The 57,671-nt window shown below is 72.1% G+C and carries 44 protein-coding genes and 1 pseudogene (2 of these 45 only partly in view); 25 read left to right on the top strand and 20 right to left on the bottom strand.

Annotated elements, in window-relative coordinates; all coding sequences use genetic code 11:
* Positions 1–558, bottom strand: the beginning of a protein-coding gene (locus tag OG594_RS38260) for a transglycosylase family protein (protein WP_266607010.1). 744 nt of this gene lie to the left of the window's left edge; the window shows 558 of its 1,302 coding nt (coding positions 1–558); its start codon is at positions 556–558; its stop codon lies off the left edge, out of view.
* A gap of 197 nt (positions 559–755) precedes the next feature.
* Between OG594_RS38260 and gndA the strand changes: the two genes are divergently transcribed.
* On the top strand, positions 756–2,201 hold the full coding sequence (gene gndA / locus OG594_RS38255) for an NADP-dependent phosphogluconate dehydrogenase (protein WP_266607009.1): 1,446 nt from the start codon (positions 756–758) through the stop codon (positions 2,199–2,201).
* Between the two features lie 248 nt (positions 2,202–2,449).
* On the opposite strand, the gene OG594_RS38245 is transcribed toward gndA, so the two are convergent.
* Genes OG594_RS38245 through panD form a run of 3 tightly spaced genes read right to left on the bottom strand, consistent with a single transcriptional unit; the run spans position 2,450 to position 3,852 of the window.
* Positions 2,450–3,079, bottom strand: a complete 630-nt coding sequence (locus OG594_RS38245) for an aspartate/glutamate racemase family protein (protein WP_266607007.1) — start codon at positions 3,077–3,079, stop codon at positions 2,450–2,452.
* Positions 3,076–3,417, bottom strand: coding sequence for a GNAT family N-acetyltransferase (locus OG594_RS38240; protein WP_266607006.1), 342 nt, complete (start codon positions 3,415–3,417; stop codon positions 3,076–3,078). The genes OG594_RS38245 and OG594_RS38240 overlap by 4 nt, the downstream gene beginning before the upstream one ends.
* Positions 3,418–3,432: 15 nt before the next feature.
* On the bottom strand, positions 3,433–3,852 hold the full coding sequence (gene panD / locus OG594_RS38235; protein ID WP_030011425.1) for an aspartate 1-decarboxylase: 420 nt from the start codon (positions 3,850–3,852) through the stop codon (positions 3,433–3,435).
* A gap of 431 nt (positions 3,853–4,283) precedes the next feature.
* Between panD and OG594_RS38230 the strand changes: the two genes are divergently transcribed.
* The 10 genes and pseudogenes from OG594_RS38230 to OG594_RS38185 all read left to right on the top strand — a co-directional run bounded on the left by OG594_RS38230 (position 4,284) and on the right by OG594_RS38185 (position 14,108).
* Complete coding sequence (locus OG594_RS38230; protein ID WP_266607005.1) at positions 4,284–4,613, top strand: hypothetical protein; 330 nt, start codon at positions 4,284–4,286, stop codon at positions 4,611–4,613.
* Positions 4,614–4,965: 352 nt separating this feature from the next.
* Positions 4,966–5,432 (top strand): annotated as a pseudogene (locus OG594_RS38225) (ATP-binding protein).
* Positions 5,392–6,783, top strand: a complete 1,392-nt coding sequence (locus OG594_RS38220) for a hypothetical protein (RefSeq protein WP_266607004.1) — start codon at positions 5,392–5,394, stop codon at positions 6,781–6,783. The pseudogene OG594_RS38225 and the gene OG594_RS38220 overlap by 41 nt, the downstream one beginning before the upstream one ends.
* Positions 6,784–6,869: 86 nt before the next feature.
* Positions 6,870–8,714, top strand: a complete 1,845-nt coding sequence (locus OG594_RS38215) for a DUF4357 domain-containing protein (protein WP_266607003.1) — start codon at positions 6,870–6,872, stop codon at positions 8,712–8,714.
* Positions 8,711–9,925, top strand: coding sequence for an McrC family protein (locus OG594_RS38210; RefSeq protein ID WP_266607002.1), 1,215 nt, complete (start codon positions 8,711–8,713; stop codon positions 9,923–9,925). The genes OG594_RS38215 and OG594_RS38210 overlap by 4 nt, the downstream gene beginning before the upstream one ends.
* A complete protein-coding gene (locus tag OG594_RS38205; RefSeq protein WP_266607001.1) occupies positions 9,922–10,299 on the top strand; it encodes a hypothetical protein in 378 nt (125 codons plus the stop codon). Before OG594_RS38210 ends, OG594_RS38205 begins: the two co-directional genes overlap by 4 nt.
* Positions 10,300–10,383: 84 nt before the next feature.
* Positions 10,384–10,551 (top strand): hypothetical protein, encoded by a 168-nt coding sequence (locus tag OG594_RS38200; RefSeq protein ID WP_266607000.1) that lies wholly within the window; start codon positions 10,384–10,386, stop codon positions 10,549–10,551.
* A gap of 330 nt (positions 10,552–10,881) precedes the next feature.
* Complete coding sequence (locus OG594_RS38195) at positions 10,882–12,570, top strand: SWIM zinc finger domain-containing protein (protein ID WP_266606999.1); 1,689 nt, start codon at positions 10,882–10,884, stop codon at positions 12,568–12,570.
* Positions 12,567–12,809: a protein-L-isoaspartate O-methyltransferase gene (locus OG594_RS38190; RefSeq protein ID WP_266608773.1), complete on the top strand. Its 243-nt coding sequence runs from the start codon at positions 12,567–12,569 to the stop codon at positions 12,807–12,809. The genes OG594_RS38195 and OG594_RS38190 overlap by 4 nt, the downstream gene beginning before the upstream one ends.
* Positions 12,810–13,727: 918 nt before the next feature.
* Positions 13,728–14,108 carry a VOC family protein gene (locus tag OG594_RS38185; protein WP_266606998.1) on the top strand — a complete coding sequence of 127 codons (381 nt, stop codon included), beginning with the start codon at positions 13,728–13,730 and terminating at the stop codon, positions 14,106–14,108.
* Between the two features lie 134 nt (positions 14,109–14,242).
* Here OG594_RS38185 and OG594_RS38180 read toward each other — a convergent pair whose 3' ends face one another.
* Positions 14,243–15,439, bottom strand: coding sequence for an NAD(P)/FAD-dependent oxidoreductase (locus tag OG594_RS38180; protein ID WP_266606997.1), 1,197 nt, complete (start codon positions 15,437–15,439; stop codon positions 14,243–14,245).
* 438 nt (positions 15,440–15,877) lie between these two features.
* On the opposite strand from OG594_RS38180, the gene OG594_RS38175 reads away from it, so the two are divergent.
* Positions 15,878–16,387 carry a helix-turn-helix domain-containing protein gene (locus OG594_RS38175; protein WP_266606996.1) on the top strand — a complete coding sequence of 170 codons (510 nt, stop codon included), beginning with the start codon at positions 15,878–15,880 and terminating at the stop codon, positions 16,385–16,387.
* Between the two features lie 115 nt (positions 16,388–16,502).
* Here OG594_RS38175 and OG594_RS38170 read toward each other — a convergent pair whose 3' ends face one another.
* The 4 genes from OG594_RS38170 to OG594_RS38155 all read right to left on the bottom strand — a co-directional run bounded on the left by OG594_RS38170 (position 16,503) and on the right by OG594_RS38155 (position 20,092).
* Positions 16,503–17,219, bottom strand: a complete 717-nt coding sequence (locus OG594_RS38170; RefSeq protein WP_266606995.1) for a tryptophan 2,3-dioxygenase family protein — start codon at positions 17,217–17,219, stop codon at positions 16,503–16,505.
* A complete protein-coding gene (locus tag OG594_RS38165) occupies positions 17,219–18,460 on the bottom strand; it encodes a pyridoxal phosphate-dependent aminotransferase (protein WP_266606994.1) in 1,242 nt (413 codons plus the stop codon). The genes OG594_RS38170 and OG594_RS38165 overlap by 1 nt, the downstream gene beginning before the upstream one ends.
* Before the next feature lie 74 nt (positions 18,461–18,534).
* Positions 18,535–19,293: an SDR family NAD(P)-dependent oxidoreductase gene (locus OG594_RS38160; protein WP_266606993.1), complete on the bottom strand. Its 759-nt coding sequence runs from the start codon at positions 19,291–19,293 to the stop codon at positions 18,535–18,537.
* The gene (locus OG594_RS38155) at positions 19,286–20,092 is read right to left on the bottom strand and encodes a thioesterase II family protein (RefSeq protein ID WP_266606992.1); all 807 of its coding nucleotides are present in this window, start codon (positions 20,090–20,092) and stop codon (positions 19,286–19,288) included. The genes OG594_RS38160 and OG594_RS38155 overlap by 8 nt, the downstream gene beginning before the upstream one ends.
* Before the next feature lie 203 nt (positions 20,093–20,295).
* Here OG594_RS38155 and OG594_RS38150 point away from each other — a divergent pair, with 203 nt between their 5' ends.
* On the top strand, positions 20,296–21,537 hold the full coding sequence (locus tag OG594_RS38150) for a cytochrome P450 (RefSeq protein WP_266606991.1): 1,242 nt from the start codon (positions 20,296–20,298) through the stop codon (positions 21,535–21,537).
* 102 nt (positions 21,538–21,639) lie between these two features.
* Here OG594_RS38150 and OG594_RS38145 read toward each other — a convergent pair whose 3' ends face one another.
* Complete coding sequence (locus OG594_RS38145) at positions 21,640–23,655, bottom strand: amino acid adenylation domain-containing protein (RefSeq protein WP_266606990.1); 2,016 nt, start codon at positions 23,653–23,655, stop codon at positions 21,640–21,642.
* A 192-nt stretch (positions 23,656–23,847) separates the two neighbouring features.
* On the opposite strand from OG594_RS38145, the gene OG594_RS38140 reads away from it, so the two are divergent.
* Genes OG594_RS38140 through OG594_RS38110 form a run of 7 tightly spaced genes read left to right on the top strand, consistent with a single transcriptional unit; the run spans position 23,848 to position 40,796 of the window.
* Positions 23,848–25,152, top strand: coding sequence for a condensation domain-containing protein (locus OG594_RS38140; RefSeq protein WP_266606989.1), 1,305 nt, complete (start codon positions 23,848–23,850; stop codon positions 25,150–25,152).
* Complete coding sequence (locus tag OG594_RS38135; protein ID WP_266606988.1) at positions 25,142–31,765, top strand: non-ribosomal peptide synthetase; 6,624 nt, start codon at positions 25,142–25,144, stop codon at positions 31,763–31,765. The genes OG594_RS38140 and OG594_RS38135 overlap by 11 nt, the downstream gene beginning before the upstream one ends.
* The gene (locus OG594_RS38130) at positions 31,762–37,158 is read left to right on the top strand and encodes a non-ribosomal peptide synthetase (RefSeq protein WP_266606987.1); all 5,397 of its coding nucleotides are present in this window, start codon (positions 31,762–31,764) and stop codon (positions 37,156–37,158) included. Before OG594_RS38135 ends, OG594_RS38130 begins: the two co-directional genes overlap by 4 nt.
* A complete protein-coding gene (locus OG594_RS38125) occupies positions 37,155–38,297 on the top strand; it encodes a saccharopine dehydrogenase NADP-binding domain-containing protein (protein ID WP_266606986.1) in 1,143 nt (380 codons plus the stop codon). The genes OG594_RS38130 and OG594_RS38125 overlap by 4 nt, the downstream gene beginning before the upstream one ends.
* Positions 38,294–39,373 (top strand): Gfo/Idh/MocA family oxidoreductase, encoded by a 1,080-nt coding sequence (locus OG594_RS38120; protein ID WP_266606985.1) that lies wholly within the window; start codon positions 38,294–38,296, stop codon positions 39,371–39,373. Before OG594_RS38125 ends, OG594_RS38120 begins: the two co-directional genes overlap by 4 nt.
* Entirely contained in the window at positions 39,370–40,161 is a 792-nt protein-coding gene (locus OG594_RS38115; RefSeq protein ID WP_266606984.1) for a thioesterase II family protein, read from the top strand. The genes OG594_RS38120 and OG594_RS38115 overlap by 4 nt, the downstream gene beginning before the upstream one ends.
* Positions 40,158–40,796, top strand: coding sequence for an O-methyltransferase (locus OG594_RS38110; RefSeq protein WP_266606983.1), 639 nt, complete (start codon positions 40,158–40,160; stop codon positions 40,794–40,796). Before OG594_RS38115 ends, OG594_RS38110 begins: the two co-directional genes overlap by 4 nt.
* Before the next feature lie 100 nt (positions 40,797–40,896).
* Here the strand turns inward: OG594_RS38110 and OG594_RS38105 are convergent, their stop codons facing one another.
* Complete coding sequence (locus tag OG594_RS38105) at positions 40,897–42,276, bottom strand: FAD-binding oxidoreductase (RefSeq protein ID WP_266606982.1); 1,380 nt, start codon at positions 42,274–42,276, stop codon at positions 40,897–40,899.
* A gap of 160 nt (positions 42,277–42,436) precedes the next feature.
* Between OG594_RS38105 and OG594_RS38100 the strand changes: the two genes are divergently transcribed.
* Positions 42,437–42,787: a VOC family protein gene (locus OG594_RS38100; protein WP_266606981.1), complete on the top strand. Its 351-nt coding sequence runs from the start codon at positions 42,437–42,439 to the stop codon at positions 42,785–42,787.
* A 5-nt stretch (positions 42,788–42,792) separates the two neighbouring features.
* A complete protein-coding gene (locus OG594_RS38095; RefSeq protein WP_266606980.1) occupies positions 42,793–43,965 on the top strand; it encodes a bifunctional 2-polyprenyl-6-hydroxyphenol methylase/3-demethylubiquinol 3-O-methyltransferase UbiG in 1,173 nt (390 codons plus the stop codon).
* 66 nt (positions 43,966–44,031) lie between these two features.
* Here the strand turns inward: OG594_RS38095 and OG594_RS38090 are convergent, their stop codons facing one another.
* From OG594_RS38090 to OG594_RS38060, 7 genes are read right to left on the bottom strand one after another with little or no spacing between them, the layout of a single operon-like run.
* Positions 44,032–44,901: an alpha/beta fold hydrolase gene (locus OG594_RS38090; RefSeq protein WP_266606979.1), complete on the bottom strand. Its 870-nt coding sequence runs from the start codon at positions 44,899–44,901 to the stop codon at positions 44,032–44,034.
* A 21-nt stretch (positions 44,902–44,922) separates the two neighbouring features.
* Positions 44,923–46,287 carry an NAD(P)/FAD-dependent oxidoreductase gene (locus OG594_RS38085; RefSeq protein WP_266606978.1) on the bottom strand — a complete coding sequence of 455 codons (1,365 nt, stop codon included), beginning with the start codon at positions 46,285–46,287 and terminating at the stop codon, positions 44,923–44,925.
* Between the two features lie 2 nt (positions 46,288–46,289).
* Complete coding sequence (locus OG594_RS38080) at positions 46,290–47,123, bottom strand: ABC transporter permease (protein ID WP_266606977.1); 834 nt, start codon at positions 47,121–47,123, stop codon at positions 46,290–46,292.
* Positions 47,120–47,938, bottom strand: coding sequence for an ABC transporter permease (locus OG594_RS38075; RefSeq protein ID WP_266606976.1), 819 nt, complete (start codon positions 47,936–47,938; stop codon positions 47,120–47,122). Before OG594_RS38075 ends, OG594_RS38080 begins: the two co-directional genes overlap by 4 nt.
* Complete coding sequence (locus tag OG594_RS38070; RefSeq protein ID WP_266606975.1) at positions 47,935–48,873, bottom strand: ATP-binding cassette domain-containing protein; 939 nt, start codon at positions 48,871–48,873, stop codon at positions 47,935–47,937. Before OG594_RS38070 ends, OG594_RS38075 begins: the two co-directional genes overlap by 4 nt.
* Positions 48,874–48,926: 53 nt before the next feature.
* Positions 48,927–49,196 carry an acyl carrier protein gene (locus OG594_RS38065; RefSeq protein WP_266606974.1) on the bottom strand — a complete coding sequence of 90 codons (270 nt, stop codon included), beginning with the start codon at positions 49,194–49,196 and terminating at the stop codon, positions 48,927–48,929.
* Positions 49,197–49,242: 46 nt separating this feature from the next.
* Positions 49,243–50,907, bottom strand: coding sequence for an AMP-binding protein (locus OG594_RS38060; RefSeq protein ID WP_266606973.1), 1,665 nt, complete (start codon positions 50,905–50,907; stop codon positions 49,243–49,245).
* Positions 50,908–51,056: 149 nt separating this feature from the next.
* Between OG594_RS38060 and OG594_RS38055 the strand changes: the two genes are divergently transcribed.
* Both OG594_RS38055 and OG594_RS38050 read left to right on the top strand, forming a co-directional pair.
* Entirely contained in the window at positions 51,057–52,661 is a 1,605-nt protein-coding gene (locus OG594_RS38055; RefSeq protein ID WP_266606972.1) for a (2,3-dihydroxybenzoyl)adenylate synthase, read from the top strand.
* Positions 52,658–53,467 (top strand): 4'-phosphopantetheinyl transferase, encoded by an 810-nt coding sequence (locus OG594_RS38050; RefSeq protein WP_266606971.1) that lies wholly within the window; start codon positions 52,658–52,660, stop codon positions 53,465–53,467. Before OG594_RS38055 ends, OG594_RS38050 begins: the two co-directional genes overlap by 4 nt.
* Here the strand turns inward: OG594_RS38050 and OG594_RS38045 are convergent.
* A complete protein-coding gene (locus OG594_RS38045) occupies positions 53,422–54,636 on the bottom strand; it encodes a cytochrome P450 (protein ID WP_266608771.1) in 1,215 nt (404 codons plus the stop codon). The genes OG594_RS38050 and OG594_RS38045 overlap by 46 nt on opposite strands.
* A 203-nt stretch (positions 54,637–54,839) precedes the next feature.
* Here OG594_RS38045 and OG594_RS38040 point away from each other — a divergent pair, with 203 nt between their 5' ends.
* Entirely contained in the window at positions 54,840–56,078 is a 1,239-nt protein-coding gene (locus OG594_RS38040; protein ID WP_266606970.1) for a cytochrome P450, read from the top strand.
* A gap of 42 nt (positions 56,079–56,120) precedes the next feature.
* On the opposite strand, the gene OG594_RS38035 is transcribed toward OG594_RS38040, so the two are convergent.
* On the bottom strand, positions 56,121–57,671 hold the 3' portion of the coding sequence (locus OG594_RS38035) for a BTAD domain-containing putative transcriptional regulator (RefSeq protein ID WP_266606969.1). It continues 825 nt past the right edge of the window; only the last 1,551 of its 2,376 coding nucleotides appear in the window; its start codon lies beyond the right edge, outside the window; the stop codon is at positions 56,121–56,123.

The following is a 57,671-nucleotide window of genomic DNA, read 5'->3' as shown; positions in this document are numbered from 1 at the left end:
CGAGTCGCCGGGCGCGACGACGTAGGGGTTCGGCAGGACGGAGGTCCCGGTCGGGCGCGGTCCGCCGCCCTGCTCCGGGGTCGTCCGCGCCACGGGGGCCTGTTTCTGCGTCAGGCTCTGTTTCTGGGTCTGCGTCTGCGTCTGCGTCTGGGATTGCGGGGTGACGGCGGGCGCCGGGCCGCTGCGCGTGAGTCCGGCCTGCTTCCCGCAGTTGGGCCAGGCGCCCGGCCCCTGGCCCCCCAGGACCTTCTCCGCGACCGCGATCTGCTGGTCCTTGGTGGCCAGGTCGGCGCGCGGGGCGTAGGCGGTGCCGCCGAAGGCCCGCCAGGTGCTCTGGCTGAACTGGAGGCCGCCGTAGTACCCGTTGCCGGTGTTGATGCGCCAGTTGTTCGTCGACTCGCAGGAGGCGACCTTGTCCCAGGTGTCCACGGAGGCCGCGTGGGCGACTCCGGCACCGATGAACGGAAGCGCAATACCGGCCCCGCCGGCGGTGACGGCCAGTGAGGCCCGGTTGATGCTGCTCGGCTGATACCGGCGGTGCCGGCCCCGTACACCCATGGGAGCCCCCCTCGAAGACATCAGGAACCGCACAACTTAACGTCACGATCAGAGCGTGACAAGAGGCGCAACGGGGCGCATGCCGCGGGAACTTGACTGTATCTCCATGAGTAAAAGATCCACCGGGGTCCGCATGGGGGGTAGCTTCGGTGCTCCCCGCCCACCGAAGGCACACCGAAGCAAGCAGGAGCGCACCGATGAGCACCAGCACAGCCCAGATCGGCGTCACCGGACTCGCTGTCATGGGCAGCAACCTCGCCCGCAACTTCGCCCGCAACGGATTCACCGTGGCCGTCCACAACCGCACCGCCGCCAAGGCCACCGCACTGGTCGAGGAGTTCGGGCACGAGGGCTCCTTCGTGGCGGCCGGGTCGGCGAAGGAGTTCGTCGACGCGCTGGAGCGCCCCCGGCGCATCGTCATCATGGTGAAGGCCGGGGAGCCGACCGATGCCGTGATCAGCGAGTTCGCCCCGCTCCTGGAGGAGGGCGACGTCATCATCGACGGCGGCAACGCGCACTTCGAGGACACCCGGCGCCGCGAGCGGGAACTGCGGGAGCGCGGCCTCCACTTCGTGGGCGTGGGCATCTCCGGCGGTGAGGAGGGCGCGCTGCTGGGCCCGAGCATCATGCCGGGCGGCTCGACGACGTCGTACGCCTCCCTCGGACCGCTGCTGGAGAAGATCTCCGCGAAGGCCGCCGACGGCACGCCGTGCACCTCGCACGTGGGACCCGACGGCGCCGGACACTTCGTCAAGATGGTGCACAACGGCATCGAGTACGCCGACATGCAGCTCATAGCCGAGGCCTACCACCTGCTGCGCGAGGCCGCGGGCTACTCCCCCGCGAAGATCGCGGAGACCTTCCGGGCGTGGAACCGGGGGCGCCTGGACTCGTACCTGATCGAGATCACGGCGGAGGTGCTCGCCCACACGGACGCCGCGACCGGACGCCCGTACGTCGACGTCGTGGCCGACGCCGCCGAGCAGAAGGGGACCGGCCGCTGGACCGTGCAGATCGCCCTCGACCTCGGGGTCCCGGTGTCGGGGATCGCCGAGGCGGTCTTCGCCCGCGCGGTCTCGGGCCACGCGGACCTGCGCGGGGCCGCGCGCGGGCTGGCGGGCCCGACGGCCGCCGTGCTCGCACCGGAGGCGGCGGAGGCCTTCGCCGCCGATGTGGAGCAGGCGCTGTACGCGTCGAAGATCGTCTCGTACACCCAGGGCTTCCACCAGATCCGGGCCGGCAGCGAGGAGTACGGCTGGAACGTGGACCTGGGCGCCGTGGCCTCGCTGTGGCGCGGCGGCTGCATCATCCGGGCCGCGTTCCTGGACCGGATCCGGGCGGCGTACGACGCGCAGCCGCAGCTGCCGAGCCTGCTGGCGGACGCGCACTTCGCGGAGGAGATCGCGGCCGCCCAGGACGGCTGGCGGTCCGTGCTGGTGGCGGCGGTGCGCCAGGGCATCCCGGTTCCGGCCTTCGCCGCCTCACTGGCCTACTACGACGCGCTGCGCGCGGAGCGGCTGCCCGCGGCCCTCACCCAGGGGCAGCGGGACTTCTTCGGAGCGCACACCTACCGTCGGACCGACCGCGAGGGCTCCTTCCACACCCACTGGAGCGGCGACCGCTCCGAGGTCCGCACGTCGTAGGTCGCTCGCCGCACTAGCCGCTCGCCGTACTAGCTGAGGGGCCCGGGCTGAGGGATCGGCGCGGGCCCCGGCGGCGCGGGGACCGGGTCCGGCTCGGGCACCGGGGCGGGCACGGGCGGCACGGGCCGGGGAATGGGTTCGGGATCGGGGAAGGGGCCCGGCCCCGGGACGGGCGGCTGCGTTCCTTCTACATCTCGCTTTCGCACCATACGGGCCACCTTCCCGCGATTCCGGCCGATATGCCTGCCCTACGCGGCCGAGCGCACCGCCAGGCCCGCGGCCAGGCCCGGAGCCGGGCTGGAGAGCACCGGGACCGGGCCCGTGGCCAGGTCCGCGGCCCCGGCCATGGAAGCCTGCGCCAACACGATGACGTCCGCGCCGGTGACGGAGTCGGCGGCCGCGGCGACCCGGGCGAGGTAGCCGGCGCCGTCCCCGGCCTCGCAGCGGTCCCAGGCGCCGGCGACCAGGTGCGTGCCGATCGACACGGGCCGTTCACCGGCCTCCTCGGCCAGCAGTGCGCAGGTCGGGGCGAGGGTCGACGCGAGGGCGGCCAGTACGGCGATCCGCGTTCCCGCCCGGACCGCGGCGGCCGCCATCGGCCGGTCCACCCGGAGCACCGGGACGCCGAGCGCCGGAGCCAACTGCTCCGCGGTCGCCCCGATGGTCGAGCAGGTGACCAGCACGGGCGATCCCGTGTGCGCGAGCAGCAGCCCCCGAAGGGCCGGAGCCACCGACTCCGGCCCTTCGGCCCGGGCCCGGGCCAGTAGCTCCGGTACCACCAGGTGCCCGAGGACGGCCCCCGGATGGTTCCGGTCGCGCAGGGCGTCGAAGACCGGGACGTGCACGGGCGAGGTGTGCAGCAGGAGCAGATCGGTCACCCGAGGTCGGGGGTCGCGGCGAGCTGCGCCTTGGCCGCCACTACGACCTCGGCGGCCGGCTCGGGCGCCTCGTCGGGGTGTTTGGCGGCCCAGCTCGCCGCGTACGGGCAGAGCGGCACCACGGGCACCCCTTCGGCAGCGGCGATCCCGTAGAAGGTCCGCACCAGCCCGCCCGCGATGCCGCGGCCCTGGTTCCCCTGCTCGACGATGGTGTGCACCGCGACCAGGGCGTGGGGCGCGTCAGCGAGCACGAAGTACGCGATGTGGCCGACCACCGCCCCGTCCTCGACGGCGAGCAGCCGTCCGGCCTCACGGTCATCCTGGAACTCGATCGACATGATCCCCGACTCCCCTCAGACAGCCACGGCGTGCGGGCTGCGCCGCTGGTCCGTACCCGGCACCGGAGCGGAAGGATCCGCACCGAGCTCGACGATCCGGTTGTCACCGTCCACGTGCACGACGCGGGGCTCGAACACCCGGGCCTCGGCGTCCTCGACCTGCGCGTAGCTGATGAGGATGACCAGGTCCCCGGGGTGCACCAGGTGCGCGGCGGCGCCGTTGATCCCGATCACCCCGGACCCGCGCTCCCCCTCGATGACGTAGGTCTCCAGCCGCGCCCCGTTGGTGATGTCCACGATGTGGACGAGCTCCCCGGGCAGCAGATCGGCCGCGTCCAGCAGGTCGGCGTCGACGGTGACGGAGCCGACGTAGTGCAGGTCGGCCTGGGTGACGGTAGCCCGATGGATCTTGGACTTGAACATGGTACGAAGCATTGAATACTCCCGTTATGTCTGCTCCCTGCCTGCTCATTGCAGGTCAAGGGCGGTCCCCGCAGATTACAACCATTCGCATGTTCGGTCAGCGTTCCCCGGGTCTTTCAGGACTCATGCTGCCCAATTGTCGATTTCCCTGACGCTTCAACAGATCGCCGGAGGGACCGGTGGCCGATCCCTTAAGGCCTGTGGCCGCCGTCCCGCAGGCTGGAAACACCAGGCTGTCCGAACCGTCCTTTGAACAGGGAGTCCCGTGTCCGCTCACGTCTTCGATTACGTCCCCGCCGACGATCCCCGGTTCGGACGAGTCGACGTCCGGCTGGACGGCGGGGGAGCTGATCGTCGAGGGAGGGGGCATCCCCAGGGCCGTGGCGCGCAGGGCGGAGGGGAGGCCGCTGGAGTCCCCCCCCTGCCCATCGGGAACACGAGACGTGAGCGCGGTCACGATGACCGTGGACGGTGCCGCGGTGCGGCTTGTTCCGGCGAAGGAATTCCTCACCCGGCATTCGTACCGAGTCGATGACGGCCGGTACCGGTTGGTGCCGCGCTCCCCCGGCGAAAGCAGACTGCTGCTGGACGGGGAGCGGATCGGTGTCTTCACATCGGTCGGCGACGGCCGGGTGTGGGCCGAGTGGCAGGACGAGGGACGGCGCACGCCCGATTCCGCCGCGGTGGGATACGCGCTCACCGCCGCCTTCGGGACCGGGGCCGAACCGATGTGGAAGCTGACTCTCAACGCGGCCCTCTCCCTGTTGGGGTGAGATCACTCCAGGGGGCGGGAGCAGGTCGACTTCGCCACGAACGCGAGCCCGTGGTACTCCTCGGCGGGTACGAGCGGTGCGATGTGGAAGCGGTAGGCCAACCGGGGGGACGTTGGCTCCGTAGTTGCGCTGCAGTCCCGGACCGCCCAGCCATTCCTGTACGGCGGGTGCTGCCTGGCCTGCCCCGCCCCGCAGGTCGATCAGGTAGTCGCCCGGCACGGCGGCCGCGATCCGGGACTCAACCGACCGGCACACGCCGCCGATACCGTCCGCTTCCCGTGCCCGTACGCTGACTCCGCGTACGGGGCGCACCCCTCGCGGAGCCCGTCCCACCACCGTCACCGTGGCCCCTATGAACCCCTCCTCCCCACAACTCGACACCGACCCGGGTGTCTTCTCCCTGCTGCTGTCGTCCACCCGGCGCGGGGCCCGGCTCGGCCGCTCGCCGTCACCGAACTCCGCAGCTGGGGCGTACCGTTGAGCGTCACGGAGCGTGCCGAGCATATCGTCGCCGAGCTGACCGCGAACGCCGTGCTCCACGGCCAGGTGTAGGGCCGGGACTTCCGGCTCGGGCTGTCGCTCTCGCCCGCTCCCCGGACGCTGCGCATCGAGGTCACCGACGCCCGCCGCGACCGGATGCCCGTGCTCCCCCAGCCCGCCGACGGCGAGACCGGCCGTGGCCTACTGCTCGTCGCCGCGCTCGCCGACCGTTGGGGCGTCGTGCCGTACCCGCCGAGCGGGAAGACCGTGTGGGCGGAGGCAGAGATTCCCTCAGCGCATGCGGCTCCTTCCGGCCAATCGGCCGAAGAACGCCTTTGATCACGGAATGGGGGGCGATCTACGCTTCCTTCCGGCGGTCAAGCCTGCACCGCCCGGCGGCACAAGCCCCCTGGAGCGTGTTCACTTGGCCTTCCCCACGGGCGACATGGTCGCCGCCCTCGGTAACTTTCTGTATTTCCAGAGCTTGGAAAGCACCTTTCTGGAGCGCCATCCGGAGCTGGCCGACCGGGTCGAGTTCAACGCTGCCGGCCCCTTCTTCCTGAAGGTCAACCTGTCGGGAGGACGCTCCGTCGCGCTCGCCCGCGTGAACTACAAACACCAGGTCGCCTGGACCGTCGTCGATCCGTCCCTGCACAGCGATCCGTCCGTGTGGGCCCTCGACACATCCGTCGAGGTACTCGTCGGCGCCCTGTACGCCCGTGCGGCGGCCCACCTCTTCGATACGCCGGTGCCGTCGCCGTTGTGCTGGGACGAGGGGGAACCCTCGGACATGACCGAGCTGGCCGATCTCCTCGACGCACGCGGGGTGCGCGTGCGTCGGGTCGTCGTGGGGAACCGGTGGTTCGCCCGGGGCTCGCGTAGTGACCCGGAGCTTGTGCTGGTCCGCGAGTCCGCGGGGACGTACGTGGACGCCGAACTCGCCGACGCCTTCGTCCGGATCTCACTCAAGCCCACCCTCGGCTGGATGGTCGATGCGTACATCCGCGACTGGGGCACCTGGGGCCGGGTCGACCTTGCCCGCAGTCTGCGGGATCAGTCGGTAGCCGCACCGGGTGTCCCTCGCGCGACCGTGTCCGTCGACGAGGTCGCCGATGTGATCGGCAAAGGGCCGGCCCACTGGGGCACCAGCTTCCCCTGGGAGCCCGTCAGGCGTTCCGCCGGCCGTGGGCGCATCCCGTCGATGCGGCAGGACTCCCTCTTCACCGTCGAGGAACCGGAGCCCGCCGCCCTGGCGCTCTTCGAGGACGAAGCCGCGCCCGATCCGGCCACCTCGGTGACGGCGGCAGGCAGGGGAATCCCACGGGCTGTGGTCGACCAGCTGAACATGCTCGGCTTCGATGCCGTCTCCACGAGTGACTTCGCGGCCCCGATCCATTCGGATGGCTTTGACATCCAGATCCGGGACGGCGGCGCCAAGGATCTCTCGCTGTCCGAGGTGGAACGCCTCAACGGCCTGGCTGCGGCATCCGGCGAGGTCCTTCCCAAGCGGCTGATCCTGGTGACCGGTGCCGGTATCAGTCGGCCGGCCGCAGCGTTCGCCGACAAAGCCAAGGCCTTCGTCTTTCAGATCGACCGCTCGACGGCACGACTGTCCCCTTTGACCGCTCGTACGCGCGAGGTCATGCTCCCTGAGACCGCACCGCGCGAGCACGACCTCGACCCCTGGTGACGGGGACCGGTCCCACTGCCAGTGGCTCCGACTAGCCTGCCGACAAGTGATCCGCCAGCCCATGGAAGAGAAGAAGGAAGGCCCCGATGGCATCGGACCCGTACCCGGAGTTCCGCCTGCGGCTGCCGAACGGCGGGCCGGAGGCACGCGGGCGGCAGACCGATGAGATGGGGACGAACGGCAGCCGCCGGTTCGTCGTCGGGCCCGGTCAGCCCGTGCGTCCGGAGGCCGTACCGTCCTTCGCCAAGCAGGTGGCCTCCGCCCACCGGTTGCGCGAAAAGCTCATCGCTGAGGGGCGGATCAAGCACTCCCAAGCATGGCCGGGCTGGCTTGAGACGACCGACACGATCACCTTCAACTCCCCGTCCGAGGCCGGCGCGGTCCTGACCGGCAGCAGTTGCAACGGCTGGCTGAGTTGGAAGACGGAGGACGGCCGGCCGCTCGGCGACTTCATGCCGGATGCGTCCTGGGGCCCCAACCGCGCCTGGCTCGTGCGCGGCTCGAACGTCACCGGGCTCGATCTCGTCCAGCGCATATGGCTGCCCGAGGGGCGGGTGACCCTGGCGGCCTCCCGGCTGCGGCAGGGGGTGGAAACGGGCATCAGCAAGGAGCAGGTCCGCAGCCTCGTCCAGGAGGACTACGAGTCCACGGCGACCTACAGCCAGAAGCAGGACCTGGTGGAGGAGCTGCACGCGTTCCTGTCCAGGATGAAGCCGGGTGACACCGTGTGCACCATCTCCGGCGGTCGCCTGTACGTCGGGGAGATCACCGGGGAGGTCGAACAGGCCGAGTCAGAGGACCACCGGTCCAACCTGCGCCGCCCGGTGACCTGGCAGGACGAGGGGTACGCGTACGAGGAGCTGCCCGAGGAGCTCCAGCAGAGGCTGTCCATCCAGCACGACGTGGTGGAGCTGACCACCGTCCAGGCCGTCATCGACGGCCTCGGGCTCACGGACGAGGAGCTGGCCGGCGAGGCCGAGGCGATAGAGCGGGATCCGAGCGTGGAGATCCCGGCGCTCGCCGCCCGGCGGGAGCTGGAGCTGCCGGAGCCCACGGACGAACTGGCCGCCGAGCTGCTGGTCCACAAGACGGACTGGCTGCGCGAGGTCCGGGACCTGCTGTGGGACGACCGGCAACTCGTCCTGTACGGGCCGCCCGGCACCGGCAAGACCTACCTGGCCCTGAAGCTGGCTGAGTTCTTCGGCGGAGGCCCGGAGCAGGTGAAGCTGGTCCAGTTCCACCCCTCCTACGCCTATGAGGACTTCTTCGAGGGCTTCCGACCGCAGGAGGATCCCGAGACCCGGGAGGTCGCCTTCCGACTCACCGCCGGACCGCTGCGCGAGCTGGCCGACCTGGCCTCGCGGGAGGGCAACCGGCACCTGCCGCACTTCCTGATCATCGACGAGATCAACCGGGCGAACCTGGCCAAGGTCTTCGGCGAGCTGTACTTCCTCCTCGAATACCGGAACAAGTCGGTCCGGCTGACCTACTCCGGCGACGACTTCGCGCTGCCCCCGAACCTGTTCGTGATCGGCACCATGAACACCGCGGACCGCTCGATCGCTCTCGTGGACGCGGCCATGCGGCGCCGGTTCGCGTTCGTGGAGCTGTCCCCGCGCACCGAGCCCACCAGCGGGCTCCTACGGCGCTGGCTCGAATCGCAGGAGCGGGACGCCGAGCCGGCCGAGCTCCTGGACGCGCTCAACGCCCGGATCGACGACCCCGACTTCCGGATCGGGCCGTCGTACCTGATGAAGAAGGGCGTGTACCGGAACGGCGGTCTGGAGCGCACCTGGCGGACGAAGATCCTTCCGTTGCTGGAGGAGCACCACTACGGGGAGGGCATCGACATCGAGAAGCGGTACGGGCTCACCGCGCTGCGGCGGTCGCTTCCCCAGCCGCCCGAGCCCGAGCCGGTATGGCTCGCGTGACCACGGTCATCGAGCTCGTCGAGCACGCCCCGACCACCGGCCACGTCCTTCCGAACGCGGTCGGCCGGGCGCTGGCCGCCGCCCGGATCGTGGACGCCTCCCCCGACCCGTACACGCCGGGTCGCTGGCTGCTGCGGGCCGGCAGCAAGGTCGGGGCGGTGTCCGTCGACGTACCGGGCGGCGGGAGCGGGCCGGTCACCGTCCGTGTCACGCCCAAGGTGCCCATCGCGCGGCTGCTCTTCCTGCTCGGCTACAGCCTCGACCCGAAGGGCACCTGGCGGGACGGTCAGGTCGACGTGGGTGAGCATCGCGAGGTGCTGCCCGCGCTCGCGCACGCCGTGGAGCGGCAGATCGACCGGGCCCTGCGCCAGGGGCTGCTCCAGGGGTACCGGGCGACCGAGGAGAGCGCGCTGGTGGTCCGTGGGCGGATCCGCGAGGCGGATCAGATACGGCGCCGCTTCGGGGCCGCTCTGCCGGTCGAGGTGGCGTACGACGAATTCACCAACGACATCGCCGAGAACCGCACCCTGCGGGCGGCCGTCGAGCGGCTGCTGCGCCTGCCGGGCGTGCCGCGCGAGGTACGCCGACGCCTCCTGCACCAGCGCGTCCGGCTCGCCGACACCACCCCGCTGGTTCCCGGACAGCCGCTGCCGGCCTGGCAGCCGTCGCGACTGAACACCCGCTACCAGCCCGCCCTGCACCTCGCGCGCGCCGTGCTCGACGGGTCCTCACCCGACCACGCGCCTGGCAGCCTGCGCATCGACGGCTTCCTGTTCGATATGAACAGGCTCTTCGAGGACTTCGTGACGGTCGCCTTGCGCGAGGCGCTGCGCGGCTCGGATCTCACCGGCGCCCTCCAGGACCCGCACCACCTCGACGAGGAGGATGCGATCCGCATGAAGCCGGACTTCGTGGTGTACGGGCCGGACGGCACCCCGCGCGCGGTCGCCGACGCCAAGTACAAGGCAGAGAAACGGGACGGCTACCCGGACGCCGACCTGTACCAGATGCTCGCCTACTGCACCGCGCTCGGACTGCCTGAGGGACATCTCATCTACGCGAAGGGCAATGCGCCGCACGCCGCCCACCGGGTCCGGCACGCGGGCATCATCCTCCACCAGCACGCCCTGGACCTGGACCGAGAACCGGCCGCACTGCTGGCCGATATTGCCGCCCTTTCCCGGCATATGGGCGCTGACCTGCCCGTATGATCAGCGGCGGAGTGTCCGTCCAGGGTGGGGAGTTCACGTCGTGCCACAGCTTGCGTTCGCCAACAGCCCTGCTGGTGGTGGACGCCAGCGAGGTCGCCGAGCCCTTCCCCGTGGTGACGGAGATCTGGTCCGACTACATCGCAGTTCCTGAGTCCTACGCCCCCCGCCCCGGCATGGCCCGTACGGTCCCACTGATCGAGCTGCTCCACGACGCCGATGTCACTCCCCGCCCCCCGCTGCCGCTCCGCCCCGAGCTGTCCACCGACGAGCGGCCGACGGCGCGAACAGCCGCCCTCGGAGACCTGATCAAGAGCGGCGCGATCGTCCACCACCGCCCGGGCCCGCCGAGCGGCTCCGACGAGGCGCCCTCCTAGCTGAGCGAAGCCCGATATCTGCCGGTCCGGGACATCACCTCGGGCCGCCCGGCCTCCGGCGTCGGACCGGCCCCGGAGGAGCCCTTGCTGTACCCGCTCATCCGGGCCGGCGACATTCTCCTCCCCACACTGGCGCGCGAGGTCGTCGCACGCGTCGCCACGGGGGAGGACGTCGGGGCGTACGCGGGCTCCGGTGTTCACCATCTTCGGGTCACCAACCCCGAGGTGGTCGACCCGTGGTATCTCGCGTGACCTGGCAGAAACCGTCGCGGCAGACCTTCGTGCGTCCTTGACCGACAGCCAGCCCACTGCACACCGATAGAACCCGTGGCCGCCGACGTTGTCCAACACCGCTACTCCCTTGTCTCGCCGCGCACCCAGCGCGGGCGAGCCCGGGCCGCGGTCACCCGGGGCTGCCGCCACAGTCCTTGCCTTCACCGCCAACTCTCCCGAGGTGAACGTGTGGGCGACCGCGCCGTCCCGGGGGCGGGCGCGGGCCTCGCCCGTGGCCTGGACCGCGAAAGGGCCTGAACCTTCCGCACAGCGCGGTGGCGAGGGCTTCCGTCCGATTGAATGAATCCCGTGACACGTGCTCTGGGTTTCAACGAGACAGACCTGCGCCGACTGGCGGGGGCGCGCTCCTTCGAGCGGGGGCTCGGCTACTTGTCCGCGATCTCACGGCTGGAGATCGGAGACGAAGCAATCACCGCCATCGTCGGCGGAAGCGACACCTACCAGGTGGAACTGACCGAGGACGAGGACAACGGGCTCTCCGGCTGGTGCGACTGCCCGTACGGCCAGGAGGGCAACTTCTGCAAGCACTGTGTGGCGGTCGGCCTGGCCGTCCTGGGGCAGGCCGAATCCGTACCGCAGCAGCGGTCGGCCGCCGCTTCACGCACCCGGCTGCTGGACGGCTGGTTGGAGTCCCTCACCCGGGAGGAGCTGCTTGCCCTGGTACGGGAGCAGCTCGCCGACGACCGTGACCTGCGGCACCGCCTGGAGTTGCGCGCGGCCGCTGCCGGCGAGGACACCGGCGTCGTCTGCGAGCGCGTTCTGAGCCTTCTCGACACCCGCCCCTTCGCCCGCTACGGCTACGTCGAATACGCCGACGCCCACGCTTACGGCCGGCAGGCGGCAGAGGCGGTCACCGCACTGCGAGCACTGACGGCGAGTGGCCGGTCGGCGGACGCGGTGGCGGTGGCCCGCCAGGCTCTCCGAAGTCTGGACCGCGCGTACGACGAGATCGACGACTCGGACGGGCTGGTCGGGGACGTGGCCATCAGACTGGCCAAGGCCCATCTCGAAGCCTGCCGGACTGCGCGGCCCGACCCGGTGGAGACCGCCGAGTGGCTGGTGCCGTATCTGCTGAACGAGGCGAACGACGCCACCGACATCGACCTCTTCGACTACCGGGAGGTGCTCGGTGACCTGGGCCTGGCCCGGGCACGCGCGTTGATCGTGGCTGCCTGGCGGGCCAACCCGAAGAAGCGGGCGGAGAAGTACCTCATGGAGCGCGTCCTGAACGCCGACGGCGACAACGTGGACGCTCTGGTCGCGGTACACGCGGCGGACCTCGCCCCGAACGGCCGAACCCACCTGGTGATCGCCAGGGAGCTGGAGTCAGCGGGCCGCGCGGGCCAGGCCCTCGAGTGGGCGGAACGCGGCCTGCGGGAGACCGTCGCCGAATGGGGACCCGACGATGAACTGGTCAACTTCGTCTGTGAGCGCTACGAGCAGGCCGGCCGCCTGGCCGACGTGGTCGGAGTCCGCCAGGATCTGCTGCGCGCCCGTCCCTCGCTGGCCGCCTACCAGCACCTGCGTACGGCGGCGCGTGCGGCCGGCACCTGGGAGAACGCCGAACATACGGGCGCCCTGGAAGCACTGAAGGCCGTCGCCCAGCCCAAGAAGGGCCGCTGGTACAACGGCTCCGTGCTGGTCGACGCGCTCATGGACGACAACGACCTCGAGGCCGCCTGGCAGGCGGCCTCGAGCGGCTATGCCGACGAGGGTCAATGGCTCGCCCTGGCCGACCGGATCCGCGACCGAGAACCGGCCGACGCGCTGAACGTCTACCTGCGCCGGATCGAACCGCTGCGCAGGCAGACCGGTGACAGTACGTACGAGCGCCTCGCGGAGCTACTGCTCAGCGCCCGCGCCTGTCATCGCTTGCTGGGTTCGGAAGCCGAGTTCGCCAGCTACCTGGCCGCCCTGCGCGCCGACCAGAAGCGCAAGCGGAAGCTGATGACCATTCTTGACCAGCACGGGCTCTGAGTGACCTACCCGCTGCCCGCCGCCGAGGTGCGCTCGCGTACCAGGACATCCCGGTGCCGCTGCCCTGCGGGCAGGTGACCACACAGCCCTCGTTGGTCGCGATAATGACCGCCGCGCTGGGCCTCACCGGCTGTGAGCGGGTGCTGGAGACCGGGACCTGTTGCGGCTGGGAGACTGCGGTGAGCGTCGAGCGCCAGCCGGACCTGGTGGCGGAAGCCCGGCGGCGGCTGACCGCGTAGGGGGAGCACGGTGGAAGCCGTCCTGGGCGACGGCACTATGGGCGCGCCTGAGGGGCCCCGTATGACGCGGTCATCGTCTGCTCGGCCTTCCGCAGGTGCCCCGGCCGCCGGTGAAGCAGCTGCGCGTCGGCGGTCGGCAGGTTTTCGGCCGGCGGGCCCGCGCGGGCAAAAGCGGGTGGAGCTCTACGAGCGCCTGCCCAAGGGCGTCCTGGAGCGCCGCCGGTGATCATGTCGGCCCGATTCGTGCGCTTGTACGGCGTCTACGGGCACTCGGAGGGCAGGCCCAAGAGCCGCTGGCAAGGTGCCCCGCAAGGGTGCCGCTCGCCAGCTCCTTGCCCCGCACGACGCCGTGCACGGTGTCCACGCCGACCGGTTGTGCAGCCGGACCGGCCCTCCCCGTAACCCGGCGACCGTCAGGTCGCCGCCAGCGCGGACTCGATCAGGTCTCGGGAAGCCTGTCCGTAGACGGCGGAGGGTTGGAGGAGCCCAAACACCTTGCGGAACAAGGCAAGCCGATCCTGATAGTTGCTCGTTTCGGCCCCACGGTATCCCTCGGCCTCGACCCTGCTGTCGTCGAAGATCGAGAAGCTGCCTCCCGGATGGACCAGGAGGCGAGCACGGCCCGGGATGATCCTGCCTTGAACTCCGGCGGGTAGTACTTCATGGCCACGAGATGTCCGTTCTCAGATCCTCAGGATCCGATGTCTCGTGTGTGTGCGGGATCCGGAGTCAAAGCCCGTCTCCCCGTCCCCCGGGGCCGTCGACGCCATGGCGTCCTCCGATTCCTCCGCTGCCGCGATGCAGCCTCTGCTCATGGGCGCACGGTGCGGCCGCCCGCACGAGAGGGCGTCCGCGGCACGTGGCTCGAGCTGGTCGAATCACTCCTGCGAGCCACCGCGGGGGGAATAGAGTCAACTCATGAGTCTGACACCACGATTAATCGTCCCGGACCCCGACACCGCCGCGACCTACTACCAGAAGGCCATGGGCGCCGAGGAGGTCTTCCGCGCCCAGGACGACAGCGGCCGCGTGATGGTCGTCGTCCTGCAGATTGGCGGTTCCCCGCTATCCCTGTCCCCGGCGGTGCCCGAGTGGGGCTGGCTCTCGCCCGACCACATCGGCGGCTCCCCGGTCCTCCTGGAGGCGGAGTTCACCGACCAGGACGCCGTCGCCGAGCGGATGGTCGCCGGAGGCGGCACCGTGGTCGTTCCGGTGGAGAACCGTCCGTACGGCAAACGGGAGGGACGCCTCCGCGACCCGTTCGGTCACCTGTGGATCGTCACCGGCGAGCTGCGCTGAAACACCGGCCCGGTGGTCTACGACCGCCGGCGGCCCCTCGGGGCCTCCCGCACCGTCCGTCGGGGTCGCCCCCGCGAAGCGGCAGCAGGAGGCCCCGAGGTCTGCCACGGAGGTCTGTTGCGCCCGCGCGCGTCTCAGTCGACCCGCACAGGCCACGGCGAAGGCCGATAGGAATAGGCCTCGGTGCCCTTGCGCACCCCCTGCTTGATGGCCATCGGCAGCATCAGGTCGCGTATCACCCGGGTGGTCCACCGGTCGGGGGTCATCACCGCACCCGTCTGCCGGGCCTGCTTCGCCATCGCGGCGACCCGGTCCCGCCGGGACTCCTCGAACGCGGTGAACGCCTGTGGCGCGGTGGGGTGTTCGTACAGTGCCAGGGCGAGTTCGTAGGCGTCCTCCATGCCGAGCGCGGCACCCGCCCCCAGGTGCGGGGCCACCGCGTGCGCGGCGTCACCCAGCACTGCGGCGCTCCCCCGGTGCCAGGTCTCCAGTGGCGGCACCTCGTAGACCGGCCACCGGCCGACCGGTCCGGTGGAGGCGGTCAGGATGCGTCGGATCACCGCGGGGTCGGGGCGGTGTCGTTCGGCCAGCAGGGCCACCCACTGCGCGTCGTCGACCTCGGCCAGTTCGGCGAAGCTGCGTTCGCGGGTCTCCTGGTGGTTCTCGAACCACCACACGACACCGGGCGACATCACCTGGTAGCCGAAGAAGCCGCGGAGGCCGAAAACCATGTGGAACCGCCCGTCCACGGGGAGTTCCGCGGCGCCGATCTCCGACCTGCCCCCGGAGCCGACCACCTCGGTGTAGACGACCCGCGGCGCGTCGGGGAGCAGCAGCCGGCGCGTGGTGGAGTGCACCCCGTCGCAACCGAGTACGATCTCGGCCTCGGCCTGCGTGCCGTCCTCGAAGCCGATTCGCCAGCGGCCGTCCCCGGCCGCGTCCAGTGCTACGAGGCGCTTGGCGGTGTGCAGTTTCACCCCGGCGTCGGCCGCCGCCTCGCGCAGGGCGCTGCTGAGCTCGCCGCGCATGATATTGGTGGTGCGCTCCGGGTTCTGCGCGAGTTCCCGGCCCTTGTGATTGGCGAAGCTGATGGAGCCCGCCACGGTGCCCTGTTCGAGGATCCGGTCGGCCAGGCCCAGGCGCTCCAGCACGGCACGCCCGTTCGGAGCGAGGTTGAGGAACGAGCCGATGTCCTGGGCCCGGCGCACGTAGGCCTCGTACAGGTCCACCTCGAAGCCCAGCCTCGCCAGGCACAGGGACAGCAGAGGTCCGGTGATGCCAGCGCCGACGACGGCGACCCGCCGGCGCGGTGTGCTGTTCTCGTTCTTCATCGCATGCTCCTGATCATGACTGCGGTCAGGGTGTCGGATGGTCGACCCCCGTATGAGGTCTCTTGCTGATCACCGGCGGTCCCACGCGATCATGTCGTCCTTCTTTCGCCGCCCTGCCGCACGGACCGACGCGCGGCACAGGCCGAAGAGGCGCGGCACAAGCCGGAATCGAGCCCCCGTCGTGGCGGAACCCACCCGGAATCGACCTGGAACCGAGACCCGGAAAGATCCGGATCACGGGGGCCGGTGACGACGTCACGTGGGAACCGGCATCGAAGCCAGGCAGCAGAACCTCTCGTTCGCGTCCCGGACCAGCTCCGGCAGCCCCGTCGGCCGACACTGCGACGGTGGCACCGGACGGGCGCGCGCATGCCCCGACGATGCCACCGGCCCCCGAGCACCAGCTTCCACTTGTCACGGGAAACGGGGGTCACGACCATGGCCACGCTCGTTCACAAACAAGTAGTCAAGTTGCTCCGCTGGCCGGTACAGAGCCACGAACGGGACCAGCTGCGCGAGGCGGGGCTGCCGTGCCTGCTGGTCCTGGAGGGCCAGACGGCGCCGCCGAGCGACATCTCGCCCACCGAGGACTGGGTGCGCCCGCCGGTGGCCCGCCTCGACCTGGCGGCTCGCGTCCACACCTTGCAGCGGCGCACCGGAACCGACTTCGTGCCCGGGCTGGATCCGACCGGGGTGCTCTACTACGCCGGGCAGTCGGTGCCCATGTCCGAGGCTCAGAGCGAGATGATGCGATGCTTCCTGGCCGACTTCGGTCATCTCGTCCGCCGGGACACTCTGAAGGAGGCCCTGAGCCGCATCAACAACGAGGCGGTCACCAGCAACGCGATAGACCTGCACATCATGCGGCTGCGCCAGCGGCTGGGCGGCGTACGTCTGAGCCTGCGCACCGTGTGGGGCCGGGGCTACATCCTGGAGGCCGCTCCCTGAGCCAACCGGCCCCGGCATGCGAAGTGTCCGGCCCCTGCGAAAGGGGGCCGGACACTTCGCATGCGCGTCGCGGATCCTTCGTGGTGCCCGGGCCGGAGCGCTGCTCCCGCGGCAGTCAGCCTGCCTGCTGGCGCCGGCGCTCGTGCACCTTGCCGCGCAGTTCGTGAAGTTCGGTGAACGGCATCGTGGCGCGGTCCATGAGTTGCGCCGCCCCCGAGGTGCCGGCGGTGCCCCGCTGCTCCCCGATCATCTTCATCACCAGGCCCACGTGCCCGATCTTCCACTGGAAGTAGCCGTTGCCGACCCTGAGCATCGCCTCGACGACCCGGTGGAACGAGCCCGCCTCGACGCCCGCCCCGACGATCTCCTCCAGGTCGGCGCCGATGCGCTCCAGCCCGGCGCGGAAGGCCAGGAACAGCGATCCCGAGCGGCTGGCACTGCCCAACACCCGCTCCAGTTCGTGGGACTGGCTGGACTGGGCGCCGCTGGCCGTGCCGAGGTACGCCCGGAACTGGGCGAAGTCCTCCAACGGCAGCCGTTCGAGCGCCATGAGCTGCTCGTGCAGCAGGCGCAGCAACTCGCCGGACCGGTAGAGCAGGTCGACGGACCGCTCCAGGCCCGCGGTGGTCATCGTCCGAAAGTTGCCCTCCACGGCGGCGAGGTCGCCCAGGATCTGCTTCAGCCACAGTTCGCAGGTCTGGTGGCTGACGATGAAGAACTGTTCGGAGAGCACGGTGGTGAGGTCGGCGTCGTCCTCGGGCGTGCGCGGTTCCTGGAGGGTGAGCAGCTCGTCGAGCTTCAGGTAGGAGGCGTACGTCACCTCCGTGGGCATCACTGCTGCCTCTTCTCGCGGACGAGTGCGATCAGGCGTTCCACCCCGGTGGTGAGCTGCTCGCGGTCGACGCAGAAGGCGATCCGGACCAGGCCGGACGCGACGCCGCCGGGCTTGAGCGGTCGCAGCGTGCCGTCCGGGGCGAACTCGGGCCGTGCGGAGAACCCGCTGCCGGGTACGACCACGACGTCGTGGCGGAGCATGAGTTCGGTGCTGAACTCCTCGCCCGTCAGACCGGTGGAGGAGATGTCGGCCATGGCGTACCAGCCGCCGCCCGGCAGTGCGGGCAGCAGCCCCTCGTCGACCAGCGGGGTGAGCGCGGCGTCCCGGTTTCCGCGTACGAAGTCGTGGTTGCCTGCGAGGGCTCCCGACGCGTCCAGGGCGGCCAGTCCGGCGTACTGGACGGGCGCGTTGGGCGCAATGATGCAGGACTCCTGGACCGAGCGCATGGCGGCGGCGGTCTCCGGCCTCGACACCGCGACGTAGCCGAGCCGGTAGCCCGTCATCGCCGGCCCCTTGGAGAAGGTGAAGACGCTGTTGACGAGGCGCTGCGCCGCGGGGCGGTCGCGCTCCAGGGCGGCGATCGACAGATGGGGTCCGGAGAAGGCGAAGTCCTCGTAGGCCTCGTCGCTGATGATCTGCCAGCCGTGCTCGTCGGCGATCTCGTAGAGGGCCTGCTGCAGCGGGAGGTCGGCGACAGCGCCGGTGGGGTTCGACGGGGTGTTGAGCAGCAGCACCCGCGTCGCGGGGGTGGCCACCTGCCGGATCGACTCGGGGTCGGGTGCGAAGTGTTCGTCGAGCTTGTAGAAGACCGGTCGGAATCCGGCGAGCAGGGCCTGTTGCAGGTGTACGGGCCAGTGGATCTCCGGCATCAGGATCTCCGCCCCCGCGTGGGCGAGGCAACGCATCAGTGCGCTGAGCCCCTGGCACGACCCGGGGGTGGCGAAGAGCCGGGAGGGCTCGGTGTCGATGCGGTTGACGGTGTCGAGCTTGTCGGTGAGACGTGCGCGGAGCTCCGGGAGCCCCTGCACGTCGATGTAGCGGGCGCGGCCGTCGATGACGGCGTCGGCGAATTCCTTGGCGACGGAGTCCGGCGGGCCGAAGGCGGGCTCGCCCACGTGCAGCTTGATCTGGCCGGGGTGTTCCCGCTCGCGCTCGTTGGCGATCCGGAAGGACTCGTACAGCCAGGAGGAGGGGATCGCCGAGGCCGGGGCGAACCACGGTGGAGCTGTCTGCGTCATCTGATTCATTGCCTTTCCGCTGGTGGCAGGGCCGGCCGGGTCGGGCCGGCCGGGTGGTGCTCCTGGGCTACGGCTCAAGCCGCGCGTCCGCCGTCCACGGACACCAGGGATCCGGTGACCCAGGACGCGGACTCGGGGTCGACGAGGTGGCACACCCAGGCCGCCACCTCCGGGGCCAGGCCGAACCGTCCCAGGGGGGTGCCGGCCACGATTCCTTCGCGCAGGGCGTCCGCGCCCTCGCCGGCCGCCAGGTCCCACAGGCCCGTGTCGACCGGCCCTGGCAGCACCGCGTTCACCCGGACCTCGGGCGCCAGTTCCACCGCGAGCGACCTGGTCAACGAGTTCAGGGCGGCCTTGCTGGCCCCGTAGAAGGACCGGTTCGGCATGGCCAGGACGCCGCCGACGGAGGACACGTTGACCACGCAGCCCCGGCTGGCGCGCAGCAGGGGCAGCAGCGCCCGGATCAGCAGGGCGGGAGCCACCAGGTTGGTGTCGACCATCCCCCGCAGGTCCGCCTCGGCGGCGTCCTCCAGCCGGTCGAAGACCGCGTGCCCGGCGTTGTTGACCAGCGCGTCGACGCCGCCGAGCACCTCCCGTGCCCGTTCCGCGATCCGCGCGGCGGCATCGGGGGCCGTGACGTCCACGGCGTACGGCACGGCGGTGCCCGGTCCGTCGGCCCGCGCCTTCGCGGTCACCTCCGCCAGCCGGTCGGCCCGTCGGCCGACCGCGAGGACGTCGGCGCCCAGCCCGGCCGCGCGGGCGACCACGGCGGCCCCGATGCCCGAGCCGCCGCCGGTGACGACCAGTCGCAGGCCTGCCCAAGAACTACTCATGCGCCGAACCGCCTCCGTTCGCGTGGGTGGGAATCGCGTGGGTGGGGACCCTCCGCGCCAGGTCCGCTAGGAGGAGCGCGGGGTCGTCGAAGACGTGGAAGTGGGCTCCGGATCTGATGTCGACGCTCGCGTTCCCGGTGGTGAGACGGCCCCAGTGGCGTGCGGCCAGGACCGGTACGAGGGGGTCTGCCCGGGCCACGCAGGCGTGTACGTCGCAGTGGAGCGACACCGGGTCCGGGCAGCCGAGGTAGCGCTCGTGCGCGGCGATGTCCGCGCGCATCGCGGGCAGCACCAGGTCGCGGATCTCGGTCTCCGACGCGATGCCGGGGTCGATGCCCCCGAGGGCGACCAGCCGCTCCCAGAGCTCCGCGTCGGGCAGCAGGTGTTCATCGCGAGGTGGCCGGGCCGGGTCTCCGGGCGCCCAGGCACTGGACGCGACGAGCAGGATGACGTCGAGGCCCGCCCCGGGGCACCGGCGGGCCACCTCACAGGCGACCGCCGAGCCGAAGCTGTGCCCGAAGAGCAGCAGGTCCGCCGGTGGCAGCCGGGCCAGGTCGGCGACGATCTCCTCAGCGATCGCGCCGACGTCTTGGCTCGGCGGCTCCGCCAGCCGGTCGCCGTGCCCCGGGTACTGCGCGGCGCACAGTTCCACCGCGGTGCCGGGGAACGCGGCGGGGAGCGCGGCACGCCAACCGGTGAAGCTCTCCGCGCGGCCGCCGGAGTGCGGCAGCACGAGGAGCCGGAGCCCGGGGCGCCCGGTGCTCGTCACCGTGCGTACGGATTCGCGGTGCACGCCCATGGCCGATCTCCCCTTCGCCGCCTCGGAGCTGAGAATCGCACGCACGCCAAGGGCCGCCGCCGAATCCTTCATCATTCATTCAGCGCCGCCTCGGGCGCGGACGCCGGAGGCGAGGATCGGGGCGAGAAGTCCCCCCGTACAGGCCCGGTGCTCAGGCCGAGCCCCCGTACAGGCCCGGTGTCCGGGCCGAAAGGAGTCTCCCGGTGGTCTCCTCCCACCACGCCGCCGTCTTCGACGGCCCGTACGACGACACCTCCGGGGCGGCTCTCGACCTCGCCGACCCGGCCGCGTTCGTCAAGCACGACCCGTACGCGTACTGGGACCGGATGCGCCGCAGCGATCCGGTGCGCTGGCATCCCCCGGTGGGCAACCGCCCCGGGTTCTGGGCGGTGGCCAGACACCGGGACGTACAGGACTGCTACAAGGACGCGACCCGGCTGAGCTCGGCCAGGGGAACGGTGCTGGACGTCCTGCTGCGCGGCGCCGACTCGGCGGGCGGGCGGATGCTGGCGGTGATGGACCGCCCCCGCCACCGCGAGCTGCGTCAGGTGATGCTGCGCGCCTTCTCACCACGGGTCCTGCGGTACGTGGAGGACACCGTACGGCAGCGGGCCGACGCCCTGGTGGCCGCCGTGGTCGGTGCGGGCGAGGCCGACGCCGCGCGGGACATCGCCGAGCACCTGCCGCTGAACACCGTGTGCGACCTGCTGGAACTGCCCGTGTCTGACCGGCCGTTGCTGCTGGAGTGGAACAAGCGCGCGCTGTCGTCCGAGAGCGCCGATGACGACCCCTTCGACGCGCTGGAGGCGCGCAACGAGATCCTGTCGTACTTCGTGGACGTGGTCCGCGAGCGCCGTCGCCGTCCCGGCGAGGACGTGATCAGCATGATCGCCGGGGCACAGGTCGAGGGCGAACCGATGACCGAGGACGATCTCGCCCTGAACTGCTACAGCCTGATCCTGGGGGGCGACGAGTCGACCCGGGTGACCACGATCGGCGCCCTGCACGCGCTGGGCATCCACGAGGAGCAGTGGCGTCGACTGCGCACCGGCGAGGCGGCGGTGAAGACGGCCGTGGAGGAGGTGCTGCGCTGGGTCACCCCGGCCATGCACTTCGCCCGCACGGCCACCGCCGAACTGCGGATCGGGGACGCCGAGGTGGCGGCCGGCGACATCGTCACCCTGTGGAACATCTCGGCCAACAACGACCCCGACGTCTTCGAGCGGCCCCGCCGCTTCGACGTGGGCAGGGAGCACAACCCGCACCTCGCGCTCGGGCACGGCCCCCACTTCTGTCTGGGCGCCTTCCTCGGGCGGCTGGAGCTGTCCGCCGTGCTGGACTCGCTGGTCCGCCGGGTGGACCGGATCGAGGTCCTGGAGGAACCGCCGCGCGTCTACTCGAACTTCCTGTTCGGGCACAGCGCCCTGCGCCTGCGGCTCGACTGAGCCGCGTCCGCGCGCCTCCCGGTACCACTCGCCGGGAAGGGGCCGCCCGGCCGGCGCGGGCCGCTGCGGCCCGCGCCGGTTCGGTGCACCGTCAGCGCCGGTTCAGTCCGCGGTCAGCAGGCCGCCCAGCTCCGCCATGGTGGACCGCTCGAAGATGGCCCGTACCGGCAGGTTCATCCCCCACTCGTCCCGTACGGCCTTGGAGAGCCGCACCGCGAGGACCGAATGCCCGCCCCGGTCGAAGAAGTTGTCGTCCGGCGCGACCGCGGGCACCTCCAGCACCCTGGCGGCCAGTGCGCACAGCGCGGCCACCGGGTCGGACGGGTCGAAGACGCGGGCGGGGTCGCCCGACGTTGCGCCCGCTGTGCCGGATTCCTCCGTGGGCGGTGACCCGGCGGCGCGTTCCTCCAGGACCCGCCGGTCGATCTTGCCGTTGCTGGTCATCGGCAGGGACTCCACCACCTCGACGCGCGAGGGCACCATGTGCGCGGGCAGCCGTGCGGCGAGCAGCCCGCGCAGTTCCTCCGCGAGGCCGTCGGCCGGGTCGGCGCCGGACGCCACGAAGGCGACCAGGCGCGCCGAGTCCACCTCGCCGGTGACGACCACCGCCGCCAGCCGGACCCCCTCGCACGACTCCAACGCCGCCTCGACCTCGCCCGGTTCCACCCGGAAGCCCCGCAGCTTGACCTGGCGGTCGGCGCGGCCGGTGAAGAAGAGCGGGCCGTCCTTGTCCAGGTACCCGAGGTCGCCGGACCGGTACATGCGGCTCCCGCCCTCGCCGTACGGGTCCGCGACGAAGCGCTCCGCCGTCAGGGCGGGCCGGTTGAGGTATCCGAGGGCCTCGCCCTCCCCCACCAGGTAGAGCTCGCCCTCCTCGCCGGGCGGGCAGGGCCGGAGGTCGATGTCGAGCACCCGCACCTCGTTGCCCGGCCACGGCTCCCCGATGCTGACCGGCTCGCCCGGCCGCACCGGGCCCGCCATGGTCACTCCCACGGTCATTTCGGTGGGCCCGTACCCGTTGAACATGCGCCGGCCCGGCGCCCACCGGGCCACCAGCGCCTGGGTGCAGGAGTCCCCGGTGGAGAGCACCACCCCGCCGGGCAGGACGCCGTCCGGGTCGGTGGCGGTGAGCGCGACCGGAGGCAGCACCGCGTGGCTGATCCGCCGGTCGATCAGCGTGCGGCGCAGTTCCTCGCCGGGCAGTACCGCGCGGTCGTCGGTGAGCACCAGGGTGGCCCCCGACAGCAGGGCGAGCGTCAGGTCCCAGAAACCGGCGTCGAAGTTGAACGAGGCCCACTGCAGCACCCGGTCGCCGGGACCGGGGCCGATCCAGTGCCGCTGCGCCTCGGCGAGCGCCGCCATTCCCGCATGCGGGATCACCACGCCCTTGGGGGTCCCGGTGGAGCCCGAGGTGTAGATGACGTACGCGGTGTCCTCGGCCCGCAGCGGACGCCACCGCTCCTCGTCCGTGACCGGCCCGACCGGGCGGGGGTCGGCGTCCGGGTCCGGGTACGGGTACGGGTCCGGGTCCGGGTCGGCGAGGTTGAGGGTTGCCAGACCGGTGACGTCCACGGGCACGGGGCCGGTGTGCAGCAGGGTCCGCAGCCCCGAGTCGGCCGCCATGTGGCGCAGCAGCGCCGTGGGATAGCCGGGGTCCAGGGGTACGTAGCCCGCTCCGGCGGTCGTCACGGCGAGCGCCGCCACCACCTGGTCGGTTCCGCGGGGTACGGAGATCCCCACGAGGTCGCCGGGGCCGAGGCCGCCCGCGATCAGCCGTCGAGCCAACCGGTTCACCCTGTCAGCTAGTTGACCGTACGTCAGCGCAGCGCTCTCGCTCTCGCTCTCGACCGCGAGCAGTTCCCGGTACTTCGCCGCCATCCGTTCGAAGAGGGCGGGGAGGGTCTCGGCGGTGGACGCGGTCGCCGCGGGTGTGGTGGGGCGTACGTCCGGCCAGACGTGTTCGACGTGCGCGCGGGCGCGGGCCCGGGAGGTCGCGGGCAGTTCCACCAGCCATCCGGCGGGGACCGGCAGCCGGGAGGGCCACAGCGACCGCTGGCCGCGCTGATTGCACAGGACCAGGTAGCTCTCGTCCGGGTCTTCGAAAGGGTTGGCTGGCATCGAGCGACCTCCCGTGTGATGGTGCCGCTGGACGGGTCCGGCGCCCTGCGGGGGCGCCGCGCGCGACACAGGTGCCCTCACCCTGACCCGGACGGTGGCACGGCCCGCTGGGCGAGAAAGGAACGTGAAGGTCCTCTCAGCTTTCTTTCAGCGGCGGCTGCGCGGGCGAGGACCGTCGTTACCTTGCCGGACGTGACAGTCACCGAGATCCGCCCGTCCGTGGGCCAGACACTGCTGTGGTTCCTCGACCGCTACCGGGGCGAGGAGGGCGCGCTCAACTGCCCGGTGCTGTGCAGGCTGCGCGGCCCGCTCGACCGCGACCGGCTCCGCGAGGCGGTCGACCATGTGACGTCCCGGCACGAGGCGCTGCGCACCACCTTCACCGGCGGCGGCCGCCGCCTCAAGGCACTGGTGCACCCGGCGGTCTCACCGGAGATCCGCGAGGTGGACCTGACCGGCGAGCCGGACCCCGAGGCGCGTGCCAACCGGGAGGTGGCCGGGGAGCTGGGCACCCGGATCGACGCCACCGAGAGCGCCGTACGCCTCACCCTGTGGCGGCTCGCCGAGGACCATCACGTGCTCTGCTTCAACATGCACCACATGGTGACCGACTCGTGGTCCTGCAACGTGATCTTCGAGGACCTGTGCGCCGCACTGGAGGGGAAGTCCTCCGGCGACGCCACCGCGTACTCACGGTTCGCCGAGGAGCAGCGCGAGACCTTGGCCGGTCCTTCCGGCAAGCGGCTGAGCGCCTTCTGGGGCGAGCGCCTGAAGGACGTGACGCTGCCCCCGCTACCGATCCGGCCCGCCACCGCGGGCGCGTCGCGCGACACCAGACTCGTACAACACCTTCTGGACGCATCGACGGTGGCCGCGCTGGACGCATTGGCCAAGCGGGAGCGGTCGACGATGTTCGTGGCCCTGCTCACCGCCTACTACCGGGCGCTGAAGTCGGTCAGCGGCACCGAGGACCTGGCGGTGGCGACCCTGTTCGCCAACCGCGGCGCCGAACACCGGCGCACCGTGGGGTTCCTGGCCAACATGGTGCTGCTGCGGACCCGGCTCACCGGCGACGACTTCGCCGCACACCTGCGGGCCACGCACGGCACGGTGATGGAGGCCTTCGTCCACCAGGCGCTGCCGTTCCAGATGCTGCCGATCAACCTCGGGGCCACCGACCGCCGACTCGACGACGTGGTGTTCCAGATGATGGCGGACCCGGTGTACTCGACCCGGGCCGGCGGGCTGGACATCGAGGTCCTGGTGCCGGACGACGTCGCCACCCGCTTCGAGCTGGAGCTGGTCGCCGTGCCCGACCGGGACACGGTGCGGGTGCTGCTGTTCTACAACCCGGACCGGTTCGAGCCGGAGTTCGTCGAGTCGCTGCTCGCCTCGTACGTCGACATCTGCACGACCGCCGCCCGCGGCGCGGCGCCCCACACCGACCAGGCCGGGGCCCGCCCCCGGCAGCGCACGGGAGGCCACGATGACCAGTGAGGCAACGGCGGGACGCGTGGTGTCCGCCGAGGAGATCCGCGACACCGTCGCCGCGCGGCTGGAACTGCCCGCCGCGGAGATCGGCTTCGAGGAGGACCTCGTCACGCTCGGCCTGGACTCCCTCGGGATGATGAACCTGGCGGCCTCCTGGCAGGAGGCGGGTGTGGAAGTGACGTTCGGCGACCTGGTGGAGGAGCCCACCGTGCACGCCTGGGCCGCGCTGCTGTCCGGGACCGCCGACGGCACGGGCCCGCGCCCGGAGGCCGAGCAGGACCCGGCCACCGGGGCGGGCGAGTTCCCGCTGGCCCCGATGCAGCACGCCTACTGGTCGGGGCGTCAGCCGGGCATGCCACTGGGCACCGGGTCGCACTTCTACTTCGAGTTCGACGTCAGTGCCGACGTCGCACGGTGGGACGGCGCGGTGGCCGCGCTGCGCCGCAGGCACCCCATGCTGCGTGCGGCCGTCGACTCCGGTGGCAGCCAGCGGATCCTGCCGGAGTGTCGGGGGCTGGACGAGGTCATCGACCTGCGCACTCTGGAGACCCCGGAGCGTGAACAGCGGCTGACGGAACTACGCGAGACCCTCTCCCACCAGACGCTGCCGCTCGGCGAGGGGCGCGGGCTCGACGTGCGGCTGGCCCTGCTGCCCGCGGGAAGGGGCAGGCTCTTCCTCGACATCGACATGATCGTCTGCGACGCGTCCAGCTTCCGGATCGTCGTCGGCGACCTGGCCCGCCACTACGAGGACCCGGGTACCGCGCCCGCGCAGCCCGCCCTGACCTTCCCCGAATACCGCCGCCTGGTCGCCGAGGGCAGCCGGGAGCCCCGCCCGGCCGACGTCTCCTACTGGCGCGACCGCGCCGAGGACCTGCCCGACGCGCCGCGGCTACCGCTGGCCGCGCCGCCGGAGCGGATCGAGCGGGTGCACACGGTCCGCCGGCACGCCTGGCTGGCCCCGGAAACGTACGAGAGGCTCGTCCAACACGCGCGCAGCAACGGGTTGACCGTGTCGATGGCCGTCGCCGCCGCCTACGCGGACGTCCTCGCGGCCTGGAGCGAGGAGGCGGAGTTCCTGCTGAACCTGCCGGTGCTGAACCGCATTCCGGTGCACCCCGAAGTCGGCAGGATCGTCGGGGACTTCACCGACCTGCTGCTGCTCAAGGTGGCGCCCGACGCACGCCGCACCTTCGTCGAGCGCGCCCACACCGTGCAGGAGCAGTACCGGCGCGACGCAGCGCACGCGGCGTACGGCGGCACGTCGGTCCTGCGCGACCTGGCCAGGACCGCCGCCGGGGCGAACCGGCGGGCGGGCGTCGTGTTCACCAGCGCGCTCAGCCTCGGTGAGCTGTTCGACGGGGCGACCCGTGCGGTGCTCGGCACCCCGGTGTGGATGAGTTCGCAGACGTCGGGCGTGTGGATCGACCTCCAGTTGATCGAGCACGACAGCGGCATGCTGATCAACTGGGAGACCACCGAGAACCTCTTCGAGGCCGGGGTCCCCGAGGCGATGTTCGAGGCCTTCACCAACCGGGTACGGTTGCTCGCCTCGCAGCCCAGCGCCTGGTGGGAGGGCCTGCCGGTGCGGCCGCCCGCACCGCAGCTCCAGGCTCGCCGCAGCGCCAACGACACCCGCGCCGTACTGCCTCGCCGAGCGCTGCACGAGGAGTTCTTCCGGCAGGCGGCCGAGCGCGGCACGGCACCGGCGGCGCTCTGGGGCGACGGCCAGGTACTGACGTACGGCGAACTCGCACGGCGCGCCCTGCGGCTGGCCCACGTCCTGCGCACCGCCGGTGTCACCGCGGGCGACCGGGTCGTGCTCACGCTGCCCAAGGGCGTCGAGCAGGTGGTGGCGGTGCTGGCGGTGCACGCTCTGGGCGCGGCCTACGTCCCGGTGGGCACGGAACACCCCGAGGCGCGGCGGCGCACCGTGGAGTCGCTGGCGGGTGCCCGGTGCACGGTGACCCGCGGCAGGGACCACGACACGAGCATCCCGAACGTCGACGTGCGGTGCAGCACCGATCCCGAAGTGCCGCTGCTGGAGCGGGTCGTGGACGTCTCGCCGGACGCCCCGGCCTACGTGATCTTCACCTCCGGGTCGACGGGGGAGCCCAAAGGCGTGGAACTGACGCACGCGGCCGCCCACAACACCGTGGCCGCGCTGAACGAGCGCTACCGCATGGGTCCCGCCGACCGCACCCTGTGCCTGTCGGCACTCGACTTCGACCTCTCCGTCTACGACATCTTCGGCCCCCTCACCTGCGGCGGCGCGCTGGTCCTGGTCGACGACGAGGAGCGGCGCTCCCCCGAGGTGTGGCTGCGCAGGGCGGCCGACCACCGGGCCACCGTGCTCAACTGCGTACCCGCGCTGCTCGACATGGCCCTCACCACCGCCTCCTCGCGGCCGGAGCCGGGCGGCTGGCCGTTCCGGCTGCAGCTCCTGGGCGGCGACTGGGCCGGGCTCGACCTGCCCGGCCGGGTGCACGCGCTGCGCCCCGACAGCGTGTTCGTGGTGCTTGGTGGGACCACGGAGACCGCGATCCACTCCACGGTCCAGGAGGTCACGGAGGTGGATCCCTCCTGGACGTCGATCCCGTACAACGTGCCGTTGCCCAACCAGTGCTGTCGGATCGTCGACGAGCACGGGGGCGACCGCCCCGACTGGGTGGCCGGAGAGCTGTGGATCGGCGGGGCCGGGGTGGCCCGGGAGTACGTGGGCGCACCGGAGCTGACCGCCGCGAAGTTCGTGGAGGCGGACAACGTGCGCTGGTACCGCACCGGCGACCGGGCCCGCTACCGGCCCGGGGCCGTGATCGAGTTCCTCGGGCGCGCGGACCTCCAGGTCAAGGTGAACGGCTACCGGATCGAACTCGGCGAGGTCGAGCGTGCGTTGGGCCTGCATCCCGGGGTGCGCGACGCCGTGGTGACGCCGGTTGCCGGGCACGGCGGTGCGCTGTACGCCCTGGTCACTCCGGGCACGGTCGATACCGAGGAGGTGCTGGCGACCGCCGCCCGGCAGGTGCCCGCGTACATGGTGCCCGCGCGAGCGGTGGCCGTCGACGCGCTGCCGCTGAGCCGCAACGGCAAGGTGGACCGTGCCGGGGCCGGGCGGCTGCTGGCCGAGGCCCTGAGTGCGCGAAGGTCGGGCGGCACCTCGGACGCCCCGCGCGGTGCGGCGGAGGAGACGGTCGCCGCGCTGTGGGGGGAGCTGCTCGGCGGGACCCCGACCGGCGGGGACACCGGCCCACTCCGCATCGGCAGGGACACCAACTTCTTCCACATCGGCGGCGACAGCCTGCAGGCCGCCCGCCTGCTCGCCGCCCTGCGTCGGGAGGGGTACGAGGCCAGGCTCGGCGACCTGTTCACCCGTCCTACGGTGAGCGGCTTCGCCCAGACGCTGACGCACACCGAGGCGCAGGCCCCCGGCACGGTCCCGGCCGACCCCGAGCACCGTCACGAGCCCTTCCCGCTCACCGATGTGCAGCGCGCCTACTGGCTCGGCCGCGACCCCGACTTCGCGCTCGGCGGCGTCGCCTCGTACTGGTACTGGGAGTTCGAGAGCGACCGGGTCGACCTGGACCGGCTGGAGAGCGCCTGGAACCGGCTGGTGCGGCGGCACGAGATGATGCGCGCCGTGCTGGACGGGGAGGGCGGCCAGCGCATCCTGCCCGAGGTGCCGCACTACCGGTTCGTGGTCACCCGCACCACCGCGGCCGACCACGAGGAGGCGGTCGCCGCGCTGGGGTCCGACATGTCTCAGCAGGTGCTCAACGTGACCTCCTGGCCGCTGTTCGACGTGCGCGCCGTGCAACGGGACGACGGTCGCACGGTGTTCGGGGTGGGCTTCGACTACGTGGTGCTCGACGCGCTGTCGATCATGACCATCTTCACCGAGCTGAACGCGCTGTACGGCGACCCCGGCCTGGAATTACCGGAGTTGGAGCTCTCGTTCCGCGACTACCTGCTCGCCCAGCGGACCGACCCGGCGGCCAGGGCGCGCGACGAGGAATACTGGCTGAAGGCGATCGAGGACCTACCCGCAGCGCCGGCGCTGCCCACGGCTCTCGACCCGGAGCGCATCGACCGGCCGCGCTTCGTGCGGGACGAGTTCCGCATCGACGCGGCGACCTGGGCGAAGCTCCGCCGCCGCACGGCAGACGAGGGGCTCACCGCGTCGACGGTGGTGGCGGCGGCCTTCGCCGAGGTGCTGGGGGCCTGGAGCGCCGAGACCTCGCTGACGCTCAACCTGACGGTCTTCGACCGGCAGGACGTGCACCCTCAAGTGAACCAGGTGGTCGGCGACTTCACCTCGCTGCTGCTGCTCGGTCACCACAGCCGCCCCGACGGCTCCTGGGCCGAGACCGTGCGCCGGTTGCAGGGGCAGGTCTGGGAGGGCATCGAGCACCGCAACGTCTCCACCACCTGGGTGCTGCAGCAGTTGGCCCGGCGGACCGGGGGCGGGCAGATGCTGATGCCGGTGGTGTTCACCTCCACGCTGGGAGTGAGCGCGGACTTCAAGGACCTCGCCTTCGGTTTCGGCGAGCTGCGCCGCGGCCTCTCGCAGAGTCCGCAGGTCGCCCTGGACTGCCAGGTGGTGGAGCGCGACGGCGGGCTCGCCGTCAACTGGGACCACGTCGAGGGCCTCTACAGTCCCGGGGTCGTCCCGGCGGCCCTGGAGGCGATGCGCCGCCTGCTGGTCGCGCTCGCCGACAGCGACTGGTCGCGCCCGGCCCCACCGATCGCCCTTCCCGAAGCGCAGGCCGAGGTCCGCGCCGCGGCGAACAACACCGCCGTGGCGCTCCCCGCTCGCACGCTGCACGACCCGATCCTCGAGGTCGCCCGCCGCACCCCCGACGCCGTCGCGGTGCGCGCGGCGTCCGGCGAGGCCCTGACCTACGCCGAGTTGGCCGGGCGTGCCCTCGGTGTCGCCGGGCACCTGGTGGCGCTCGGGGCGCGGCCGGGCGAGACCGTGGTCGTCTCGCTGCCGAAGGGGCCCGACCAGGTCGTCTCGGTGCTCGGCGTGCTGGCCGCGGGCTGCACGTACGTGCCGGTCGGGGTCGGCCAGCCGGCCGCGCGCCGCAACCGGATCGTGCGGTCCGCCGGGGCGCGCCTGGCCCTGGTCGCCGACGGGCCCGCATCCGGCGGGGACTGGGACGAGGCGGTGCGCACGGTGCCGGTGGCCGAGGCGTCGGCGGCGGCACCGCTCGCGGAGCCGGTGCCGGTCGACCCGGCGCAACTCGCGTACGTCATCTACACCTCGGGTTCCACCGGTGAGCCCAAGGGGGTGGAGATCACCCACGCGGCCGCCGCCAACACCATCGACGACGTCAACGCCCGCTACGGCGTGGGGCCCGACGACGTGACCTTGCAGGTCTCGGCGCTCGACTTCGACCTGTCCGTCTACGACCTGTTCGGCCTGCTCGCGGTGGGCGGCACCGTGGTGACCCTCACCGAGGACGTCCGGCGGGAGGCGGCCGTCTGGGCCCGTCTCGCCGCCGAACACAGGGTCACCGTCTGGAACACGGTGCCCACCCTTCTCGACATGCTGCTGGTGGCCTGCGAGTCGGGCACGAGCCTGCCGCGGCTGCGCGTGGCGATCGTCTCCGGCGACTGGGTCGGGCTGGATCTGCACGACCGGCTGCGGGCGAACGCCCCGAACGCCCTGCTCGTCGCCATGGGCGGCGCCACCGAGGCCTCGATCTGGTCGAACGCCCACGACGTGACCGCCGTCGACCCCGCGTGGGTGTCGATCCCGTACGGACGTCCGCTGGCCAACCAGCGCTTCCGGGTGGTCGACGCGCACGGCCGGGACCGGCCCGACTTCGTGCCCGGCGAACTGTGGATCGGGGGCGCCGGTGTGGCGCTCGGCTACCGCGGGGACCCGGAGCGCACCGCGGCCTCCTTCGTGGCGGCCGGGGGCGAGCGGTGGTACCGCACCGGCGACCTGGGCCGCTACCACCCCTCGGGGGTCCTGGAGTTCCTGGGGCGGCGCGACCACCAGGTGAAGGTGCGCGGGCACCGGATCGAACTCGGCGAGATCGAGACCAGACTGCGCGAACTGCCCGGTGTCGCACGCGCGGTGGCATGGGTCGACACCAGCGCCGGGGTGCGCCGCCTGGCCGCCGTCGTCACCGTGGAGCAGGAAACGGACCCCGGTCCAGCCGCGCCGGATCTGCTGGCCGCACTGGCCGCTCACCTGCCCGCCCACATGATCCCCGAGCACCTCACCGTCGTCGACGAACTGCCGCTGAACGCGAACGCCAAGGTGGACCGCGCCGCCGTCGCGCAGACGTACGGACTGCGCCGCGCGGCGCCGGAGTCACCGGCGGACGACCGTCCGCAGGGCGATACCGAACGCGCGGTGGCCGAGGTGTGGGCCGAGTTGCTGGAGGCCCCCGGCGTGGGCCGCAGCGCCAACTTCTTCGGCCTCGGCGGCGACAGCCTCACCGCCACCCGGGTCATCCAGCAGTTCGCCAAGCGCTTCGGCGTGGAGCTCTCGCTGCGCCAGCTCTTCAACCACCCGACCATCGCCGGGATCGCCGCCCTCCTCGAGGACGAGATCTCCGGTAGCCACCCGCACCAAGCGTCCGTCCGACTGGAAGAAGGTGTCCTGTGACCGCCGCCGACATCATCAGCGAACTCGAACAGGCCGGACTGCACCTGTGGGAGGACGAGGGCAGGCTCCGCTTCCGGGGACCGGAAGGGGCGATGACCCCCGAGCGCCGCGCCCTGCTCTCCGGCTGCCGGGACGACGTGCTCCGGGCGCTCCGCGAACGCGGCCCGCAGCAGGTGAAGCCCGATCCCGATGCCGCCCACGAACCGTTCCCGCTCACCGAGGTCCAGTCGGCCTACCTGCTGGGCCGCCGCGGCGCCTTCGCGTACGGCTCGGTGCCCTGCCATGCCTACGGCGAGCTGGAGTTCCCCGCGCTCGACCGCGACCGGATGCTGCGGGCCTGGCAGCGCGTGGTGGACCGGCACGAGATGCTGCGCGTGGTCATCGACTACGACGGGTTCCAGAGGGTGCTGAAGGACCCGCCCGCCCCGGTCATCGGCTGGCACGACGCGACCGCGCTGCCGGAGGCGGCGGGCGGGGAGATGCTCCGCGAGGTCCGCGGCCGGCTCTCCGCGGAGTCCAAGGACGTCACCGCGTGCCCGTTGTACTCGCTGGAGGTCACCGAGCTCGCCGACCGGGCCGTCCTGCACTTCTCCATCGACTTCCTGATCGCCGACTACGTGAGCATCTACCGGCTGCTGGACGAGTTGGGGACGTTCTACGAGGACCCCGACGCCGCTCTCGCGGCCCCCGGCATCTCCTTCCGCGACTACCTACGCGCGGAGCGCGCGGTGCGCCAGGGCCCCGCGTACGAGCGTGACCGCGACTACTGGACGGCGCGCCTGGACAGCCTGCCGCCGGCCCCCGAACTGCCGTTGGTCGACCGGCCCAGCCGGCAGGGTGCGGCCGGTTTCACGCGGCGCGAGCTGCGGCTCGAGCCCGCGTTGTGGTCGGCGCTCAAGGCCCGGGCGGGGGAGCAGCAGGTCTCGGCCTCGACGGCCGTGATGGCCGCGTACGCCGAGGTGATCGGCCGCTGGAGCCGCAGTCCCCGCTTCACCCTCGACGTGACGGTCCTCAGCCGGTTGCCGCTGCACCAGGACGTGGGCGACATCGTGGGCGACTTCACCTCCGTCGAACTGCTGGCCGTCGACGGCGGCTGCGCCGACACCTTCGCCGGGCGCGCCCGCCGGGCGGGCGAGCAGCTCTTCGAGGACCTCGACCACCGGTTGTTCTCGGGTGTCGAGGTGCTGCGCGAACTCACCCGCCGCCGGGGTCAGCAGGGTTCGATGATGCCGGTGGTGTTCACCAGCGCCATCGGTCTCTCCGACGGCCTCGCTCCGCAGGGCATGATGCGCGCGCAGATCAGCAACGGCATCAGCCAGACCCCGCAGGTCTGGGTGGACTGCCAGGCGATGGAGGCGGGAGGGGCGCTGCTCGTCAACTGGGACGTACGGGACGACACCGTGCCCCAGCCGGTCCTCGACGACATGTTCGCCGCGTTCCGCGAGCTGCTGCACCGGCTCGCCGACGGGGACGAGGCGTGGGAGGGCAACCCGCTCGCGCTCCCCGCGCACCAGGCCCAGCGGCGTGCGGCGGCCAACGACACCGCCCGGCCGGTGAGCGACGCGCTTCTGCACCGGGCGCTGCTCGACCAGGCACGACGGCGTCCCGACGCGACGGCGGTGGTCGACCACCGCGGGAGCGTCGACTACGCGACGCTGACCGGCCGGGCCGCCGCCGTCGCCGCGGCGCTCGGCGCCCGGGGCCACCAGCCGCACCAGCGCGTCGCGGTGGTGCTGGAGAAGGGCTGGGAGCAGATCGCCGGGGCGCTCGGGGTGCTGCTGGCCGGGGGCACGTACGTCCCCGTCGAGGCGAGCCAGCCCGACGCCAGGCGCAACAAGATCCTCGAGTCCGCCGAGATCGGCCTGGTGGTCACGCACAGCACGGTCGGCGGCGCATTGCCCGCAGGCGTCGCACGTATCGACGTCGACCAGCTGCCCACGGCCGCTGTCGAGGAGGTGCCGGTCGCCCCTGCCGATTCGGCGTACGTCATCTTCACCTCGGGCTCCACCGGCGAGCCCAAGGGCGTGGAAGTCAGCCACCGTGCGGCGGTGAACACCCTGGACGACGTCTGCCGCAGGTTCGGGATCGGTGACGGCGACGTCGCGCTGGGACTGTCGAGCCTGGGCTTCGACCTGTCGGTCTTCGACGTCTTCGGCGTCCTGGGCCGGGGCGGCACCCTGGTGCTTCCCGACCCGGAGCGGCGCAGCGACCCCTCGTACTGGGCCGACCTGATCACCGGACACGGGGTGACCCTGCTCAACACGGTGCCCGCCCAGATGATGTTGCTGGAGGAGTACCTGCGCGGCGACGGCCGCGACTGCGGGAGCGTGCGGCTCGGCATGATGTCGGGCGACTGGATACCCGTGACGCTCCCCGACGCCGTCCGTGCGCGTCTGCCCCGGGCGGAGCTGTTCAGCCTCGGCGGCGCCACCGAGGCGGCGATCTGGTCGATCTACCACCGCATCGGCGAGGTCGACACTGCCGCGCCGAGCATTCCGTACGGAACTCCGCTGGAGAACCAGCGCTTCCACGTGCTGGACGCGTTCCTGCGGCCCAGCCCCGACCTCGTCGTGGGCGACCTGTACATCGCGGGCACCGGCCTCGCCGAGGGCTACCTCGGCGACCCGGAGAAGACCGCGGCGAGCTTCTTCACCCTGCCGGACGGCGAGCGGGTCTACCGCACCGGCGACCTCGCCCGCTATCTTCCCGACGGCACCCTGGAGTTCATCGGCCGCGACGACCGGCAGGTCAAGATCCGCGGGCACCGCATCGAGCTCGCCGAAGTGGAATCGGCCCTGGCCGCCGACCCGCAGGTCGACGCGGTGGCGGTGACCACGCAGGGCGAGCGCAACGACCGCAGGCTGGTCGCCTTCGTCTCGCCGTCGCCCGCCGACCCGGCCGCCCACGCCGTGGACCCGGCCCTCGTGCCCGAGGTGCTCGCGGCGGCCGACGGGATCCGCGAGGGGGTGGACGTCTCCAAGGTGGTCGAGTTCGCGGCCGTGCTCGACGACGCGGCGCTGCGCCGCATGGTCGACGTCCTGCGCCAGGAGGCGGTGTGGCCGGACGCCGCCGCGCGGCACACCACGTCCGAGATCATGCGGCTGGCCAAGGTGGCCTCCAAGCACGAGCGGTTGGTACGACGCTGGCTGGCCGCCTGTGTGGAGAACGGCTACCTGGAGCGGGCCGAGGACGGCACCTTCGGCTGTCTGCGCCTGGTCACACCAGAGGACGTCGCGCAGGCGTGGGCGGAGGTCGACCGGCTGCTGCCGGAGGCCAACGACCGCCCGGAGCTGGTGAATTACTTCAAGCTCGCCGCCGCCCACCTCCCCGAGCTGATGCGCGGCGAACGGGATCCGCTGCGGATGCTCTTCCCCGAGGGCGACCTGAGCATCCACGAGGCCGCCTACATGGAGGGCTTCCTCTCCCGCTACCTCAACCGGCTGGCCACCGCCACCGTGCTGGGCGCGGCCCGGCGCAACGACTCGGGCCGTCCGCTGCGGGTGCTGGAGGTGGGGGCGGGGGTCGGCGGCACCAGCGTCGACACCATTCCGGCGCTGGACGGCGCGAACGTCCGCTACACCTTCAGCGACGTGTCGCAGTTCTTCCTGAACAAGGCCGGTGAGCGGTTCGCGGAGCACCCCTGGGTGGACTACGCGCTGTTCGACTTCAACGAGCCGTACCGCGAGCAGGGGGTCAGGCCGAACTCGGTGGACGTGATCCTGTGCGGCAACGTCATGCACTACGCGAAGGACGCCCGCGCGGTCCTGCGCCGGATGCGCGAGGCGCTGGTGCCCGGCGGGTGGCTGGTCTTCATCGAGACGACCCGCGACAACTACCAGATCCTCACCTCGATGGAGTTCCTCTTCGACGCCACCGCAGGAGACTTCCAGGACGTGCGCCACGGCAAGGACCAGACCTTCATCGGCCGCCACCAGTGGTACGACCTGCTGGCCGAGGCCGGAGCCGACCTGGAACTGTGTGTCCCGGCGCCGGAGGACGAACTGGCCCGCATCGGGATGCACGTCTTCGCGGCCCGCTTCAAGACCGACCGCGAGCCCCTCGACACCGAGGAGCTGACCCGGCGGCTCGCCGAGCGGCTCCCGGCGGAAATGATCCCGTCGCGCTTCGAGGTGCTGGACGCGCTGCCGCTGACCGACAACGGCAAGGTCGACCGCGCCGCCCTGGCCGGGTGGGCGCAGGACCACCGCACGTCGAACTCGGCGGCCGCCGGAGAGGGCCCGCGCGAGGCCGGTGAACTGGAGTTGACCGTCGCCGCGGTGTACGCGGAGGTGCTGCGCGAGTCGGAGGTCCCGCTCGACACCAACTTCTACGCCCTGGGCGGGGATTCGCTGCTGGCCGCCCAGCTCGTCACGGCGCTCCGCGAACAGGTGCCGGCCGCGGCCGAGGTCTTCTTCGACGAGCTGCTGCGCGAGCTGCTGGGCGGCGCGTCGGTGCGCGAGCTGTCCGCCTTCCTCCAGCAGGGCCAGGAGGTGCAAAAGGAGAGCGGGGCCGGTGACGAACTGGTCCTGGCCGGGGCGGCGGACGCCCTCGGGAACCCGGTGCACGTCCTGGTCGGCGACGGTCTGGGAGGCCACGCAGAGCGGCTCGCCGAGGGACTGGGGGCGCTCGACCCGGTGGCGGTGGTGCCGGCCGTGCGGGTGACCGAGGGGCAGACCCTGGACGACGTGGCGCAGGAGATCGTGGCGAAGGTACGGGCGCTGAGCCCGGGCCCGTTCCACCTGGTCGGCGCGCACAGCGGGGGCGTGCTGGCGCTCGCCGTCGCCCAGCAACTGGTCGAGCTGGGGGCCCCGGTGTGCGGGCTGACCGTACTGAGCAGTTACCCGCTGCCCGCCACGGTCCGCGACGAGGTCCTCGAAGAGGCGCTGCTCTGCCTGGACCGCGGCCAGGACCCGGCCGCCCTGGGCTACCCGGACGTCTGCGCCCTCGGCGCGGCGCTGGCCGCGCTCGCCCCCGCCGGGGACGTTCCGCCCGGCGCACTGGCCGCGCTGGCGGACCGGAGCGAGCCTCAGCTGCGGGCGGCGGGCACGACGGCCGCCGCACTCGGCGTCCTCCCCCGCGAGGAGCGGCTCGCCAAGCTCGCCGGGCCCCTGGGCCTCGGTGCGGACGAACTCGCCGAACGCCTCGTACGGGGAAGGGCGCTGGCCGCGTGCGTCGCCGCCCACGACCCCGGCGTGTACACCGGGGAGGCCCGGCTGCTGGTGCACCAGGACGAGTCCCCTATCTGGCCCGCCATGGCGGCCGACATGACCGCGCTGTGGGAGTCGGTCTGCGTGGGCGGACTCCTGCGGCAGACCGTGCCGGGCGACCACTTCAGCTGCCGTGAGCTGGTCACCTCCGACGTGATCGACCTGCCCGATGAGGAGAACGCGTGAGCGAGCACAGCACCCCGTCGGTCGCGGTCGTCGGCGCCTACGGCGCCGTCGGCGCGGCCGCCGTCCGGGCCATCGCCGACCGCCGTCCGGACGCCGTCGTACGGCTCGGCGGGCGCGACCGCGCGCAGGCCGAAACCTTGCTGGCCAAGTCCGGGCTGCGCGGCGAGGCGGTCGAGGTGGACCTGCACGATGGACGGTCGCTGGCCGCGTTCTGCCGCGGCGCAGGCGTCGTCCTCAACTGCGCGGGCCCGTCCTACCAGGTCCTCGACCGCGTGGCCTGGGCCGCCACGGCGGCCGACGCCGACTACGTCGACCCGGGCGGCGACGAGCCGCTCCTGGAGGCGCTGACCCGGCCCGGCACCTTCACCGGCACCGCCGTCATCACCGCAGGCATGCAGCCGGGCCTGACCGGTCTGCTCCCCCGCCACCTCTGCTCCACGATGAGCCACCCGCAGCGGCTCACCGCCTACGTCGGCACGATGGACCGGCTCACCCCGGCCGGGGCCGCCGACTACCTGCTCTCCATGGGCGGTGCGTACGGGGAGGCCCGCGGCGCGATCAGGGGCGGCATCCGCGTGGAGCGCGAACTGGAGCCCCGTACCGGCGTCGAACTGCCGTACGCGAGCAACCGGGTGGACGTCTACCCGTACCTGAGCTTCGAGTCCGCACGGCTCCCCGAGGTCACCGGGCTGACGGAGATCGACTGGTACAACGTCTTCGACGGCGGCGCGCACATGATGAACTGCCTGAGCAGGCTCCAGGGGGCGATGCGCGGCGAGTCCGATCTCGTCGAGGCGGCCGAGGAGCTCACCCGTGCCGCGGCGCTCGATCTCTTCGGCAGGGACCCGTTCCAGCTGATGCTGTTCGAGGTCACCGGCACCGACGGTGCCGGGCGCCCCGCCACCCGCAGTCTGACCCTGCGCGCCAGTGACACGTACGCCCTGACCGGCCTCGCCAGCGCGCTGGCCGTGCTGGCGGTGCTCGACGGCAGGGCCGCCCCCGGCGTGCACTTCGGTTCCGACGTGCTCGACGCCGAGACGGTGCTCGCCGCGCTGCGGGCCGAGCCCGCGGTCGGGCTGCTGGAGGTCGTCGACCGGCCGATCCTCGCGGCCCGTGCCATGGAGGAGGGCGAACTGTGACCCGCCCACGCGTCCTCGTGGCCGGTACCGGCTTCGGCCGCGCCTACCTGGCGGCTTTCGAGCGGGCGGACTTCGACTTCGAGCTGGCCGGGATCCTCGCATCCGGGAGCGCCCGCAGCCGCGCCTGCGCCGCGCACTACGGCGTACCGCTGTGGTCCACGGTCGAGGACGTGCCGGAAGACGTCGACCTGGCCTGTGTGGTCGTCGGCGGAGTGATGAACGGCGGCCCCGGTCCGGCGCTCTCCCAGGCGCTGATGCGCCGCGGTGTGCACGTGCTACAGGAACACCCGCTGCACCCCGACGAGTTGGTGGCGTGCCTGCGCGCCGCCACCGAGTCCGGGGTGGTGTTCCGGCTGAACACCCATTATCCGCACGTGGAGCCGGTGCGCCGCTTCATCGGGGCCGCCCGTGACCTGACGGCCCGGCAGCAGCCGCTGTTCCTCGACGTGACCTGCGCCTTCCAGGTGCTCTACACGGTCTTCGACATCCTGGGCCAGGCGCTGGGGTCGATCCGCCCGCACGGGATCGACGGGGTGCTCGCGGGGGCGGAGGGAGCGCCGTTCCGGAGTCTCACTGGCCGCTTCGCCGGTGTTCCGATGTCCTTCCGGCTGCAGAACGAGTTGGTGCCCTCCGACCCGGACAACTACAGCCACCTCTTCCACCGCATCACCCTGGGCACGGACGGGGGGCACCTCACCCTGGTCAACACGCACGGCCCGGTGCAGTGGAGCATGCGCCCGCACATGCCCGGCGGCATGAGGGAACTGGTGCGCTTCGGCGACTCCACCGCCCCGCACCTGAAGGTGCCGAGCGTGGAGCACCTGGGTCCGGCGGAGGGCGCCTCGTACAGCGAGGTGCTGCGCGAACTGTGGCCGCGGGCCACGGCCCAATCCATTGGCGCGACCTGGGACGACGTCCGGGCGGGCGCCGACAGCCGGGGGCACGTGCAGTACCACCTGGCCCTGGCGAAGCTGGCGATGCGCGTGAGCGAGGCCTGCGGACCGGTGCGGCTGCACCACCCGAAGGCACCGCCCGAACTCCTCTCAGCAGTCGACCTGTTGGAGGACCGGGCATGAGCACCGACGTCCCGAACCCGTGGCTGCGCGGCTACTTCCCCCGGCCCTCGGCCGCCCGGCGCGTCGTGTTCTTCCCGCACGGCGGCGGGTCCGCGAGCTTCTACCGCCCGCTGGCGCGCGACCTGCCCGACGGCGTCGAGGGCATGGTGGTGCAGTACCCCGGCCGGGAGGACCGCATCGGCGAGCCCTGCTGCACCGACATGCCCGGCCTCGTGGAGCCGCTGGCCAAGGCGCTGACCCAACTGGACGACAAGCCGATGTGGTTCTTCGGGCACAGCATGGGCGCCTCCGTCGCGCACGAGGTCACCCGGCTCCTCGGCACTGCGGGGGAGGCGCCCCCGGAGCGGCTGGTGGTCTCCGGGCGGCCCGGACCGGCCCGGCAGCGTCCGGACGACAAGCACCTGGACGACGAACGACTGTGGGCCGATGTGTGTCAACTCGGCGGCACCAACGCCTGGTTGCTCCAAATGCCGGGCCTGCGCGAGATGACGCTGCCGGTGCTCCGCGCCGACTACCGCCTGGTGGGCACCTACCGTGCCGGGACCGGCCGCGACCTATCGGTGCCGGTGAGCGTCTGTTACGGCACCGAGGACCCCGAGGTCGACGCGGTGGACGCGGCGGCCTGGTCACAGGCCACCTCGGCGCACACCGACCTGACCGCCTTCCCCGGCGGCCACTTCTATCTGCGCGAGCCCGCCCAGAGCGAGTTGACGCACTGGCTGACCGGGCGGCTGCACGACCGGCCCCAGCACGCCCCCACCGACCCTGCGGGAAGGAACCGAGGATGATCGTACGACCCGTCGTGGAGAAGTACGCCGAAGAGGCCTCCTCCCCCGCGCCCCCCTGGCTGGCCGCACTGGTCGCCGACACGGAGGCCGGGACGGACCTGCCGGCCATGATGGTGGGGAGCCTGGAGGGTGAGTTCCTGGCCTCCTTGGTCTTCGCCCTGCGGCCCCGCCGCATCCTGGAGATCGGCACCTTCACCGGCTATTCCGCGCTCTGCATGGCCCAGGCGATGCCACAGGGCGCCGAGCTCCACACCTGCGAACTGAATCCGCTGCACGCTTCGATCGCGCGCAAGCACTTCGGGGCGTCGCCTTGGGCCGACCGCATCCACCTCTGGGAGGGCCCGGCCCTGCCGTCGGTGCGGGACCTCCCCGGCCCCTTCGACCTGGTCTTCGTCGACGCCGACAAGCCCGGGTACGTCGACTACTACGAGGCGGTGCTGCCGAAGCTGTCCCCGCACGGGCTGATCCTGGCCGACAACGTCCTCCAGTTCGGCGGCGTCGCCAACGAGCGGGACCAGCAGCCCGACACCGTCGCCATGCGCGCGTTCAACGCCCATGTCGCCGCCGATCCCCGGGTGCGGCAGAGCGTGCTCACCGTGCGCGAGGGCGTCAGTGTCATACGGCTGGCCGGCTGAGCGGACCCGCGCGCACGCGACGGCGCCCGGACCCCGTGGAGGGTCCGGGCGCCGTCGTACGCAGGGGGCCGGCCGCGTCCTGCGACCGGGCCCACCGGTCTCAGCCCGCGGGCTTGATGTTGTTGTTCGTGTGGAAGAAGTTCTCGGGGTCGTAGACGGCCTTGATCCGGGTCAGCCGCTCGTAGTTGGAGCCGTAGGCGTCCTCGATGCGCTCGGCGGCGTCCGCTCCCAGGTGGTTCGCGTAGACCGCGCCGGTGGTGTAGGGCAGGAGTTCGGAGTACACCTTCTCGGTCCACTCGACAGCCTCCTCGTCCTTGGCCGGGTCGGTCCAGGAGGTGAGGATGCTCGTGAGGTAGCCCTCGCGGTGCAGGAAGGGGGTCTCGGACGCCGGTACGTTCGACATCACACCACCCATCAGGCCGCCACCGACCAGGCTCCGTTCGGAGGGGGCGTTGACGAACCCGTCGGCGAGGACCTGCAGCGGCTCATCGCGCAGTTCGGGCAGCAGGAACGAGCGCGGGTAGTACCGGTGACCGGCGACGGTGTTCTCGTCGAGCATCCGCTGCACGGCCACGTACGGCATCGGGCCGCAGTGGTCGAGGAGCGCGCCGGTGCCAAGACCGCGCATCTGGCCGATCAGGTCCTCGGTGGAGTCGTCGGGGGCCGCGTGCACGAAGCCCAGGCCGATCGCCGGTGCGCCGCCCGGGGCGGTGAGGAAGGCGAAGGACGTGGTCAGCTCGTCGGGGGCGGTGCGGTTGAACTCGTCGAGCCGCCGGGCCACGTCCACCGTCTGGTCGATGGGGAAGGCGAGCAGGCCCGCCATGCAGTCACCCTGCGGGTGCAGGTTGAACTCGAAGCGGGTGGCCACACCGTAGTTGCCGCCGCCGCCGCGGATCGCCCAGAACAGGTCGGGGTGGTCCTGCGCGGTGGTGGTCACCAGCTCGCCGCTGGCGAGCACGATGTCAGCGGAGATCAGGTTGTCCACGAGCAGACCCCGGTAGCGGGCGAGCCAGCCGAGTCCGCCGCCGAGGGTGAGTCCGCCGATGCCGATGTACGACTCCTGTGAGCCGGTGACGGCGAGGCCGAAGCTGGTGGTCTCGGCGTCGACGTCGCCCTGTTCCAGTCCCGGCTGGACGACCAGACGGCGCTTCGCGGGGTCGACCCGGATGCCGCGCAGCCGGGAGGTGTCGAGCAGCAGTCCGCCCTCGACGGTGCCGGTGCCCGCGAAGCAGTGGCCGCCGCCCTTGACGGCCAGCTCGATGTCGTTCTCACGCGCGAAGTTGACGACCTTGACGACGTCGGAGGCGCCGTCCACCTGGACGATCGCCCCGGGGTTCTTCTGGAAGTAGCCGTTCCAGATCTGCTTGCGCTCGTCGTAGTCGGCGTCCTGCGCGGTGATGGTCCGGCCCCTGATCGCCTCACCCAGCTCCGCGAGCCTGGATTCCGGGATGTCCGAGCCGGTCGCGGTGACGAGTCCCACGTCAGTCCTCCTCTGGGGTTGGCTGGTTCGGCCGGCGCGCGCTCGCGCAAGGAGGCCGATGCGAGGAGAACGTACGGCTGCGGGAAGGCCCGTGAGACGAAGGTGAAAGAGGGCGGAAAGGCCCCCCGGGCGACGCGGTGGGCTGGCTACGCTGGCGCACATGTCTGCACTCCGCGCGATGCCGCTGCTCACGGTGAGCGATCTCGATTCCGCAGTGGAAGCCCACGTCCGGGTCACCGGAATGGAAGTGATCATGAATCACGGTTGGATCGCCACGCTCGCCCCGCCCACGGACCACTCCGTGCAGGTCAGCCTGATCACCAAGGACCCCACCGGGCCGGTGAACCCGGCGGCCTCCATCGAGGTGGAGGACCTGGACTCGGCTCTCGAAGGGGCCCGCGCCGCCGGTCTGGAGATCCTGTACGGACCGGCAGAGGAGGAATGGGGCGTACGGCGCTTCTTCTACCGGGACCACGACGGCAACGTCGTCAACGTCCTCGCCCACCTCTGACCGCCATGGCTCCCTCCTTCCGCAACCCCTCCCCCGCCCGTCCCGGACTCGGCACGCCGCCCGCCGAGCGGGGGAAGCCCGCCGCGCCCGCGGCTGGCTCCGCGCAGGCGTTCTCCCTCCGGCTCTTCGGCGCCGGGCTCGCCTCGGCCGAGCTGATGACCTGCTTCCTGGGCCTGGAACTGGGCCTGTACGAAGCCCTGCGCCGCACCGGCCCCGCCACGGCCGCAAAAGTGGCCGAGGAGAGCGGCCTCGACGCCCGGATGGTCCGGGAGTGGCTGGAACAGCAGACCTGTGCCGGTGTGCTGACCGTCGACGCGCCCGACGCGCCGCCGGAGACACGGCGGTTCACGCTGCCACCGGCGCACGCGGAGGCGCTGCTCGACGCCGACAGCCCGAACTGGATCGCCCCGCTCGTCGTGATGCCCATCGGAGGGATGGCGGCCGTGCTGCCGCAGCTGGTGGAGGCCTACCGCGGCGGCCGGGGCCTTCCGTACGCGGCCTACGGCGAGGCCCTTCGCGGGGGCCAGGCGGGCCTGAACCGCGGTGTCTTCGAACACCACCTCCCCGGCTGGATCAGCCGCCACCTGCCCGACATCGATGCCCGGCTGCGGGTGCCGGGGAGCAGCATCGCCGACGTGGCGTGCGGCTCCGGCCTCTCCACCCTGGCACTGGCCCGGATGTACCCCGACGCCGAGTTGCACGGGCTCGACCTGGACGAGGCGTCGATCAAGGACGCCGAGGCGAACCTCGCCGCCGTCGATCCCGCGGAGGGGCTGCGCGACCGGGTCAGGTTCCGGTCCGGTGACGCCGGTGAGGCCGGGGCGGCCCGTCACACCCTGGTCTGCGTGTTCGACGCCCTGCACGACATGTCCGCGCCGGTGGACGTGCTCCGGGCCTGCCGGCGCCTGATGGCTCCCGGAGGCGCGGTACTGCTGATGGAGCCGTCGGTCGGCGAGCGGTTCACCCCGGCCGCGCCCGACAGCGAGCGCTTCCACTACGCGGTGAGCGTGCTGCACTGCCTGCCCGTCGGAATGAGCAGGACACCGAGTGCGGCCACGGGCACGGTGATGCGGCCGGACACCGTGCGCGCGTACGCCGCCGAGGCGGGCCTGGACACCCGGGTGATCGACGTGGGACACCCGTTCCACCGGCTGTACCGGCTCACGGCCCGACCGTAGCGGACTGTACGACAACGGCTCCCGGCCTCGCGCAGAGGCCGGGAGCCGTCGCGTTGCGCAGAGGCGTCAGCTCTCTTCCGTACGGTCTTCGGAGGGCCGGCGCGAGCCGCGCGGGGTGCCGACCTTGCCGGAGCGCAGGTAGTCGGCGACCAGGGCGTTGACCTCGGTGGGCTTCTCCAGCAGGGACGCGTGCCCGCAGTTGCGGATCTCCGTGTACTCGGCGGTGGGGATCAGGTCCGCCAGCTCGCGCGACAGGTGCCGGGGCGCGACGATGTCGTGCTCCATGCCCACCACGAGCAACGGCACCCGGACCGCCGCCACTTCCTCGTCGCTGGGCCGGAAGTTGGTGCTCGCCTCGGCGTGTCCGATGGCGCCGTGCCCGCCCGATTCCGCCAGTCCTGCCAGCCCGTCCAGGTAGGGCGCGATGAACTGGTCGCGGTTGAGCGCGCGCGGCCCGAACAGGTACATCGCCCGGAAGGCCCCCTCCAGCAGGGCCGGGACCTTGTGTCCGTTCTTGAGCCGGTCCACCGCCTCGGCCTGGATGGCCTGTTGCAGCTTGCCGGGCTTCCACGGGACCCCGATGAGGGCGGCGCGCTCGATGAGATCGGGGCGCTTCATCGCCATCTCTAGCAGGATCATCGCGCCCACCGAGTAGCCGATGTAGGTACAAGGGCCCAGCTCCAGGGCCTCGTTGAGAGCGGCCAGGTCCTGTCCGAGCAGTTCCACGGTGTACGGCGGAGGGGTCTCCTCCGACGGGTGCACGCCGCGCAGGTCGAAGGTGACGACGCGGTATCCGGCCTTCGTCAGCTGCGGCACCTGCATGGTCTGGAACAGGGATGCCTGGTGCTGGCCGGGTACGAGGACGACCAGGGGACCGTCCTCGGGACCGTAAATGTCGTAGCTCAGCGTGACGTTCGTGGGCAGTGTGACTTTCATGGTGTTCCCTTCTGAGGGCGCTCAGCCGGTGACCAGGCGCTCGAAGTCCTGACGGGTGGGTCCGACGTGGTCGCGTCGAAGGTCGGGGTGCTCGCGCAGGAACGCGAGCACCCGGCGGGCCACCTTGCGGTCGCGCATCAGCTCGGCCGGGGTGAGCAGCATGTGGTAGACGCGTTCGGCGGCGATCCGTACGTGTTCGTGCTCCTCGCGCAGGACCGCGAGGGCGGTGAGTACGCGGGCGGTCAGCGAGTCGTCGTGCGCGCCGCCCGCGAGTTCGGCGAGCCGGGCGGCGTCGGTGGCGACCTGCTGCTCGAACCACTGCCCCAGGCACTGTTCGGTGGCCTCGTGGGTCTCCTTCGCCCAGTCCGCCGGGTCCTGGCCAAGGCGGTCGAGCCGGTCCGCGACGGTCCTGGCGTGCGCCAGGGCCAGGGAGACGCCGCGCCCGAAGGTGGGGTTGGTCTGTACGCAGGCGTCGCCGACCAGCGCGAAGCCGGTGACCAGGGGCGCACCGTCCACGGCGAGCGACCGGCGGCGGTTCTCCAGTCCGGCCATCGGCATCGGGTCGCCGACCGGTGTCGCGCCGTCGAGCCAGTCGCGCACCGGGGCCACGCTGGCCAGGAAGCGGAGGTAGACCGTGCGCTCCAGCAGCCGGGTCCGTACGGGGTCGTGGGAGGACACGGTGGTCGACAGGTGGAAGCGGCCGTTGTCGCCGGGGAAGGCCAGCACGGTGGCGAAGTCCAGCTCGTGCACCACCGGGGCCCGCAGGGACGGGAACCGGCCGCCGGGGCCCAGCGCGAACTCCTGGGCGATGTAGGAGAACCCGCACGACTGGACCGTCTCCCTGGGCGGGGCAGCACCGATCGCGGTGAGCCAGGCGGCCACCGATGACCTGCGGCCGGTGGCGTCCAGCACCACGTCGGCGGCCAGGTCGCCGCCCTCCGCGAGGCGGACCCCGTGCACGTGGGGAACGCCGTGCGGGGCCCCGGAGCTCAGCAGGCCGGTGGCCCGGTCGTGCAGCAGCGTGACCGCGGGGTCGGCGGCTGCCCGGCGGCGCAGCGCGGCCTCGAAGACCAGCCGGCGGCTGAGCAGGCCGAGGTCGTCGCCGCCGGTCTCCAGGGTGACGGGGACCGCCCCGCGGCCGGTCAGCTCCGCCAGTACATCGGGGCACTCCTCGCGCAGCACCCCGATGCCCAGCCCGAGCAGGGCGTGCCCCTGGCGGGCGTGCGGTACGCCGCGCCGTTCCCAGTCGGCCACTTCGGCGTGGGCCCCGCCTTCGGGGGGCGGGCCGTCCCGTTCGACGAGCGTCACGCGGTGTCCCCGGCGGGCGGCGAAGGCCGCGAGTCCGAGACCGGCCACTCCCCCGCCCAGTACGACGATGTCCGCCACGGTCAGCCGCGCTTCACGAGCATCGCGAAGCGCCGCGTGGCGACGACCGTGCACACCGCCGTGACGCCGAGGGTCCAGGCGGCGGTGCCGAGCACCGGCACCGTCAGCGCGCCCTGGTGGGAGAGTCCGGCGAGTGCCTCTGCCGCCAGGGAAACAGGGTTGACGCTCACCGCGGGCTGGATCCAACCGGGGAAGGCCTCCAGCGGTACGTAACCGCTGGACATCAACGTCAGGACCAGCGTGGGCATCTGGACGTAGCGCACGATGATGCCGGGGTGCTGGGCGACGAGCGCGACGGCGACGGCCAACGCGCTGCACATCATCCCGAACAGCGCCACGATCCCGAAGAAGCCGAGGACCGCCAGCGGCCCCTGGGAGAACCGGAACCCGACCGTGTGGGCGACGAGCGTCACCAGGACGGCCACCCCCATGATGCGTACGAAGTCGCCGCCGATCCGCCCGAAGACGTACGCCCGCATGTCCAGCGGCATCGCGCGCAACCGGTTGAACACCCCGCTGCGGATGTCGCTCCACAGGGCGATCGCGGTGGTGAGGATCGAGGAGAACGCCGTGGTGAGCACGATCAGCGGGGCGAGCCGCCGGACGTAGTCGAAGTCCTGGGTGTCGCGCACCAGCACGCTGAAGGCGGCCAGCAGCATGAAGAGCTGGAGCAGCGGAAAGGCGATGGTGACGATGAGCATCATCCGGTTGCGGACGAACTGGCGGATCACGCGTCCGGCGATGATCGCGGAAGCCCTGGCCAGGGTGGTCGGGTCGGGCGAGGGGGACGGCAGCACCGTCGGTGCGACGGTCCCCGGCGACGACTGCACGGTCATCGGATGGCCACCTTCCTGAAGGCGACGGTCGTGGTCCACGAGAGGAGGGCTACGAGACCCACCAGCCACGCGAGGCCGGGCAGCGTCGCACCCCAGGTGAGTTCGGCACTCGACAGGGCGCGCAGCGCGTCGATCACCCCGGACACCGGCGAAGCCGCGACGATCGGCTGGAGCCAGCCGGGGAAGAGGTCCGCCTCGACGAAGCCGGTGGAGAGCACCAGCAGCGGCAGGTACGGCAGGTGAAGCACCGCACTGAGCGCCTCCAGGTTGCGCAGGCGCAGCGCGATGGTGGCCGTGGCCAGCGACAGGGCGACGGTGAACGCCACGGCGAACACCACGAAACCCAGTGCGGCGAGCACTCCGTGGTCGAAGCGGAAGCCGACCAGGTGTCCGGCGAGGACGACGGCGACGCTGGACAGGAGGCCTTGCAGCGCCACGACGGCCAGGTGCGCCAGGCTCATCGCGCGCATGTCGACCGGGCTGGTCAACAGGCGGGAGAAGACGCCGCTGGAGCGGTCGGCGGCCAGGTCGGTGGCGCTCCCGATGGCCACGAACATCAGGGCCTGGACCAGGACGGTGGGGGTGACGAAGCGGCCGAAGTCGATGCCCCGTTCGTCGAGCATCGTGGCGAAGGTGCAGTAGAAGATGGCGAAGAAGAGCAGCGGCTGCACCACGGTGGCGACCAGGCCGCCCCGGGAGAACGAGCGCATCCTCAGCCGGTCGAAGAGCACCTGGAAGTCGTGCTGCCAGCCGGCCGGGCGGCCCGGGGACGGCGGGGCAGCGACCACCGCGGCGACGTCGGGCGCGGTGCTCATCGGGTGGCCTCCTTCTCCATCGGCTCGGTGAACGCGAAGAAGACCTCGTCGAGCGTCGGCTTGGTCACCTCGATGTCGGCGATCCGCAGCCCCTTGCCGTCCAGTCGGGCGAGAACCCCGGCGACGTCCTCGGGGCGCGCCATGGGCACGGCGACCTTGTCGCCCTCGGCGCTCACGCCCGGCAGTTCGCCGAGGGCGAGGCGAGCCGCTTCGGCGTCGGCGGCGCTGGTCAGGGTGAGCCGGCACATGAGGCCGCCCACGTCCCGCTTGAGCTCGTCCGACGAGCCGTCCGCGAGGACCCGGCCCTTGTCGATGACGACGATGCGGTCGGCGAGCTGGTCGGCCTCCTCCAGGTACTGCGTGGTGAGCAGGACGGCGACCCCCCGTGCGGCCTCGGCCCTGACCATCTCCCACAGGAGTTTGCGGCTGCGCGGGTCGAGGCCGGTGGTGGGTTCGTCCAGCACGAGCACCGGCCGCGGGACCACCAGGCTGACGGCGAGGTCGAGGCGGCGGCGCATGCCGCCGGAGAGGTATCCGACGGGGGTGTACGCCGCTTCGCCCAGCTCGAACCGCTCCAGCATCTCCCCCGCCCGCTGCTGGGCCTCGCCCTTGCCGAGGCCGAGCAGCCGGCCGAAGAACACCAGGTTCTCGCGCGGGTTGATCTGTTCGTCGAGGGCGGCGAACTGGCCGGTGACGGCGATGTTGGCCCGCACCAGGGACGGGTCGGTCGCGGGGTCGTGCCCCAGGACTCGAATGGTGCCTCCGTCGGGCTGCAGCAGCGTGGTCAGGCAGTTGATGAGGGTGGTCTTGCCCGCTCCGTTGGGGCCGAGCAGGCCCACCACGGTTCCGGCGGGGATCCGCAGCGACACCCGGTCGAGTGCGGTCTGCTCGCCGAATCGCTTGGTGAGGTCCGAGAGGGAGATCGCCTCGGTCATCGTGGCTCCTTCAATCCGTCATGGCGTCGTCGTGCTCGGGTCGGTGGTGGCTCTCACGACGGCGCCTGGACCTCGACCTGGCTCAGGACGTAGGCGAGCACCTGTTCGGTGGTCTGGATGGCACGTCCGGTCTGCTCGTCGATCGGCGGCAGGTCGAAGTCGTCCTCGATCGCGAACGCCATCTCCAGCAGGGCCAGGGAGTGGAATCCCAGGTCCTCGACCAGACGCATGTCCTTGCCCACCTCGAACCGCTCCCGCTCGGGAGCGAGTTGCTCGATGATCGCGAGCACGGTCTCGCGCACCTCTTCACTGGAGTAGGGCATGTGGTCTCCTGTTCTGGGCGGGCCGGGCGGTGGTGTTGCGGGGCGGTCAGGCGGGGGTGTCGGTCGCAGCGGGCGCCGCGTCGAAGGCGTGCTCCTGGCTGAGGCGCTGCCAGAGCTGGCGGCGGCGGCTCTTGCCGCTGCTGGTACGGGGGATGGCGCCGCGCGGCACCCGGGCCACGTGCCGGCGGGTGCCGGGGCAGGCCGCGGCGAGCACGTCCTCTGCCACCTCGGCGGCCCGGGCGTCGAGACCCTCCAGCACGGCCACGGCGTGGGCGCGTCCGTCCGCCTCGCCGAGCACGACGCAGACCCGGCTCAGGTTGAGTCCGGCCCGCCCGAGCATCAGCTCGACGTCCTCGGCGAAGAGCGAGCGGGCGTGGACCTTGACGCTGTCGCCGAGTCTGCCCAGCACGTAGAACTCGCCCGCCAGCTCGAAGGCGACGTCGCGGGTGAGGAGCCGCCCGTCCTCGAAGGCGGTGCCCTCGGCGGAGCCGTCCGCGAGGTAGCCGTCGGCCAACGAAGAGCCGGAGACGGCCAGTTCGCCGACGTGACCGTCGGGCAGGGGCTTTCCGTCCTCGCCGACGACGTGCACCGTCAGTCCGTCCAGTGCGCGGCCGCAGCTCATCACCTGGACCGTCTCCCGGTCCGCGGCCCCGGCCGCGAGGCTCACCGCCGCGCCGACCCGCAGGTCATCCCGGTGCACGCGGACGGCGCGCGGGACGTCCTCGACGGGCACTCCGGTCACGGCGAGAGTGCTCTCGGCCAGGCCGTAGGCGGGGGTGAGGGCGTGCGAGGACAGGCCGTGCGGGCGCATCAGGTCGGTGAAGCGGGTCACCAGCGCGGGGTCGATGCGTTCGGCCCCGACGATGACCGCCCGGACGCCGGACAGGTCGGCGCCTTCGAGGTCGGCGTGGCCGACGCGATCCACGATGCGCTGGAGGCCGAACGCCGGGGTGGCGGTGATCGTCGCGGGCCGCTCGACCCGGTGGGCGTCGAAGCGGGTGACGTACGACAGCGGGTGGCGCAGGAAGGTCTCGGGCCTGCACACCGCCAGCCGGTTGTTGCCGGAGACCGGCACCACCAGGCAGCCGATGAGCCCCATGTCGTGGTGCATCGGCAGCCAGGAGCACCAGGAGTCGTCGCGTCCGGCGCGCTCCCAGGCGCGGATCGCGGTGGTGTTGGCGTCGAGTGCGGCGTGACTGATCCGCACTCCGCGCGGGCGGCCCGAGCTGCCCGAGGTGAACTGGATCAGGGCCTGCTCAGCGGGGTCCCGCCTGCCGGGTTCGCCCGCGACGAGCTCCTCCAGGAGCAGTACGCGGGTGTCCGCCCCCGCCTCGGCGAGGACGTCCACGGCGTAGTCGTGGTGGGCGGCGTCCACCACGACGGTGTCGGCGGCCACGGCGGTGACGACGGCGCGGACGTGTGCGCGGGCGGCCTCGCCCGACATCCGGGTGGGCGGCGCCAGTACGCTCACCACGCATCCGGCGGCCTGCACCCCGTAGAAGGCGGCGACGAGGTCGGGTCCGGTGGAACACAGCAGCGGCACGACCGCCCCGTGCGGGACTCCGGCCGCGATCAGCCCGCCCGAGGTCCGGCTCGCCGCGTCGGCGAGTTCGGTGTACGGCCGGTAGGTGTGGGAGGTCTCGTCGAACATCTCCACGCCGGTGTCGTCGCGGGGTGCGTCGAGCCAGCTCAGCGTGTGGGGTCGGCTCATCCATCACTCCTCGGCAGGGTGTCCCGGGGGCCGGGATCTCTTCGGCGACGCTGGTGACGATAGGAGCGATCCCGGTGGTGGCCGCCGTCCCTTTCACGGCTCTGTTCGCCGCGGGCGGTGCGGCCCGGTGGGCCGGAACACTGGCCGGCATGGATGAGTTCACGCCGTGGAGCGACGAGGACGCCGCCCGCTACCGGGCCGCCGGGATCTGGCGGGGGGTGCCGCTGGGCGACGCGCTCGCCGAGGCGGGGCTGACCTTCCCCGACAGGACCGCCGCCGTCGATCGCCGACGCCGCATCACGCACGGAGAGGTGCGCGCCGAGGCCGACGAGATCGCCCGCGGTCTGCTGGCCCGGGGGGTGAACCCCGGTGACCGCGTCATGGTCCAGCTGCCGAACGTCGTCGAGTTCCTCACCGTCACGCTGGGGATGTTCCGGGCGGGCGTCATCCCGGTGTTCGCGCTGCCGGGACACCGGGAGAGCGAGGTGCGGCACCTGATCGAGGCCTCCGGCGCGGTCGGTTACATCACCGCGGGCCGCTTCCAGGGCTTCGACTACCGCACCCTCGCCCGCCACGCCGCTTCCCTGCCCGGCGTCCGCACGGTGATCGTGGCGGGCGACAGCGAGGAGCTGACGCCCCTGGACCGGGTGCGCGCTCAGGGCGCCGACGACGGGCCGCTGCCCGAGGTCGATCCGTCGGGTGTCGCGTTCCTGCTGCTCAGCGGCGGCAGCACCGGCAAGCCCAAGCTGATACCGCGTACGCACGACGACTACCTCTTCAACATCGCCGCCTGCGCGCAGGCGTTGGAGTTCGACGCCGGGAGCGTGTACCTGGCGGCGAACCCGGCCGCGCACAACGCCGCCCTGGGGTGCCCGGGAGTGCTCGGCGCGCTGCTGGTGGGCGGCAAGGCGGTGCTGGCCGCGAGCCCCTCCCCCGACGAGGTGTTCCCGCTGATCGAGCGGGAGGGGGTCACCCACACCACCGTGGTGCCCGCGCTCGCGGCGCTGTGGTCCAAGGTCTCGGCGAAGCGGCCGGTGGACATGAAGGGGGTCCTCCTCCAGGTGGGCAGCTCCAAGTTCGACGCGCAGGCCGCCGGGCGCACGCAGGCGGCGCTCGGCTGCCGGATCTCGAACTGGTTCGGCATCGGCGAGGGCCTGCTCACGTACACGCGCCTGGACGACCCGGAAGAGGTGGTGCACGGCACCGAGGGGCGCCCGCTGTCCGAGCTCGACGAACTCCGCCTCGTCGACGAGGAGCTGCGCGAGGTGCCGACGGACGCGGTGGGCGAGCTGGTCACGCGCGGCCCGTACACCATCAACGGCTACTGGAACGCGCCCGAGGCGAACCGCACTTCCTTCACCCCCGACGGCTTCTTCCGCACCGGCGACCTGGCCAGGCTCACCCCCGAGGGCAACCTGGTGGTCGTCGGCCGCGCGAAGGACGTGATCAACCGGGGCGGCGAGAAGGTGTCGGCCGACGAGATCGAGGGACACCTGCGCGGCCACGAGGACATCGACGACGCCGCTGTGGTGGCCCGGCCGGACGTCGAACTCGGCGAAGCCACGCTCGCGTTCGTGGTCCCCGGCGGGTCGGGGCGGACGCCTTCGCTGGTGGAGATCAAGCGATACCTGGCGGGCAAGGGCCTGGCCGCGTTCAAACTCCCCGACGAGGTGCGCGAGCTGCCGGTGCTGCCACGGACCCCGGTGGGCAAGATCGACAAGGTGGCCCTGCGGGCGACGGCGGCCTCGGGTTGAGTCGTACGACCGCAGCTTCCGGTACGTCCCGTACGACAGCGGTATCCGGCGTCATCCGGACGCTGCTCCCCGCGTACGCGGCGGCCCGGGAGAGCACCTGCGAATTGACCGGCCCCGCGCTCTTCGAGGCGGAACTACGGCAAGTGGCCGACGTGTTGCCCGCGCGCCGGGCCGAGTACACCACTGTCCGGCGGGTGGCGCGCGCCTGCCTGGTCGAGCTGGGCGTCCCGCCCGCCGCACTGGTGCGCGGCGTCGACGGGGCGCCCCGGTGGCCTGCCGGGACGGTCGGCTCGCTGACGCACTGCCGGGGCTACCGGGCGGCGGCGGTGGCACGGTCCCGGGACGCCGACGGACTGGGCATCGACGCCGAGCCGTGCGCGCCGCTGCCCGCCCGGGTGCTGGCGCAGGTGACCTCGGCGGCCGAGCGGACCCACCTCGCTGAGCTGCGGGCGTCCGATCCCGACGTGCCGTGGTGCCGGGTGCTCTTCAGCGCCAAAGAGGCTTACTACAAGGTCTGGTACCCCGCGATGGGATGCTGGCTGGGCTTCGACGACGCCGAGGCCGTCCTCCGACCCGGCCGTGGCCACGGTACGTTCGTGGTGCGGCCGGTCTCGGACGGTGTGCGGCGGGCCCGCCGGGCGGAGGCCCTCTTCGACCCGGTCGCCACGGGCTTCCCGGCCCTGCGCGGGCGGTGGGCCGCCGGTGCGGGCGTCGTCGTGACCGCGATCGCCGCACCGGCGGGCTCGCTGCCGCACTCGGCTCAGGCGGGGCGCACCGCCACGGGCACGCTGCGGTGGGCCCAGTAGGGGAACCGGAAGCCGCCCGCGCTGGGCTCCCACACGCCCTCGCCCGCCGACTCGATGTCCGCGAACCGGGCGACCAGCCGTTCGAAGACCACCGCCCCTTCCACCCGGGCCAGCGCAGCGCCGAGGCAGTGGTGCACTCCGCCGCCGAAGCTGAAGTGCGGGTTGGGCGACCGGGTCAGATCGGCCCGAGCGGGGTCGCGGAACACCCGCTCGTCGTGGTTGGCCGAGGCCAGCAGCAGCACCACCACCCGTCCCTTGCGGATCGTCAGGCCGGCGATCTCGATCGGTTCCAGGGCCAGCCGGGTGGTGGCGTGGATGGGCGCGTCGTAGCGCATGAACTCTTCCAGCGCACTGCCGACGATGCCCGGATCCTCCCTCAACTGCCTTTGGGTGTGCGGCTGTCGTATGAAAAGGTCGCCGCCGGTGGCGATGACGTTGGTCGTCGTCTCGAAGCCCGCGTAGTAGACGAACAGCGCGTTGTCGATGATTTCCTCGTCGGTCAGCGGCTCCTCGCCGTCCTTGACCACGGCGAGCATCCGCGACAGCAGATCCTCGCCGGGGCGGCGCCTGCGCTCGCGGACCAGTCCGGCCATGTAGTCGCGCAGCTCGACCACGGCCCCGTGCGCCTCGCGCTGCTTCTCCGGCGGGATGAACACCGCGAACGCCTGGGCGAGCGAGGTGGAGAGGCGGGCGATGTCGGCCCGGTCGGGCCGGGGGATGTCCAACAGCTCGCTCATCACCGTCATGGGCACGGGGACGGCCAGGTCTGCGACGAGGTCGAAGCGGCGTTCGTCGGCGAACCGGTCCAGCAGATCGTCGACGAGCCGGGCGATGGGCTCGCGCAGACCCCGCACCATCGCGGGGCTGAGCGACTTGACGAGCAGGCGGCGCAGCCGGGTGTGGCCGGGCGGGTCGCGGTCGACGACGATGCGCCGCAGATAGTCGTTGGCCGGCCCCTCGCCCACCGACACCGCCTGGTACTCCTCGGGGAACTCCCGGCCGAGCCGGGGGTCGCGGAGCAGCGCGGAGACCTCCTCGTGGCGGGAGAAGACCCACTGCCCGGGGCCGCCCCGGCAGACCGGGCCGTACGCGCGCAGGCGACGGTAGACCGGGTAGGGGTCGCGCATGGCGCGCGCGTCGTCCAGCAGGAAGCGCGGCATGTTCAGCACGGTGTTCAACGCTGCGTCACCTCCCGGCACCCTCGGGTGCGCGGCTCGGGTCCGGTGGTTGCTTGCCCTGGCCCGCCCAGTCTGCGAGCCGGGCACGGGGCCGCGGAGGGCGGTGAAGGACTGGCGACAGGTTCCCGCGCCCCCGCTCCCGAACTGTCAGGCTCACCGGACACCACGTGCAACCCACAGGAGGCGTCGGCCGCATGCGAGAGCTGCCCGTCAAGTTCGACTCCCGCGACCCCGCCGTGGTCGCGGACCCCTACCGGGTGTACGCCGGTCTGCGCGAGGCCGGGCGGCTGGCCCGGGGCGCGGCCGGCCAGTGGGTGGTCTCGCACCACCAGGATGTGAGCCGCCTGCTCAAGGACCGTCGGCTCGGGCACGAGTACCCGCCGGAATACCACGAGTTCTCCACCGGGGCAGGGCCCGCCAATGAGTTCTTGAAGCGGATCGTGCTGGACCAGGACGCGCCCGCGCACACCTTCCTGCGGGGCATCATGCAGCGGTCCTTCAGCTCGGGGCTGATGCGCAGGCTGGAGGACTACGTCGCCGCCCAGGTGGCCCGGCTGATGGCCGAGGCCCAGGAGCGGGCGGGCCGGGGCGGGGTGCTGGACGTTGTCGGCGACCTGGCCTTCCCGCTGCCGGTCACCGTGGTCTGCGAGCTGATCGGCATCCCGGACGTGGACCGGGACGCGGTGCGGCCGCACGCCGTGGAGCTGGCCAAGGCGTTCGCCCTGTACGTGCCCGTCGAAGAGCGGGCGGCGGCGCACGAGGCGGTGACCTGGTTGCGCGATTACGTCTCGGCGCTGGTCGACGAGCGGGCGAAGCGGCCGGCCGACGACCTGATCAGCAATCTGCTGGCCGCCCAGCGCACGCAACCCGACTTCGACCGGGAGACGCTGGTCGACAACGTGGTCTTCCTGTTCTTCGCGGGCTTCGAGACCACCACCAACCTGATCTCCACGATCTTCTCCGCGCTGCTGCAACACCCGCAGCAGCTGGCCTTGTTGCGCGAGAAGCCGGAACTGACGGTCCCGGCCGTCGAGGAGTTCCTGCGCTACGACGCGCCGATCCAGGCCACCGCGCGCTACGTGAAGGAGGCGGTGGAGATCGACGGCCGGACCGTGCGCGCGGGCCGCATCCTGGTACTGCTGCTGGGGTCCGCCAACCACGACCCGGCCCGGTTCGCCGACCCCGAGCGGCTCGACATCACCCGCGACCCCAACCCGCACGTGAGCTTCGGCGGCGGTGTGCACCACTGCCTGGGCGCGGCGCTCGCCCAGGTGGAGGGGCGCGCCGTCCTGCGGTGGCTGGCGCTCGCCCCGGCCGTACCGGCCGCGGCGGGCCCGATCGAGCGGCGGCCCAGCGTCACCTTCCGGGCCTACCGCAGCATTCCCGTCAGGCTCGAGCCCGCCGCGCGACCGCGGGTGGCGTCCTCGCCCTGACCCCCCGGCCGCGCCGCACCCGCGCGGTCCCGATTGAGCCGGCTACGGCACGGGCTCCCCCCAGCGGGCCCCCCGGGGGACGGCCAGGCCCATCGCCGTGGCGGTCAGCGTCGCGCTCTGCTCCAGCAGGCCGGTGCGCCGACAGGCGGCGGCAAGACCGATCAGTTCCGTCCTGAACGCCTCGGTCTCCCTCGGACCGATGGTCCCGCCGTCGTACTCCCCGCCGTTCTCCTCGTCGTCGAAGACGTGGCAGCCGTCCGGCGACAGGACGAACCGCAGGTTGCGCGCGAGCTGCGCGGCTGGCCCGAAGAACTCCTCGTGCAGGGAGCCGCACAGTACCGCCAGCATCGCGGCTGATTCCCGCTCGCAGATCTCCGTCGCCTCCTTCCGGCTGTTGATCTCGGGGAGGTAGGGGACGGTGCCGTGTCCGGCGCCGGTCCCGTCGTCCGGCCGGCCGAGCAGGAGGCAACTCCGGGTGCTGACCGCCAGGTGGTAGGAGAGCAGCCGACGGAGCGCGGCGCGCCGCTTGCCGCTGCGCAGGAGCTGCTCGAACTCCCCCATGCCCGCCGTGGCACCAGCCACGAGTCCGTGCAGGGAGTAGCGGCCGATGCGGGGCTGTTCGAGGAGGTTCACGTCGAGCAGGCCCTCCAGCAGCAGTTCGGCCTCGGTCGGGCTGGTGCCGAGCAGGGCGGCCGCCTCGTACGCGTCCATGCTCGAGTCGGGCACCAGGGCCAGCACGCACAGGGCGTGGCGCTGCGCCTCGGTCAGTGCGTCGAAGGAGAGCTGGAGCACTGACCAGACGCTCCGGTCGCCCGCCTGGAGTTCGATCGTGCGCCTGCGCACGTCGCCGAGGCGCTCCACCAAGTGGGACAGCGTCCATGTGGGGCGGCTGCGCAGTTTGGCGGCAGCCAGGCGCAGTGCCAACGGGAGTCCGCCGCAGTGCGCGATGAGCCCTTCGGTCGCCTCGGGTTCCAGTTCGTCCCCGAGCAGCCGCTCGATGAGTTTGCGGGAGTCGCCCGCGCTCATCCGGGAAACCGGGCAGGGCTCGGTGCCGTCGAGGCCGTAGAGACGACGGCGGCTGGTGATCAAGGCGAGGGAGCCGTTGCCCGGCGGCAGCAGCGGCACGATCTGCGCCTCGCTCGCCGCGTTGTCGAGCAGCAGCAGCACCCTGGAATCGGCCAGCCGGGCACGCCACATGGCCACCTGACTGTCCAGGTCCGCCGGGATGCGAGCCGCCTCGGTCCCCAGTGAGCGCAGCAGCACCTGGAGCACCTCGGCGGGTTCGCGGGGCCCCTCGCGCGGGCTGAACCCGTGCAGGTCCACGTAGAACTGACCGTCCGGACAGTCCTGGGCCAGCCGATGGGCCGCGTGCAGGGCGAGAGCCGTCTTGCCGATGCCGCCCATGCCGTCGACGCAGATCAGCAGCGGCCCCGAGCCCTGGGAGCCCGCCCGGGCGGTCCGCAGCAGGGTGTCCACCTCTTCCCGGCGACCGACGAAGTCGGTCAGCTCGTGGGGCAGGGTGCAGGGGGCCCGGATGCATGCCTTCTGGACCCGCGGTGTCAGGTGCCGTCCACTCGCGTCAGGCTCCGTGGT

The sequence above is a fragment of the Streptomyces sp. NBC_01214 genome, assembly GCF_026340975.1.
Lineage (GTDB): Bacteria > Actinomycetota > Actinomycetes > Streptomycetales > Streptomycetaceae > Streptomyces.
The sequence above is the reverse complement of the archived record's forward strand: the minus strand, read 5'-3'. Positions and strand labels throughout refer to the sequence as shown.

Bases quoted from the DNA above. Each gene is read 5' to 3' on its own strand.
- panD (WP_030011425.1), bottom strand. From the start codon at position 3,852: ATGCTTCGTACCATGTTCAAGTCCAAGATCCATCGGGCTACCGTCACC.
- OG594_RS38160 (WP_266606993.1), bottom strand. From the start codon at position 19,293: ATGAGTAGTTCTTGGGCAGGCCTGCGACTGGTCGTCACCGGCGGCGGC.
- OG594_RS38075 (WP_266606976.1), bottom strand. From the start codon at position 47,938: ATGAGCACCGCGCCCGACGTCGCCGCGGTGGTCGCTGCCCCGCCGTCC.
- OG594_RS38240 (WP_266607006.1), bottom strand. From the start codon at position 3,417: ATGTCGATCGAGTTCCAGGATGACCGTGAGGCCGGACGGCTGCTCGCC.
- gndA (WP_266607009.1), top strand. From the start codon at position 756: ATGAGCACCAGCACAGCCCAGATCGGCGTCACCGGACTCGCTGTCATG.
- OG594_RS38090 (WP_266606979.1), bottom strand. From the start codon at position 44,901: ATGAAAGTCACACTGCCCACGAACGTCACGCTGAGCTACGACATTTAC.
- OG594_RS38155 (WP_266606992.1), bottom strand. From the start codon at position 20,092: ATGGGCGTGCACCGCGAATCCGTACGCACGGTGACGAGCACCGGGCGC.
- OG594_RS38100 (WP_266606981.1), top strand. From the start codon at position 42,437: ATGTCTGCACTCCGCGCGATGCCGCTGCTCACGGTGAGCGATCTCGAT.
- OG594_RS38145 (WP_266606990.1), bottom strand. From the start codon at position 23,655: ATGCCAGCCAACCCTTTCGAAGACCCGGACGAGAGCTACCTGGTCCTG.
- OG594_RS38205 (WP_266607001.1), top strand. From the start codon at position 9,922: ATGATCAGCGGCGGAGTGTCCGTCCAGGGTGGGGAGTTCACGTCGTGC.
- OG594_RS38055 (WP_266606972.1), top strand. From the start codon at position 51,057: ATGGATGAGTTCACGCCGTGGAGCGACGAGGACGCCGCCCGCTACCGG.
- OG594_RS38170 (WP_266606995.1), bottom strand. From the start codon at position 17,219: ATGCCCACGGAGGTGACGTACGCCTCCTACCTGAAGCTCGACGAGCTG.
- OG594_RS38220 (WP_266607004.1), top strand. From the start codon at position 5,392: ATGCGGCTCCTTCCGGCCAATCGGCCGAAGAACGCCTTTGATCACGGA.
- OG594_RS38040 (WP_266606970.1), top strand. From the start codon at position 54,840: ATGCGAGAGCTGCCCGTCAAGTTCGACTCCCGCGACCCCGCCGTGGTC.
- OG594_RS38070 (WP_266606975.1), bottom strand. From the start codon at position 48,873: ATGACCGAGGCGATCTCCCTCTCGGACCTCACCAAGCGATTCGGCGAG.
- OG594_RS38060 (WP_266606973.1), bottom strand. From the start codon at position 50,907: ATGAGCCGACCCCACACGCTGAGCTGGCTCGACGCACCCCGCGACGAC.
- OG594_RS38065 (WP_266606974.1), bottom strand. From the start codon at position 49,196: ATGCCCTACTCCAGTGAAGAGGTGCGCGAGACCGTGCTCGCGATCATC.
- OG594_RS38115 (WP_266606984.1), top strand. From the start codon at position 39,370: ATGAGCACCGACGTCCCGAACCCGTGGCTGCGCGGCTACTTCCCCCGG.
- OG594_RS38215 (WP_266607003.1), top strand. From the start codon at position 6,870: ATGGCATCGGACCCGTACCCGGAGTTCCGCCTGCGGCTGCCGAACGGC.
- OG594_RS38080 (WP_266606977.1), bottom strand. From the start codon at position 47,123: ATGACCGTGCAGTCGTCGCCGGGGACCGTCGCACCGACGGTGCTGCCG.
- OG594_RS38185 (WP_266606998.1), top strand. From the start codon at position 13,728: ATGAGTCTGACACCACGATTAATCGTCCCGGACCCCGACACCGCCGCG.
- OG594_RS38135 (WP_266606988.1), top strand. From the start codon at position 25,142: ATGACCAGTGAGGCAACGGCGGGACGCGTGGTGTCCGCCGAGGAGATC.
- OG594_RS38095 (WP_266606980.1), top strand. From the start codon at position 42,793: ATGGCTCCCTCCTTCCGCAACCCCTCCCCCGCCCGTCCCGGACTCGGC.
- OG594_RS38180 (WP_266606997.1), bottom strand. From the start codon at position 15,439: ATGAAGAACGAGAACAGCACACCGCGCCGGCGGGTCGCCGTCGTCGGC.
- OG594_RS38110 (WP_266606983.1), top strand. From the start codon at position 40,158: ATGATCGTACGACCCGTCGTGGAGAAGTACGCCGAAGAGGCCTCCTCC.
- OG594_RS38175 (WP_266606996.1), top strand. From the start codon at position 15,878: ATGGCCACGCTCGTTCACAAACAAGTAGTCAAGTTGCTCCGCTGGCCG.
- OG594_RS38165 (WP_266606994.1), bottom strand. From the start codon at position 18,460: ATGACGCAGACAGCTCCACCGTGGTTCGCCCCGGCCTCGGCGATCCCC.